Origin of the sequence: Anaerococcus groningensis (assembly GCF_046365465.1) — a bacterium.
In the GTDB taxonomy this organism is placed as follows: domain Bacteria; phylum Bacillota; class Clostridia; order Tissierellales; family Peptoniphilaceae; genus Anaerococcus; species Anaerococcus groningensis.
Window position 1 is genome coordinate 1 of the sequence record NZ_JBGMEG010000002.1, and the last position, 57,671, is coordinate 57,671.

At 32.0% G+C, this 57,671-nt stretch carries 59 protein-coding genes and 1 tRNA gene (1 of these 60 running past the window's edge); 11 read left to right on the top strand and 49 right to left on the bottom strand.

Going from position 1 to position 57,671, the window contains the following annotated elements; all coding sequences use genetic code 11:
• On the bottom strand, window positions 1–834 hold an 834-nt coding region (locus tag AB9Q04_RS01185), incomplete at its 3' end, for an elongation factor Tu (protein ID WP_410023567.1).
• A gap of 126 nt (window positions 835–960) precedes the next feature.
• Here AB9Q04_RS01185 and AB9Q04_RS01190 point away from each other — a divergent pair.
• A tRNA-Thr gene (locus tag AB9Q04_RS01190) sits at window positions 961–1,036 on the top strand.
• 138 nt (window positions 1,037–1,174) lie between these two features.
• Here AB9Q04_RS01190 and AB9Q04_RS01195 read toward each other — a convergent pair.
• Window positions 1,175–3,532 carry a glycoside hydrolase family 3 protein gene (locus AB9Q04_RS01195; protein ID WP_410023568.1) on the bottom strand — a complete coding sequence of 786 codons (2,358 nt, stop codon included), beginning with the start codon at window positions 3,530–3,532 and terminating at the stop codon, window positions 1,175–1,177.
• Window positions 3,533–3,692: 160 nt separating this feature from the next.
• On the opposite strand from AB9Q04_RS01195, the gene ypfJ reads away from it, so the two are divergent.
• Entirely contained in the window at window positions 3,693–4,616 is a 924-nt protein-coding gene (ypfJ, locus tag AB9Q04_RS01200; RefSeq protein ID WP_410023569.1) for a KPN_02809 family neutral zinc metallopeptidase, read from the top strand.
• Window positions 4,617–4,640: 24 nt separating this feature from the next.
• Here the strand turns inward: ypfJ and AB9Q04_RS01205 are convergent, their stop codons facing one another.
• The 10 genes from AB9Q04_RS01205 to glmM all read right to left on the bottom strand — a co-directional run bounded on the left by AB9Q04_RS01205 (window position 4,641) and on the right by glmM (window position 10,379).
• Window positions 4,641–5,084, bottom strand: a complete 444-nt coding sequence (locus tag AB9Q04_RS01205; protein WP_410023570.1) for a Fur family transcriptional regulator — start codon at window positions 5,082–5,084, stop codon at window positions 4,641–4,643.
• A gap of 113 nt (window positions 5,085–5,197) precedes the next feature.
• Window positions 5,198–5,584 (bottom strand): 50S ribosomal protein L7/L12, encoded by a 387-nt coding sequence (gene rplL, locus AB9Q04_RS01210; protein WP_410023571.1) that lies wholly within the window; start codon window positions 5,582–5,584, stop codon window positions 5,198–5,200.
• Between the two features lie 76 nt (window positions 5,585–5,660).
• Entirely contained in the window at window positions 5,661–6,242 is a 582-nt protein-coding gene (gene rplJ, locus AB9Q04_RS01215; protein WP_410023572.1) for a 50S ribosomal protein L10, read from the bottom strand.
• Between the two features lie 200 nt (window positions 6,243–6,442).
• Window positions 6,443–7,156 (bottom strand): 50S ribosomal protein L1, encoded by a 714-nt coding sequence (rplA, locus tag AB9Q04_RS01220; RefSeq protein WP_410023573.1) that lies wholly within the window; start codon window positions 7,154–7,156, stop codon window positions 6,443–6,445.
• A gap of 38 nt (window positions 7,157–7,194) precedes the next feature.
• Window positions 7,195–7,623, bottom strand: coding sequence for a 50S ribosomal protein L11 (gene rplK / locus AB9Q04_RS01225; protein ID WP_410023574.1), 429 nt, complete (start codon window positions 7,621–7,623; stop codon window positions 7,195–7,197).
• A 60-nt stretch (window positions 7,624–7,683) separates the two neighbouring features.
• Window positions 7,684–8,286: a transcription termination/antitermination protein NusG gene (gene nusG / locus AB9Q04_RS01230; RefSeq protein ID WP_410023575.1), complete on the bottom strand. Its 603-nt coding sequence runs from the start codon at window positions 8,284–8,286 to the stop codon at window positions 7,684–7,686.
• Window positions 8,287–8,298: 12 nt separating this feature from the next.
• Window positions 8,299–8,481: a preprotein translocase subunit SecE gene (gene secE / locus AB9Q04_RS01235; RefSeq protein WP_394011643.1), complete on the bottom strand. Its 183-nt coding sequence runs from the start codon at window positions 8,479–8,481 to the stop codon at window positions 8,299–8,301.
• Between the two features lie 9 nt (window positions 8,482–8,490).
• Window positions 8,491–8,640 (bottom strand): 50S ribosomal protein L33, encoded by a 150-nt coding sequence (rpmG, locus tag AB9Q04_RS01240; RefSeq protein WP_410023576.1) that lies wholly within the window; start codon window positions 8,638–8,640, stop codon window positions 8,491–8,493.
• A gap of 76 nt (window positions 8,641–8,716) precedes the next feature.
• Window positions 8,717–9,034 carry an aspartate 1-decarboxylase (aspartate alpha-decarboxylase) gene (locus AB9Q04_RS01245; RefSeq protein ID WP_410023577.1) on the bottom strand — a complete coding sequence of 106 codons (318 nt, stop codon included), beginning with the start codon at window positions 9,032–9,034 and terminating at the stop codon, window positions 8,717–8,719.
• Window positions 9,027–10,379: a phosphoglucosamine mutase gene (gene glmM, locus AB9Q04_RS01250; protein ID WP_410023578.1), complete on the bottom strand. Its 1,353-nt coding sequence runs from the start codon at window positions 10,377–10,379 to the stop codon at window positions 9,027–9,029. The genes AB9Q04_RS01245 and glmM overlap by 8 nt, the downstream gene beginning before the upstream one ends.
• Window positions 10,380–10,498: 119 nt before the next feature.
• Between glmM and AB9Q04_RS01255 the strand changes: the two genes are divergently transcribed.
• The 4 genes from AB9Q04_RS01255 (at window position 10,499) to rsmI (ending at window position 15,521) form a co-directional block, all read left to right on the top strand.
• Window positions 10,499–11,923 carry an aldehyde dehydrogenase family protein gene (locus AB9Q04_RS01255; protein WP_410023579.1) on the top strand — a complete coding sequence of 475 codons (1,425 nt, stop codon included), beginning with the start codon at window positions 10,499–10,501 and terminating at the stop codon, window positions 11,921–11,923.
• A 67-nt stretch (window positions 11,924–11,990) separates the two neighbouring features.
• Window positions 11,991–12,692: a tRNA1(Val) (adenine(37)-N6)-methyltransferase gene (locus AB9Q04_RS01260; protein WP_410023580.1), complete on the top strand. Its 702-nt coding sequence runs from the start codon at window positions 11,991–11,993 to the stop codon at window positions 12,690–12,692.
• Window positions 12,693–12,767: 75 nt separating this feature from the next.
• Window positions 12,768–14,633, top strand: a complete 1,866-nt coding sequence (locus AB9Q04_RS01265; protein WP_410023581.1) for an FAD-binding protein — start codon at window positions 12,768–12,770, stop codon at window positions 14,631–14,633.
• A 66-nt stretch (window positions 14,634–14,699) separates the two neighbouring features.
• Complete coding sequence (rsmI, locus tag AB9Q04_RS01270; protein WP_410023582.1) at window positions 14,700–15,521, top strand: 16S rRNA (cytidine(1402)-2'-O)-methyltransferase; 822 nt, start codon at window positions 14,700–14,702, stop codon at window positions 15,519–15,521.
• A gap of 21 nt (window positions 15,522–15,542) precedes the next feature.
• On the opposite strand, the gene AB9Q04_RS01275 is transcribed toward rsmI, so the two are convergent.
• From AB9Q04_RS01275 to AB9Q04_RS01285, 3 genes are all read right to left on the bottom strand, one after another.
• Window positions 15,543–16,526: an NAD(P)-dependent oxidoreductase gene (locus tag AB9Q04_RS01275; protein WP_410023583.1), complete on the bottom strand. Its 984-nt coding sequence runs from the start codon at window positions 16,524–16,526 to the stop codon at window positions 15,543–15,545.
• Between the two features lie 87 nt (window positions 16,527–16,613).
• Complete coding sequence (gene rpsU, locus AB9Q04_RS01280; protein WP_101540532.1) at window positions 16,614–16,793, bottom strand: 30S ribosomal protein S21; 180 nt, start codon at window positions 16,791–16,793, stop codon at window positions 16,614–16,616.
• 59 nt (window positions 16,794–16,852) lie between these two features.
• Entirely contained in the window at window positions 16,853–17,188 is a 336-nt protein-coding gene (locus tag AB9Q04_RS01285; RefSeq protein WP_410023584.1) for a histidine triad nucleotide-binding protein, read from the bottom strand.
• 140 nt (window positions 17,189–17,328) lie between these two features.
• Here AB9Q04_RS01285 and AB9Q04_RS01290 point away from each other — a divergent pair, with 140 nt between their 5' ends.
• Window positions 17,329–18,000 (top strand): NAD(P)H-binding protein, encoded by a 672-nt coding sequence (locus AB9Q04_RS01290; RefSeq protein WP_394011652.1) that lies wholly within the window; start codon window positions 17,329–17,331, stop codon window positions 17,998–18,000.
• Window positions 18,001–18,031: 31 nt separating this feature from the next.
• On the opposite strand, the gene mtaB is transcribed toward AB9Q04_RS01290, so the two are convergent.
• The 8 genes from mtaB to AB9Q04_RS01330 form a co-directional block, all read right to left on the bottom strand.
• Complete coding sequence (gene mtaB, locus AB9Q04_RS01295) at window positions 18,032–19,327, bottom strand: tRNA (N(6)-L-threonylcarbamoyladenosine(37)-C(2))-methylthiotransferase MtaB (protein WP_410023585.1); 1,296 nt, start codon at window positions 19,325–19,327, stop codon at window positions 18,032–18,034.
• Window positions 19,327–20,445, bottom strand: a complete 1,119-nt coding sequence (gene dnaJ, locus AB9Q04_RS01300) for a molecular chaperone DnaJ (protein WP_410023586.1) — start codon at window positions 20,443–20,445, stop codon at window positions 19,327–19,329. Before dnaJ ends, mtaB begins: the two co-directional genes overlap by 1 nt.
• A 107-nt stretch (window positions 20,446–20,552) precedes the next feature.
• Window positions 20,553–22,367 carry a molecular chaperone DnaK gene (gene dnaK, locus AB9Q04_RS01305; RefSeq protein ID WP_410023587.1) on the bottom strand — a complete coding sequence of 605 codons (1,815 nt, stop codon included), beginning with the start codon at window positions 22,365–22,367 and terminating at the stop codon, window positions 20,553–20,555.
• A gap of 12 nt (window positions 22,368–22,379) precedes the next feature.
• Complete coding sequence (gene grpE / locus AB9Q04_RS01310; RefSeq protein WP_394011656.1) at window positions 22,380–22,961, bottom strand: nucleotide exchange factor GrpE; 582 nt, start codon at window positions 22,959–22,961, stop codon at window positions 22,380–22,382.
• 12 nt (window positions 22,962–22,973) lie between these two features.
• The gene (hrcA, locus tag AB9Q04_RS01315; RefSeq protein WP_394011657.1) at window positions 22,974–23,987 is read right to left on the bottom strand and encodes a heat-inducible transcriptional repressor HrcA; all 1,014 of its coding nucleotides are present in this window, start codon (window positions 23,985–23,987) and stop codon (window positions 22,974–22,976) included.
• Window positions 23,988–24,059: 72 nt separating this feature from the next.
• Window positions 24,060–25,184, bottom strand: a complete 1,125-nt coding sequence (gene hemW / locus AB9Q04_RS01320) for a radical SAM family heme chaperone HemW (protein ID WP_394011658.1) — start codon at window positions 25,182–25,184, stop codon at window positions 24,060–24,062.
• A gap of 50 nt (window positions 25,185–25,234) precedes the next feature.
• Window positions 25,235–25,966, bottom strand: coding sequence for a hypothetical protein (locus AB9Q04_RS01325; protein WP_410023588.1), 732 nt, complete (start codon window positions 25,964–25,966; stop codon window positions 25,235–25,237).
• Between the two features lie 53 nt (window positions 25,967–26,019).
• Window positions 26,020–27,177 carry an AI-2E family transporter gene (locus AB9Q04_RS01330; protein ID WP_410023589.1) on the bottom strand — a complete coding sequence of 386 codons (1,158 nt, stop codon included), beginning with the start codon at window positions 27,175–27,177 and terminating at the stop codon, window positions 26,020–26,022.
• Between the two features lie 71 nt (window positions 27,178–27,248).
• Between AB9Q04_RS01330 and AB9Q04_RS01335 the strand changes: the two genes are divergently transcribed.
• On the top strand, window positions 27,249–27,611 hold the full coding sequence (locus AB9Q04_RS01335) for a VOC family protein (RefSeq protein WP_410023590.1): 363 nt from the start codon (window positions 27,249–27,251) through the stop codon (window positions 27,609–27,611).
• Window positions 27,612–27,646: 35 nt separating this feature from the next.
• On the opposite strand, the gene lepA is transcribed toward AB9Q04_RS01335, so the two are convergent.
• Both lepA and lepB read right to left on the bottom strand, forming a co-directional pair.
• On the bottom strand, window positions 27,647–29,467 hold the full coding sequence (gene lepA, locus AB9Q04_RS01340) for a translation elongation factor 4 (RefSeq protein WP_410023591.1): 1,821 nt from the start codon (window positions 29,465–29,467) through the stop codon (window positions 27,647–27,649).
• On the bottom strand, window positions 29,468–30,115 hold the full coding sequence (gene lepB / locus AB9Q04_RS01345; protein WP_410023592.1) for a signal peptidase I: 648 nt from the start codon (window positions 30,113–30,115) through the stop codon (window positions 29,468–29,470). It lies immediately after the preceding gene.
• A gap of 150 nt (window positions 30,116–30,265) precedes the next feature.
• Here lepB and rpsT point away from each other — a divergent pair, with 150 nt between their 5' ends.
• On the top strand, window positions 30,266–30,535 hold the full coding sequence (gene rpsT, locus AB9Q04_RS01350; protein ID WP_410023593.1) for a 30S ribosomal protein S20: 270 nt from the start codon (window positions 30,266–30,268) through the stop codon (window positions 30,533–30,535).
• Between the two features lie 60 nt (window positions 30,536–30,595).
• On the opposite strand, the gene holA is transcribed toward rpsT, so the two are convergent.
• Window positions 30,596–31,612, bottom strand: a complete 1,017-nt coding sequence (gene holA / locus AB9Q04_RS01355) for a DNA polymerase III subunit delta (protein ID WP_410023594.1) — start codon at window positions 31,610–31,612, stop codon at window positions 30,596–30,598.
• On the bottom strand, window positions 31,609–33,789 hold the full coding sequence (locus AB9Q04_RS01360) for a DNA internalization-related competence protein ComEC/Rec2 (RefSeq protein ID WP_410023595.1): 2,181 nt from the start codon (window positions 33,787–33,789) through the stop codon (window positions 31,609–31,611). The genes holA and AB9Q04_RS01360 overlap by 4 nt, the downstream gene beginning before the upstream one ends.
• A gap of 67 nt (window positions 33,790–33,856) precedes the next feature.
• Between AB9Q04_RS01360 and AB9Q04_RS01365 the strand changes: the two genes are divergently transcribed.
• Window positions 33,857–34,483, top strand: coding sequence for an alanyl-tRNA editing protein (locus AB9Q04_RS01365; RefSeq protein WP_394011667.1), 627 nt, complete (start codon window positions 33,857–33,859; stop codon window positions 34,481–34,483).
• A 51-nt stretch (window positions 34,484–34,534) separates the two neighbouring features.
• Here AB9Q04_RS01365 and AB9Q04_RS01370 read toward each other — a convergent pair whose 3' ends face one another.
• From AB9Q04_RS01370 to hflX, 21 genes are all read right to left on the bottom strand, one after another.
• Window positions 34,535–35,125, bottom strand: coding sequence for a TVP38/TMEM64 family protein (locus AB9Q04_RS01370; protein ID WP_394011668.1), 591 nt, complete (start codon window positions 35,123–35,125; stop codon window positions 34,535–34,537).
• 69 nt (window positions 35,126–35,194) lie between these two features.
• Window positions 35,195–35,788, bottom strand: coding sequence for a TVP38/TMEM64 family protein (locus tag AB9Q04_RS01375; RefSeq protein ID WP_394011669.1), 594 nt, complete (start codon window positions 35,786–35,788; stop codon window positions 35,195–35,197).
• A gap of 125 nt (window positions 35,789–35,913) precedes the next feature.
• Window positions 35,914–36,624 (bottom strand): DUF5518 domain-containing protein, encoded by a 711-nt coding sequence (locus AB9Q04_RS01380; protein WP_394011670.1) that lies wholly within the window; start codon window positions 36,622–36,624, stop codon window positions 35,914–35,916.
• On the bottom strand, window positions 36,624–37,340 hold the full coding sequence (locus tag AB9Q04_RS01385) for a DUF5058 family protein (protein WP_394011671.1): 717 nt from the start codon (window positions 37,338–37,340) through the stop codon (window positions 36,624–36,626). The genes AB9Q04_RS01380 and AB9Q04_RS01385 overlap by 1 nt, the downstream gene beginning before the upstream one ends.
• A 97-nt stretch (window positions 37,341–37,437) precedes the next feature.
• A complete protein-coding gene (wrbA, locus tag AB9Q04_RS01390; RefSeq protein WP_410023597.1) occupies window positions 37,438–38,046 on the bottom strand; it encodes an NAD(P)H:quinone oxidoreductase in 609 nt (202 codons plus the stop codon).
• 135 nt (window positions 38,047–38,181) lie between these two features.
• Entirely contained in the window at window positions 38,182–40,593 is a 2,412-nt protein-coding gene (gene leuS, locus AB9Q04_RS01395) for a leucine--tRNA ligase (RefSeq protein ID WP_410023637.1), read from the bottom strand.
• Window positions 40,594–40,622: 29 nt separating this feature from the next.
• On the bottom strand, window positions 40,623–42,011 hold the full coding sequence (asnS, locus tag AB9Q04_RS01400) for an asparagine--tRNA ligase (RefSeq protein ID WP_410023598.1): 1,389 nt from the start codon (window positions 42,009–42,011) through the stop codon (window positions 40,623–40,625).
• Entirely contained in the window at window positions 42,001–43,320 is a 1,320-nt protein-coding gene (locus tag AB9Q04_RS01405; RefSeq protein WP_410023599.1) for a replication-associated recombination protein A, read from the bottom strand. The genes asnS and AB9Q04_RS01405 overlap by 11 nt, the downstream gene beginning before the upstream one ends.
• A gap of 45 nt (window positions 43,321–43,365) precedes the next feature.
• A complete protein-coding gene (gene nrdR, locus AB9Q04_RS01410) occupies window positions 43,366–43,836 on the bottom strand; it encodes a transcriptional regulator NrdR (RefSeq protein ID WP_394020518.1) in 471 nt (156 codons plus the stop codon).
• Window position 43,837: 1 nt separating this feature from the next.
• On the bottom strand, window positions 43,838–44,953 hold the full coding sequence (gene ftsZ / locus AB9Q04_RS01415) for a cell division protein FtsZ (protein WP_394011676.1): 1,116 nt from the start codon (window positions 44,951–44,953) through the stop codon (window positions 43,838–43,840).
• Window positions 44,954–44,984: 31 nt separating this feature from the next.
• Window positions 44,985–45,815: a cell division protein FtsQ/DivIB gene (locus tag AB9Q04_RS01420; protein WP_410023600.1), complete on the bottom strand. Its 831-nt coding sequence runs from the start codon at window positions 45,813–45,815 to the stop codon at window positions 44,985–44,987.
• A gap of 1 nt (window position 45,816) precedes the next feature.
• On the bottom strand, window positions 45,817–46,902 hold the full coding sequence (gene murG, locus AB9Q04_RS01425; protein WP_410023601.1) for an undecaprenyldiphospho-muramoylpentapeptide beta-N-acetylglucosaminyltransferase: 1,086 nt from the start codon (window positions 46,900–46,902) through the stop codon (window positions 45,817–45,819).
• Window positions 46,899–48,224 carry a UDP-N-acetylmuramoyl-L-alanine--D-glutamate ligase gene (murD, locus tag AB9Q04_RS01430; RefSeq protein ID WP_410023602.1) on the bottom strand — a complete coding sequence of 442 codons (1,326 nt, stop codon included), beginning with the start codon at window positions 48,222–48,224 and terminating at the stop codon, window positions 46,899–46,901. Before murD ends, murG begins: the two co-directional genes overlap by 4 nt.
• Window positions 48,221–49,171 (bottom strand): phospho-N-acetylmuramoyl-pentapeptide-transferase, encoded by a 951-nt coding sequence (gene mraY, locus AB9Q04_RS01435; protein ID WP_410023603.1) that lies wholly within the window; start codon window positions 49,169–49,171, stop codon window positions 48,221–48,223. Before mraY ends, murD begins: the two co-directional genes overlap by 4 nt.
• 1 nt (window position 49,172) lies before the next feature.
• Window positions 49,173–49,565 carry a hypothetical protein gene (locus tag AB9Q04_RS01440; protein WP_394011681.1) on the bottom strand — a complete coding sequence of 131 codons (393 nt, stop codon included), beginning with the start codon at window positions 49,563–49,565 and terminating at the stop codon, window positions 49,173–49,175.
• A 1-nt stretch (window position 49,566) separates the two neighbouring features.
• On the bottom strand, window positions 49,567–50,487 hold the full coding sequence (gene rsmH / locus AB9Q04_RS01445) for a 16S rRNA (cytosine(1402)-N(4))-methyltransferase RsmH (RefSeq protein WP_410023604.1): 921 nt from the start codon (window positions 50,485–50,487) through the stop codon (window positions 49,567–49,569).
• 1 nt (window position 50,488) lies between these two features.
• Window positions 50,489–50,902 (bottom strand): division/cell wall cluster transcriptional repressor MraZ, encoded by a 414-nt coding sequence (gene mraZ / locus AB9Q04_RS01450; RefSeq protein ID WP_394011683.1) that lies wholly within the window; start codon window positions 50,900–50,902, stop codon window positions 50,489–50,491.
• Window positions 50,903–51,032: 130 nt separating this feature from the next.
• Entirely contained in the window at window positions 51,033–51,836 is an 804-nt protein-coding gene (gene lgt / locus AB9Q04_RS01455; RefSeq protein WP_410023605.1) for a prolipoprotein diacylglyceryl transferase, read from the bottom strand.
• Window positions 51,836–52,570, bottom strand: coding sequence for a YebC/PmpR family DNA-binding transcriptional regulator (locus AB9Q04_RS01460; RefSeq protein WP_410023606.1), 735 nt, complete (start codon window positions 52,568–52,570; stop codon window positions 51,836–51,838). The genes lgt and AB9Q04_RS01460 overlap by 1 nt, the downstream gene beginning before the upstream one ends.
• 8 nt (window positions 52,571–52,578) lie before the next feature.
• Window positions 52,579–53,214, bottom strand: coding sequence for a YigZ family protein (locus AB9Q04_RS01465; RefSeq protein ID WP_410023607.1), 636 nt, complete (start codon window positions 53,212–53,214; stop codon window positions 52,579–52,581).
• Window positions 53,189–54,427 carry a GTPase HflX gene (gene hflX, locus AB9Q04_RS01470; RefSeq protein WP_410023608.1) on the bottom strand — a complete coding sequence of 413 codons (1,239 nt, stop codon included), beginning with the start codon at window positions 54,425–54,427 and terminating at the stop codon, window positions 53,189–53,191. The genes AB9Q04_RS01465 and hflX overlap by 26 nt, the downstream gene beginning before the upstream one ends.
• Before the next feature lie 138 nt (window positions 54,428–54,565).
• On the opposite strand from hflX, the gene AB9Q04_RS01475 reads away from it, so the two are divergent.
• Complete coding sequence (locus AB9Q04_RS01475) at window positions 54,566–57,544, top strand: transglycosylase domain-containing protein (RefSeq protein WP_410023609.1); 2,979 nt, start codon at window positions 54,566–54,568, stop codon at window positions 57,542–57,544.
• A gap of 99 nt (window positions 57,545–57,643) precedes the next feature.
• Here the strand turns inward: AB9Q04_RS01475 and AB9Q04_RS01480 are convergent, their stop codons facing one another.
• Window positions 57,644–57,671: the end of a GlsB/YeaQ/YmgE family stress response membrane protein gene (locus tag AB9Q04_RS01480; protein WP_410023610.1), read on the bottom strand. It continues 272 nt past the right edge of the window; only the last 28 of its 300 coding nucleotides appear in the window; its start codon lies beyond the right edge, outside the window — the gene reads right to left on this strand; the stop codon is at window positions 57,644–57,646.

The window sequence follows — 57,671 nt, forward strand, 5'->3', positions numbered from 1 at the left end:
GTTATCTCCTGATTCTGCTTGGTCTAGTTGTTTGTGGAACATTTCTACTCCAGTTACTACTGCTTCTGAAGTTTTGTCTTTTAGTCCTACGATTTCTACTGTATCGCCGACTTTTAGTGTTCCTTTTTCTACTCTACCTGTTGCTACTGTACCACGTCCTGAGATTGTCATTACGTCTTCTACTGGCATTAGGAATGGTTGGTCGTTGTCTCTTTCTGGGATGTCGAAGTATTCGTCTACTTCTTCCATTAGTTTTAGAATTTTATCTGCCCATTCGCCTTCTCCACCTTCTTGTAGTGATTTTAGGGCTGATCCTACTACTACTGGTGCTTCGTCTCCGTCGTATTCGTATTCGTTTAGTAGGTCTCTTACTTCCATTTCTACTAATTCGATTAGTTCATCATCATCTACTTGGTCTTGTTTGTTTAGGAATACTGCTATTTTTGGTATTCCTACTTGGCGTGCTAGTAGGATGTGTTCTCTTGTTTGTGGCATTGGACCGTCTGCTGCTGATACTACGATGATTGCACCGTCCATTTGTGCTGCTCCTGTGATCATGTTTTTAACGTAGTCGGCGTGGCCTGGAGCGTCGATGTGTGCGTAGTGTCTGTTTGCTGTTTCGTATTCTACTACTGATGTATTGATTGTGATTCCACGTTCTCTTTCTTCTGGTGCTTTATCGATGTTTTCATAATCGATTGCTTCACCTGTTCCGTATTTTTTGTTTAGAGCTTGTGTAATCGCTGCTGTTGTTGTTGTTTTACCGTGGTCTACGTGACCGATTGTTCCGATATTAATATGTGGTTTACTTCTGTCAAATTGTGCTTTAGACATTTTATCCTCCCAAATTTAATCATTTAAGATTATTCTACCATAAAAGAATAGAAAATTCTATATTTTGAAAATATTATTATTTTAATTTGCTTATCTTGTAAATATGGTGTATACTATATAAGTAATGCCACTTTAGCTCAGTAGGTAGAGCGCATCCATGGTAAGGATGAGGTCCTCGGTTCGATCCCGGGAAGTGGCTCCATTTTTTTGCTTAAAATTGTATATTTCAACATTTTAAATATTATTATTACATAATTTTGCACGCTTTTATGGATGTATATTAGTAACACGTTGGTAAATCAAATTAACGTATTTAAGAGGACAATTGTCCTCTTTTTATTTATAATTTTTTACTAACTATATAAGCTGATAAAGCTGTAACAAAGGTTACTATAATTCCTAACATACCGTTGATACCTGTAGTAGGGTTTAGTTTAGATTTTTCATTTTTATTTGCTTTATTGCTTTTTCTTACTTTTTGTTTAATATTAGCCTGCTCATTTACATCATCAACTAATTTTTTATCGGTTGTATTATTTGCTATTTCTTCTACACCTTTTAATTTTGTTTCTAAACCATAGCCTAGTTTATATGCTATCTCATCATTATATTCATAATTGTCTGTTAGACCTGGTACATCTACAGGTAATTTTCCAGTAGATGCTACTTTTCCAAATATTACATCTAATGAAAATGGAATATTTGGACCAAAAGTTTTTACTGGATCTTTACCTTTTTCTGTTGGATCCATTCCTTTTGACCCATAGGCTAGGACGTGGGCATCAGAATTTTTATACCTATCTAAATCATATGGCTTACCGATACTTATTATAGTAGACTTTTTATTATTTTCTTTTGCATAGCTTGTTAACATATCTGGAATTTGGGCTAGCCATTCATCTTTACTTAATTGTCCCGCCCTACCTATTTCGCTAACTCCTATTATATAATCGTAATCTTTTGCATATTGTTTGATTAAATCTTCTGCTTCATGTGGATTTTCTTTATAATTTTCAAAGGTAAATACATCTAGGACAACTTCTTTGTTTATAACTCCTTCAGCTTGAAGCTTTTCAAAACCATATTTAAATCCTGGTATTTCATTTTCGTAAGGAGTGTATATTAAAACTTTATCTCCTGCCTTTGGATATAATGGAAGGGTATCATTTAAATTTTTAGTTACAGTTATGGCCCTATCTGTTATTTCTCTTTGTTTATCAAAGTGTTCTTTATTTCCTACAACTTTTAAAGCATTATCTATCTTTTCTTCCAAAGGTTTATTATATTGATCTAAGTCTAATATGCCCCTTCTATACTTAAGATCTAGGATTCTATATACTGAATTATCAATTTGCTTTTCAGTAATGTTTCCTAAATCCAATTCATTTTTAATTCTGCCTACAATATTATCTAATTTTTCCAAATCAGCATTTTTTTGAAGTAAGGCTGGCATAAGGGGTATATCAACTCCTGCCTTTATAGCCATAACAACTGCATCTTCTTCTCCAAAATGATCTGCAATAGCCTGCATTTTCATAACATCAGTAATAACAATACCATCATAGTTCATTTTTTCTCTGATAATTCCTGTAATGATGTCATCAGAAAGTGTTGCAGGTATACCAACTACACTGCCATCTTTTTTTGAAATAGCTGTGTCTTTTTCAAGCTTTGGATAGGATATATGCGCTGTCATTATCATATCCACTCCATCATCAGCTGCTTTTTTAAATGGCACTAATTCTAATTTTTCTACTTCTTCATAGGTTTTATCCACAACTGGTAAGCCTAAATGACTATCAGTTTCAGTATCCCCATGGCCTGGGAAATGTTTTATAGCAGCTGATACTCCTTGATCTTGAATTCCTTTTACAACTTCTGAACCCAATTCCCCCACTAGCTTAGGGTCAGAAGAAATTGAACGTAAGCCTATAACAGGATTGTTTGGATTGTTATTGGTATCCGTAACAGGTGCAAAATTTACATTTATACCTAAGGCCTTTATTTCATCTGCAATAATTTTTCCGTATTCATAGGCTAGTTTTTTATCTTTTGTAGCACCTAAAGCCATATTGCCTGGCAAGGATGTACCAGTTCCAAGTCTTACAACTATACCTCCCTCTTGATCGATTGAAATTAATAAAGGATCTAAACCATTTTCAATAGCAGCTTTTTGTATGTTATGGGTAAGTTTTGTAGTTTGTTCTGTATCATGTACATTTTCTGCAAAAAGAATAATCCCACCAACTTTATATTTAATTATTGCATTTTTGATATCCTCATTTAATTCTGTAACTTCTTTAAGCTCTCCATTTTCATCTTCCCAATACCTAAATTCTAGCATAAGCATTTGACCAATCTTTTCATCTAAAGTCATATCTGCTATTTTATCTTCGATCTTCTTATCTTTAGCTATACTTTTAGTACTGGTGTCTTCTTTGACAACTTCTTTTTCTGGCTTCATCTCACTAGAGTTTTCTGTCTTAAAGTCTTGGTTATCGAGATTATTATTCTCTAAAGTTAAAGTATCTTCAGTGGAATCGGTGGCACTTTGATTAAGTATATCATCTAAGTTTTGTGCATCATATTCTATAACTTCTTTATTGGTATCATCAGATGCATGAACTAAATTATTTGGAGCTAAGCTAATACCTAGGGCTAAAAATAATGTCAGTCCATAATGGTAATTTTTATTCATTTACCCCTCCTTATATTTGTAATTTTAGTATAAAATGGAAATATAATTTAGTCAAGAAAACATTTGCATAAATTAGATACTATTTAACTTAATCTTAATTATAATTAAAGGCTACATATATTGGGTAATAAGTAATATATTAAAAATTATGGAGGAATATATGAAATGGGAAGATAGACGTAGGAGCTCAAATGTAAGACGAGGTCCTAGTATGAATACTCGCGGAGGCGGTGGCAGACGAGGATCCCGTGGCCCTATATTTATACCAACAGGTGGACGTGGAGGCCTGGGTGGTATCATTTTATTTTTTATTTTAATGGCCTTAATGAGAGGATTAACAGGTATAGGATCTAATGTAGGAACCGACAATAATAACCAAGGCCAATACCAAGAGCACGTTCAAGTAGATCAAAGGTCTAGCACTGATAACCAAGCTGGTGGACGCGATAGGCTTGAAGATTTCTTGGCTGTAGTATTAGCAGATACAGAAGATGTTTGGCATGCTAAGTTTGAAGAAATGAATGCAACTTATGAAGAACCAACTATGGTTCCATTTACAGGGAGTACAAGGTCAGCATGCGGGGTTGCTCAATCAAATATGGGTCCTTTTTACTGCCCATTAGATGAGAGTATTTATATAGATGTTGATTTTTATAATCAACTTGTAAATCAATTTGGGGCAGGCGGTGATTTTGCTTTTGCTTATGTCCTAGCCCACGAAGTAGGCCACCATGTACAAAATCAACTTGGTATCCTAGAGCAGACTAATAAACTTAGACAAACTTTATCTACTAAAGAATACAATAAATATTCTGTAGCCCAAGAGCTGCAAGCGGATTATTTTGGTGGATTATTTGCCTACTATGTAGAAGAGAAAGGATACTTAGAGCCTGGTGATATAGATGAAGCGATGAATGCTGCAGCAGCAATAGGTGATGATAAAATCCAAGAAATGGCTGGCAGAAATGTAAATGCGGATACCTTTACTCACGGATCATCAGCCCAAAGAAAAGAAGCCTTTGATTTAGGCTACCAGTATCATGATATAGAACATTCTATGGTATTTTTTGACAGAATCCAATAAAAAAAGACCTCAGCTGAGGTCTTTTTATTTGCATTTAGGACATAGTCCCCTATAAACTATTTCTTCTAATTGGATGTCGTAATCAGCTAGTTCATCAGGTAGGTTATGGTCGATTACTTCAAAATCACCTATACTACCACAGTTTTCACAGATAAAATGTCCATGAAATCTTTTCCTAAATTCATATCTCTTACTATTCATATTAAAGTCTAATTCTTTAACTATCTTTTTATTAGAAAAAAGATTAAGCGTATTATACACTGTAGCTTGTGATATAACTGGATCGATTTCTTTTAAATCTTTATAAATTTTTTCCGCTGTAGGATGGGTGTGATTTAAAACTAAATAATCAAGTATTAGAAGTCTTTGATGGGATAATCTTATATCATTTGCTTCCAATAATTTTTTTAATTCATTCATTCTATTTTCGGTATTGAGATTTTTCATCTCCTCAAGCTTAGTTTCCATAGCACCCCTTTCTTTTTATTAGTATACAGCAATATAAGACTAAATCAATGTTTAAAATATTTAAAAGAAAAAAGACTCTACAAGAGAGCCTTCTTAATAAACTATTTAAAAACTTATGCAAGTTCTACTTCTGCACCAGCTTCTTCTAATTGAGATTTTAAAGCTTCTGCATCGTCTTTTGAAAGTTTTTCTGCTACTGTTGCAGGTGCACCATCAACTAATGCTTTAGCTTCTTTAAGTCCTAGACCAGCAGCATCTTTAACAACTTTGATTACGTTGATTTTAGCTTGTCCAGCTGATTTAAGAACTACATCAAATTCTGATTTTTCTTCTTCTGCTGCTTCTCCACCAGCTGCTGCTGCTCCTGGAGCTGCTGCAACTACTGCTGCTTGAGCTGTTACGTCGAATTCTTCTTCGATTGCATGTACTAGGTCAGATAGTTCTAGTACTGTAAGTTCTTTAATATCTTCTAATAATTGTGTTACTTTTTCGCTTGCCATTTTAATTCTCCTTTTATTGTTTATTCTTCAGCATCGCTTTTTGCGTTTTTATACTTAATTTTAACTTTATTACTTGTTATTCAGCTGTAGTTTCTTCTACTTCTTCTGCTACTTCACCATTTTCTTCTTTTTTAACGCGTACTGTATCAAGAGCAAGGGCAATTTTAGCAATTGTATTATTAAGGTCACCAACAAGTGCTTGAATTGGTGATTGTAATACATTTGCAAGCATTGAGTAAAGAACGTCTTTGCTTGGTAATGAAGCAATTGCAGTCATTTGTTCGCCTGTTTGGATGTTGCCATCTACAAGACCAGCCTTGATTAAAAGTTTTTCTTTTTCATCATCTCCAGCTTTTCTGTAATCAACAGCAACTTTTGGGCCTGTAACAGAATCTTCGTTTGAGAAGATTAATGCGTTTGTTCCTTTTAGTTCACTAACGATATCATTGTATCCAAGTTCTTCAAAAGCAAATCTCATCATTGTGTTCTTGTAAACTTTATATTCTGAGTTACCTTCTCTAAACTTTGTACGAAGATCAGTGACTTCTTGAACATCCATTCTATCAAAACCAACAAGTGTTACAGATTTTGAGTTTTCAATTTTTTCTTTAATTTCATTAACAACTTCTTGTTTAGCTGCTATAGCTTTTTCGCTCACTATTTCACCTCCTAAAGGCTTTTTGGTAGGTATTAAAAAATCCCCACTAAAGTAAGCATATTAAATATGCTTACACCGGTGGGGATGTAAGTTTCATTTATCCCACCTATACGCAATTATTAAACATTGATGTCTGCGTAGTCTTTGGTAGCCTGTTTATTTGACTATGATATTATATCACAGATTTTTAATTTTGCAAATTATTTTTTGTCTACTAAATCCATTACTCTTTGAGGTGATAGTTTTACACCAGGTCCCATAGTTGATGCTACTGTTACTGATCTAATGTATCTACCTTTTGATGATGCTGGTTTATCTTTTACAATTGCTGTAAGTAAAGCTCTGATGTTTTCAGCAAGTTTTTCTTGACCAAATGAAACTTTTCCTGTTGGAACGTGGATTAAGTTTGCTTTGTCAGTTCTGTATTCTACTTTACCTGCTTTGATTTCTTCGATAGCTTGTTTTACATCCATTGTAACTGTACCAGTTTTTGGGTTAGGCATAAGTCCTTGTGGTCCAAGTACCCTACCAATTTTACCAACTGTAGCCATCATATCTGGTGTAGCAATTACTACATCAAAGTCTAACCAGTTTTCATTTTGGATTCTTTCTGCTAATTCGTCTCCACCTGCATAGTCTGCACCTGCTGCTAGAGCTTCATCGATTCTATCTTCTTTTACGAAAGCAAGGATTTTTTGTTCTTTACCTGTTCCGTGTGGAAGGATGATTGTTCCTCTAACTTGTTGGTCAGCGTGACGGCTGTCAACACCAAGTTTTAAGTGAAGTTCTACAGTTTCATCAAATTTTGCTTTTGCTGATTTTTCAACAATGTCTAATGCGTCATTTAATTCATATTCTAGTGTATTGTCATATGAATTTTTAGATTCTAAATATTTTTTTCCTCTTTTTGCCATTTAATTCCTCCTTGTGGTAAATCGAGTTGCCTCTCCCACTAATCTTCTACAGTAACTCCCATAGATCTTGCTGTTCCTGCTATCATGCTTACTGCTGCTTCTAAACTAGCTGCATTAAGGTCTTTCATTTTTGTTTGAGCAATCTCTTCTAGTTGGCTTCTTTTAATTGATCCAACTTTGTTTTTGTTTGGCTCACCTGAACCTTTGTTTAGGTTGATAGCTTTTTTGATTAATACTGGTGCTGGTGGTGTTTTTGTAATAAATGTAAAGCTTCTATCCGTAAATACTGTAAGCTCTACCGGTATTATCATTCCAGCTTGATCTGCTGTTTGTGAATTAAATGCTTGTACAAAGTCCATAATGTTAATTCCGTGTGGACCTAGTGCTGTACCTACTGGTGGTGCTGGAGATGCTGCTCCTGCTGGTACTTGTAATTTAACTACTGCTTGTACTTCTTTATCTGCCATAATTTACCTCCTTGTGGTCATAGCGGGGGTTTGCCCTCCCACGTTCTAGCAGTTATAAAACTAAATTGTTTCGATATCTGTAAATTCTAAGTCTATTGAAGTATCACGACCAAAAATATCTACAAAGGCTTTTATAGTTTGTTTTTCGGCATCTACTTCTGTAACTTCACCTACAAAGTCCTTAAAAGGACCTGCAATGATATTTACATTATCTCCTACGGCTACATTGATATCCATGATTGGTTTTTTCTCTTTTACACCAAATTTTCTAACTTCTGCTGGTGTAAGTGGCACAGGTTTTCTATCTGGGCCTACAAAACCGGTTACTCCTTGGGTATTTCTAATGATGTACCAAGATTTGTTGGTTACATTCATTTTTACCATTACATAGCCTGGGAATAATTTTCTAGTTTTTACTTTTTTCTGATCGTTTTTTACTTCCACGTATTCTTCTGTTGGCACTGTTACATCAATGATATCTGGGTTTTGATCATTATCAATCATTGATCTAATCTTATCGCAAACCCTATTTTCATAACCTGTGTAGGTATGAACTACATACCATTTTGCCTTTTCAGAAGCTTCGCTTGTTTCTTCTACTGTATCTTCTACAGCTTCTGCTTGATCTTCTAAAGGTTCGTTTCTGTCAAAAGAATCTGTCATCATGCACCTACATTAAATTATGAAACCTAATAGGTTTGCAAATAACATATCTAATAGCCAAATCACAACTCCTGTTATAGCACTAATAGCTAAAACTAATAGTGTATATTGAAGGGTAGTTTGTTTATCTGGCCATTGAATTTTTTTTCTTTCTCTGCTGACAGAGGCGAAAAAACCTTCATCTTTTTTTGCCATTATTTGCTCCTATTTTGTTTCTCTATGCAATGTATGTTTTTTACAGAATGGGCAATACTTATTTAACTCAAGTCTTTCTTGATGAGTCTTTTTGTTTTTTGTAGTATCATAGTTTCTGTTTTTGCATTCAGTACATTCTAATTTTACTTTATCTGCCATTAAAACACCTCCTAATTTTATATACGGATAATTCCTACAAGTGATAATAATACCATCCTTACATAGCTTTGTCAACTTAAATTTCTTCTAATTTCTCGTAAAAAGATATGCGTCTAGCTACTAGAAATTTTCTTAAATCATCAAGATCATGGTTAGAAAAACATTGATCTTGATAACCTAATAAAATTTCTTCTATATCTGGTAGGACATAAACATCCTCATCAAACATTTTTCCAAGGTATATATCCTCCCTATCATAATAAACTTCTGGAGGATAATCTTCTAATTTTGATGTATCAAAAATAACAAAGCTATCATTTGAATAAACTTTATCTTTTACTATTAAAACTCTTTCCTTTGGATCTATAAGTCTGCCTGTTTTAAAATCACGCATCTATACTCAAACCTTCTTTTTTTATAGTATCTACTATTTTCTGACAAGAATTTTTTGCAATCTCATCAGTCTCTGCTTCAACCATTACCCTAATAAGTGGTTCTGTTCCGCTAGCTCTTACTAAAACTCTACCAGTATCTGCTAGCTCATTTGTAACTTGGTCTACCATTTCTTTTACTACTTTATTATTTAAGGTGGCTTCTTTATCTTTTACATTTACATTTAGCATGGTTTGTGGATATATTTTTAAATCACGAGTTAGGGACTTAAGGTCAGATTTTTGATCAATCATAGCTTCCATTATCCTTAGAGAAGTCAATATCCCATCACCTGTTGTAGCATATTTTCTAAATATTATATGGCCAGATTGTTCCCCACCGATTTCATAGTCATTTTCATCCATGGCTTGGTGAACATATTTATCACCTACTTGGGTTTTTTCATATTCTATACCTAAATTATCAAGGGCTTTATAAAGGCCAATGTTACTCATAACTGTAGTAACTACAGTATTTGATGGAAGTTTGCCCTCATCTTTCATATGTTTAGCGCATACATAAAGGATAGAATCTCCATCCACAATATTGCCCTCACTATCAATGGCTATACATCTATCAGCATCCCCATCAAAAGCAAAGCCTACATCAAGTTTATTTTCTAAAACGAATTTTTGTAGATGTTTGATATGGGTTGAGCCCGCATCCACATTTATATTAAAACCATTTGGCTTATCATTCATTACATAGGTATCAGCTCCTAGGGCATCATACACGGGTTTTGCAATGGTAAAGCTTGCTCCATTTGCACAATCTAGTCCTACTTTGATACCCTCAAAAGACTTATCTACTGTTTGGATTAAAAAGGCAATATATCTATTTCTACCTCCGATAAAGTCAACAGTACGTCCTATATCTTCTCCAACTGCAAGGTCAATATCATTTATGTCGCTATCTATATAGTCTTCTAGTTTTTCTAGGAAATCATCTTTCATTTTTTCCCCATTAGCATCTATAATTTTGATTCCATTATCATAGTAAGGATTGTGGCTGGCTGTAATCATGACCCCACAATCAAAATCCTCACTCCTTGCTATATATGATACGGATGGAGTTGGTGTTACGTGTAAGAGGTGGGCATTTGCTCCTGATGAAGTAATACCTGCTGCCAGAGCATCTTCAAACATGTAAGATGACCTTCTAGTGTCCTTTCCTATTACGATTTTTCCGTTATAACCATTTTTTTTATTAAAATAATCTCCTAAAAATCTTCCTATTTTAAAAGCATGGTAGACATTTAGTCCTTTATTTGCTTCTCCTCTAAAACCATCGGTTCCAAAATATTTCATAAAACCTCCTCATATGTAAAACTATTTTATCTATAGATTTATTATACACTTTGAGTGCACTTTCAAAAATAATATGGTTATCAAAATTGGATAAGGGTACAATTGAACTGAGGTGAATTATGAAATTAGAAACTTTAAACAATGAAAAATTTTATATAAATGGCGAATATGTTGCAGGTGCTAGTGGTGAATTTATAGATGTAGAAAACCCAGCTACAGAAGAAATTTTTGCAAAAATCCCTAGTGCTAATGAAGAAGATATAAATAAAGCTGTAGATGCTGCTTATGATGCTTTTCCAGCTTGGTCAAAAACCCCTCTTGAAGAAAGAGTAGCTTTAGTAAAAAAACTTAACCAATGGATGGACGAGCACCAAGATGATTTTGATGAATTAATTTTATTAGAACTTGGTATTCCAATACATGTTGGACACGGATCCCAAGTAGGTAGACAAGTTGGCCGTGCTGATGTATTTATTGAACAAGTACAAAATATAGATTTAGAAACTCCAATGGAAGGTGGAATTTTAGTTCGTGAACCAATAGGTGTAGTAGCATCTATAACACCATGGAATTATCCATTAGGGCAAATTATTCAAAAAGTAATCCCTGCTCTAGTATCAGGATGTACAGTTGTACAAAAACCAGCTACAAACACTCCTTTATCTGCATACTTACTTGCAAAAGGTATTGATGAAGTAGGTTTCCCAAAAGGTATATTTAACCTAATAACTGGTCAAGGATCTGAAGTTGGAGATATATTAAATAAGCATCCCAAAGTTGCTATGATTTCCTACACAGGATCTCTTGCAGGTGGTGCTGCTTCAGCTAAAGCTGGAATGGATACTGCAAAAAAAGTTGTTCTAGAACTAGGCGGTAAGTCTCCAGCAGTATTTATAAAAGGAGCTAATATAAAAGAAGGTGTTGAACAAGTACTAAATACTGTTTATAAAAACATCGGACAAACTTGCTCTTGCCTATCACGCGCTGTTGTTACAGAAGATATATATGATAAAGTATTAGAAGAATTCTTAAAGCAATACGAAAACTATCCAGTGGGTGACCCAAAAGATGAATCAACAGTAGTAGGACCACTTTCAAGTGAAAAGCAATTTGAAAGAGTAAAATATTATATCGAAAAAGGTATAGAAGAAGGTGCAGAATTAATTCGTGGCGAAGTACCAGAAAAATCTGGGAAAGGTTATTACGTAAAACCTGCTATATTTACTAATGTAAAACCTGGAATGATCATCCATGATGAAGAAATATTTGGACCAGTTTTATCAATTGTAAAAGTAAAAGATGTTGATGAAGCTATTGAAGTAGCAAACGCAGTAGACTACGGTCTATCTTCAGCAGTATTTGGTGAAAATGAAAAAGCCTTAGAAGTTGCTAAAGAAATAAAAGCTGGAGAATGCTATGTAAATACATCACAAAAAGGACCAAACCTACCATTTGGTGGTTACAAACAATCAGGTATCGGCCGTGAAGGTGGACTATACGGATTATTAGAATACTACGAATTAAAATCAATTTATACCAAATAAATTAAAAAATCTTTAAGAAGAGCTTAGGCTCTTCTTTTTTTATGCCAAAGTATACTATAATGAAAGTATGAGAAAATTAGATTACATACCAAAAACAGATATAAAAATGATCCATGTAGATAAGTCCTACACTTTTGGAGTTGATTCCATAATTTTATTGGACTTTGCAAGAATGAAGAAAAATAAAACTCTAGCTGATATAGGCAGTGGCTCCGGAATTCTTAGTCTTGGATCTAATAGTTATTATGATTTAGAGAAAGTTTATGCCATAGAGATTCAAAAGGAAAAGGCAAAACTACTTAAAGAAAATTTAATTCTAAACAAAATTTCTAATATAGAAATTATAAATGAGGACTTAAATAAAGTTAACCTTGGCACAAATACTCTAGATTATATCATAACCAACCCTCCCTACTACAAAATTACAGATAATATCGGAAACAAAAATGAAGAGTTTCTTATATCCCGCCAAGAAAAATATCTAATTCTAACAAATATTTTTGACTTTGCAAATAAAACTTTAAAAGATAGAGGGAAAATGTTTATGATCCATAAGCCAGAACGCATGGTAGAAATCTTTAAAGAATCAGGCAACCTCAAGCCAAAAAGAATAAAATTTGTTCATTCCACATATGATAAAAAGCCCCAGTTTATTTTGATTGAATTTGTAAAAAATGCCAATGATGGAATAAAAATTGAAGATCCACTAATAATCTATGAAAATGGGAACTATAGTCAGCAAATGAAGATTATAAATGGCCTGATTTAATTCCTATAAAATTTGTAATATATTGTTAAAAGTGTTAAAATATTGTTGAAAAATTATATCATATTAGGAGGAAATATGAAAATTAATCAACTTAAACCATTAGTTCTAGCCCTGTCACTATCATTGGTTTTTGCTGGTTGTGATAATAATGCAAATACGAATGAGCAAAAGCCAGAAAATGAACAGAGTGAACAAGTAGAAGAAACCACAAAAGTTGAGGAAGAAGCTACTAGCGAAGGAAATACAGAAAAAAATTCTGAGGAAGCTGAAGATGAGAAGGCTGACTCAAAAGATAAAAAAGAGAATAGTACATCCTTAAAAGATGGTACATATAAGGCAAGTGCTAACGGCTATGACCGTGAAATAAATCTAGAAGTAACAATTGCAGATGGCAAAATCTCAGACATAGAACTTTTAGAAAATCACGAGACAGATGCTGTTATAAACAGAGCATTTCCTATAATCAAAGAAAGAATAATAAAAGCAAATAGCCCAGATGTAGACTCTGTATCTGCTGCTACTTACTCAACAACAGCTATTAAGCAAGCAACATTATCTGCATTAGAAGAAGCTGGACTTGAAAAAGATTCTATAAAAGTAACCAATTCTACAGGCTATGAAGAAGATAGAGAATTATCTGAAGCAGAAGATAAAACTACGAACCTTCTTGTAATCGGTGCTGGCCCTGCTGGCCTTTCTTCAGCTATTCAAGCTAAACAAGATGGCGTAGAAAACGTAACTGTTATCGAAAAAATGGATATCTTAAGTGGTAACGGTAAATTTGATATGAACTTCTTTGACATGGCTAATTCTGAAGCTATGAAAGCAAATAATAACGAAGTAACTAAAGAAGAATACAAAGAAAATTACCTAGAAAAATCTTGGGACAGCGAAGAAAGAATCGATGCTGTTACAGATGGAGCTTTTGAAGTTGATAGTTGGTTAAGAGACCAAGGTATAGAACTTGACCATAACTTTGGTGAAGATGGATCTATGAATCACATGGCCAAAGAAGATGAATATGCTGGTGACTATATTCAAACAAAATTAGAAGCAACCGCAAAAGAACTTGGTGTGGACATAATTCCAGGAACAAAAGCTACAGATTTACTAATAGAAGATGGTAAAGCAACTGGAGCAGTAGTAGAAGATAAGGAAAATACTTATAATATAAATGCTACATCTACAGTTATTGCAACAGGTGGTTTCTCTAATAATCCTGATTTATTAGCAGAGTATATACCAGGAGCAGAAGAGATCCCTACATCAAACCAAATGGGTGCAACTGGTGACTTTGTAGAAATAGCTAAAAATCACAACATCAAATTAGACGATATGGAAAAACCATCCATCTTCCCTAAAATCTTAGATCCTAGACGTGACCTTACTGGTGCTTTTGATAGTAATTTTATTTTTGTAAATGAAAATGGAGAAAGATTTATAGATGAAACTAGTGGTGGTGTAGAATACGGTCAAGAAATGATGAAAAATCGCCCAGTATACTACATCTTTGATGAAGCAGCAAGGGATTCTTTCTATAGACTAACAAGTCAAGTAGAAAAAGGTTATATAGCAGAATACGATAATATAGAATCTTTAGCTGAAGCAATTGGATGTGAAGCTGATACTCTAAAAGAAACATTTGATACCTACAATAAAGCTGTAAAAGATGAAATTGATGATCCATTTAGAGAAGAAGCGTCAGAAGAGGAAATAAATACAGACGGCAAATTATATTGTGTAACAGTTACCCCTGCAGTTCATATGACAAAAGGTGGTATAGTTGCCAATGAAAAAGCCCAAGTACTAGATAATGAAAATAACATTATCGAAGGCTTATACGCAGCAGGTGAAGTAACAGATACATCTGGTGCTTACTCATCAGCAGTAATATTTGGTAGAATATCTGGTAAATCAGCAGCAGAAAATATCAATAAATAAGATTTTAAAAACGCGTCTAATTTGTTTTAGGCGTGTTTTTTGATACAATAAATTAAAGGAGTTTTTATGGACTATCAAATTTATTTTATTCCTACACCAATAGGAAATCTTGACGATATGACAATTAGGGCAATTAATACCCTAAAAGAAGTAGATATTGTAGCCTGCGAAGACACTAGGGAAAGTAAAAAGCTACTAGACCATTATGGCATAAATAAACCCCTTACCTCCTACCATAAATTTAACGAAACAAGTAAGAGTATAGAAATAATAGAAAATGTCAATGCTGGTAAAACTTATGGAATAATAACTGACCAAGGCATGCCTGGTATATCAGACCCAGGTCATATCCTTATAAAAAAATGTATAGAAGAAAATATTTCATATACAATTTTACCAGGAGCAAGCTCGATAATAACTGCCCTTGTAGGATCAGGACTAGATAATGACCGCTTCTCTTATTATGGTTTCATTCCAAAGAAAAATGGAGATAAAAAGAAATTATATCAAGAATTAGAAAATGAATATAAAACATCAATCTTATTTGATACCCCTCACAACTTAGAAAATACTCTTAATGATTTTAAAGAATATTTTGCTGACCGCAAACTTTGTATAGCCCGTGAGCTTACAAAAAAGTTTGAGGAATATGTATTAGAAGATATAACTGATATAAAAATTGAAGATATAACCTTAAAAGGCGAATTTGTTCTGATTTTATCTGGCAAAGTTGAAAGCGAGGATGCTGACATAAGTGCTTATGAGGATGAGATTAAAAAACAAATAGATGAGGGACTTAGGACAAAGGATATAGTTAAAAATATAAAAAGAGTAAGTGATTTCTCAAAAAATGAAATCTATGAATACGTCTTATCTTTAAATAAATAAATCGGGCGAAGTGCCCGATTTTTAATTTACTCTATTTTCAGAATCCCCTGTTTTTATAACTTCTACTGCGCTATCGAGGGCATATTTCATTTGATTTTCTAAAGCAGTATCAGTAAAAAATGCTATGTGACTATACATATCTACTTTAGGATGATTAAGCAGCGTATCAAATAATTTATCATCATAGTCTGGATTATTTTTACCATAAATACCATCTTCATTTTCATAAACATCTAGGGCTGCTCCATCAATTTTGCCATCATCTATAGCATCTAATAAGGCTTTTGTATCTATAAGTCCTCCACGAGATGTATTTACTATTAGTGCCCCATCTTTCATTTTATCAAAAGCATCTTTATCAAATTGGTGGAAATTTTCATCAACTAGGGCCGCATGAATAGAAAAAATATCTGATTTTTCTAAAAGTTCATCAAATTCTACAAAGTCTACTGTGTTTTTTGCATAAGATTTTGGGTGAGGAGTTGTAGCTATTATCTTTACTCCAAACGGTTTTAAGCCTTCAGCAACTAAGTAACCAATGGTTCCTAGACCATAGATACCAACTGTTTTTCCTCTTAAAGTTTTACCTAGTTTATTTTCACTAAAGCGAAAATCTTTTTTCTCCATATCATTTTGGATCTCACTATCTTTTTTAAGTAGTTTTAAAATCATCATTACGGTAAATTCGGCAATTGATTCTGGAGAATAATCTGGTGTATTAGTTACTACTAGTCCAGCTTCATTTGCTTTTTCTAAATTTATCCTGTCATAGCCAACGGATGTTATAGAAATTTGTTTTATACCATAATCAGCAATCTTTTGATACATATCATCACTAAGTTTACTTGATGCTGCTAGCACTAACCCATCAGCATCCTCTAATCTTGAAATGTTTTCATTATTTATAGGTTCATCTACTATATCTACTTCTATATTATTTTTTTCTTCCCATTGTTTGATGTATTTTATAGAAAGAGAATTAGGTTTATATATGCAAATTTTCATTCCTAGCTCCTTTAAAAGTTTAAATAGTATCTCTACCCTATTTTTAAGCAAAATAAAAAGAACCCTAAGGTTCTTTAAATTATAAAATTATTTTTTTCTGTTTTTTCTTTTAGCTGCGTCATTTTTTTTCTTTTTAATAACGCTTGGTTTTTCGTAGTGTTCTCTTCTTCTGTATTCAGAAAGTACACCGGATCTTGCGCATTGTCTTTTGAATCTTTTAATTGCACTATCGATTGATTCGTTTTCTCCAACTTTAATTTCTGTCATCTCTATCCCCCCTCTCGTATTACACAAAAATTTTTTCAGATTCTATTGTGGATTACATTTTAGCCTGGAGGCCAGTGAAATGCTCTGCCACCTAGAACGTGAAAATGCAAGTGAGGAACTGTTTGTCCCCCGTCTTCGCCGATATTTGTAACAACTCTATAGCTTTCCAGATTATTTTCTGCAGCTAATTTTTGGATAGCCAGCATAATTCTACCTATAAGAGCGCTGTCACTTTCTTCTACCTGCGCTAAACTTGTTATGTGCTTTTTTGGTATAACAAGAAAATGGATAGGTGCTTGTGGATCTAAATCATTAAAGGCAATTATGTCTTCATCTTCGTAGATTTTGTCACTAGGAATTTCTCCTGCTGCAATCTTACAAAATACACAATCCATACTTCACCCCCATTAGTATATATTCTACCACAATAAAAAAAGCGAGTCAATAAATTACATTGATAAATGCACATCTTTTATGTAAATATTTTTAATTAGGGTATACAATAAATAATGACTTTGAAAAGAAAGGATATATAATGAAAATTTTAATTTTAGGTTCTAATGGTGGAGTTGGAAGTAAAGTAACTAAGCTTCTAAAAGAGTCCAATGCAGATTTTACAGCAAGTGTAAGAGATGAAAAAAAGTTAGAAGAACTTAAAGCTAGTGATATAGATGCAAAATTAATTGATGTTGCCAAAGACTCTATAGATGATATGGTAGAAAGTTTTAAAGGTTATGATAAAGTATTATTTACTATAGGAGCTGGTGGTAAGGGTGGTGCTGAAACTACTGTTAAAGTTGACCTAGATGGTGCTGTCAAAACTATGGAGGCTGCTAAAAAAGCAGGAGTTGACCAATACTATATGGTTTCTACCTGGGACTCATCAAGAGAAGCTGTAGAAAATCCAGATGACCCAATCAAAACCTATACAATTTGCAAACACTATGCAGATTTGTATCTAAAAAATAATTCTGGATTAACTTATACTATAATTCACCCATCAAGCTTAAATGATAATCCTGGTCAGGGAACTATCGAAGTAACTGACACCCACTCAACAAAAGTAGCAGGTGATCAGTCTATATCTCGTAGTGATGTCGCTAAAGTAGTTGCAAAGTTACTTTTAAGCGATGGATACAAAAACGAAGAAATTCAAATTGCAGCTGGAGATACTGATATAGATGAAGCTTTAGAAGATATAAAATAGCAAGCAAAAAGACAGCTCACAAGCTGTCTTTTTATATACGTTCTCCTACTAACTCATCATTGACTATTTCAGTAATCTTCACATCAATAATAGTATTAGCAGGGATATCTTCTTTTACATTTACTTTTAAGTAATTTGTAGAATATCCCCCACTATATCCTTCTAAGTCTGATTTTGATTCTACTAAAACTGATAAGACTTTTCCAATTTGCTTTTCTAAAAATTCTTCACGATTAGTTTCTTCAATTTTTTCTAAATCATGGAGTCTATCTTTTTTGATATTACCATTTATTTGATTACCCATTTTTGCTGCACGAGTACCTTCTCTTGGGGAGAATTTGAATAAATGGGTTTTTGAAAATTTAATATCATTTACAAAATCCATAGTTTGTTTGTGATTTTCTTCTGTCTCGCCAGGAAAACCAACTATAATATCTGTAGTTATTCCTGCATTTGGGAAAACTTGCCTAATTTCTTCTACTTTTTCTTTATATAAAGCTCTATCATATTTTCTATTCATAGCTTTTAGAACATCATCTGATCCTGATTGCAGTGATAGGTGGAAGTGGTCACAAGCTTTTCCGGTAGCTTTCATTCTTTCTAAAAACTCTGTAGAAATATGTCTAGGTTCCATAGAAGATAATCTTATTCTTTCTATGCCATCTACTTTTGCCACAGCTTCTATAACATCTATTAGGCTAGATCCATCGTCAAAGTCTTTTCCATAGCTTGATACATGGATACCTGTTAAAACTATTTCTTTAAAGTTATTTTTAGCTAATCTTTTAGTTTCATCTACAATTGATGGGATATCACGGCTAACTATATTGCCCCTTGCATAGGGAATTAGACAATAGGAACAGTACATATTGCAACCATCTTGGATTTTTAGATAGGCTCTTGTCATTTCTGTTTGATTAGAAATTTGTAGTTCTTCAAAACTTTTTGTTTCACTTGGAGCAATTATTTTATCAATAGCTCCCTTATTTTGTAAAACATCTTCGCAAAGTTCTACTACATTTTCTTTATTACGAGAACCTAATACAATATCTACTCCCTCTATCGCAGCTACTTCTTCAGGTTTTACTTGGGAATAACAACCCATAACTGCAACAACTGCTTCTGGATTATCACGGCGGGCACGGGATATCATCTGCCTACTTTTTCTATCACTCATATTGGTTACAGTGCAGGTATTTATCACGTATATATCAGCGTTTTCATTAGCTTTTTCATAGCCTTTTTGTAAAAATAATTCTTCTACTGCTTCTGATTCGTACTGATTTACCTTGCAACCTAGAGTTATTATGTTAAATGAATTTGTCATTAGTCAAATAAGTCCTTAATTTTTGCAAAGAATCCTTTTTCGTGTGCCTTTACTTCTTCTCCTAGAGTATTAGCATAAGTTTCTAAGGCTTCTTTTTGTTCATTATTTAAGTTTGTTGGAGTTACAACATTTACATAGAAGTATAAGTCACCTGTTCTTTTTGTTCTGCTATCTGTAATTCCTTCTCTTTTAAGCTTAAACTTAGTACCTGTCTGAGTACCTGCAGGAATTTCAAATTTTGTAGTTTGATGTAAGGTTGGTACTTCTATTTCACCGCCTAGGGTCGCTGTTGGGAATGATATTGGCATATCGTAATAAATGTCTAAACCATCACGTTTAAATATTTCATGATCTTCTACATCTAGTACTACATACAAGTCTCCATATGGACCACCATTTTCTCCGGCATTTCCTTTGCCAGTTATACGCATTACATTATTTGTTTCCACTCCTGATGGGATGTCAAGTTTTATGCGTTCAGATTTGATAACTGTTCCTTCACCATGGCATACTTTACATGGGTCATCTATAATTTCACCTGTACCACCACATATTTCACAAGTAACAGTTCTACTCATCCTACCAAATGGTGTTTGGCTTACCTCATTTACTACTCCAGCTCCATTACACTTATCACAGGTATGGATTGAGCTTTGATTTTCTGCACCTGTTCCGTTACAAGTTTCACATTCTACTTCGCGTCTTACTTGTATTTCTTTGCTTGCCCCAAAAGCTGCTTCGGCAAAGGTTAGTTTTACTATTTGTTGAATATCTGAACCCTTGGTTGGCCTATTGCTAGCCCCTCCACCGGCACCATAAAATAAATCACCAAATAAATCTCCAAAAAGATCTCCAAATCCTCCTGAAAATCCTCCGCCGTAGCCACCAGCTCCACCGTTTTCAAAGGCAGCTGCTCCATACCTATCGTATTGGGCTCTTTTTTCACTATCTGATAATATTTCATAGCTTAAAGTTGCTTCTTTAAACTTTTGTTCTGCTTCTTCATCACCAGGATTTAAATCTGGGTGATATTTTTTAGCAAGTTTTCTGTATTCTCTTTTTATTTCTTGGTCGCTAGCATCACGGCTAACGCCAAGTATTTCATATGGATCTTGCATTTTTCCTCCATTTACACTTAAAAAAAGCTATTTCACAATGAAATAGCTTTTTATTTTATTTAACTTATTATACTTATTTTACCTAAGTTTGCTATTATAAATTAAATTTATTCTTCATCATCATCGATAACTTCGTAGTCTGCATCTACTACGTCATCATCTGCACTACCAGCTTCAGCACCTTCTGCTCCTGCAGCTTTATACATTTGTTCACTCATAGAATAGATTTTTTCTTGAAGGGCTTCTGTTTGAGCTTTGATTTCTTCTGTATTATCTGATGCAATTGCATCTTCTAGTTTTGTAATTTCTGCTTCGATCTCATCTTTTTGAGCACCTTCAATACCAGCTTCTTCTAGTGTTTTACGAGCTTGGTATACTAAGCTTTCTGCATTATTTTTTGTATCGATATCTTCTTTTTTCTTTTTATCTTCTTCAGCAAATTGTTCTGCTTCTTTTACTTTTCTATCGATTTCTTCATCTGTTAGGTTAGATGATGATGTGATAGTAATTTTTTGTTCTTTTCCTGAACCTTGGTCTTTTGCAGTTACATTTACAATACCATTTGCATCTATATCAAATGTTACTTCAATTTGTGGAACACCACGTCTTGCTGCTGGGATACCTGTTAATTGGAAACGTCCAAGTGTTGTATTGTCTGCTGCCATTTCACGTTCACCTTGGACAACGTGGATGTCTACTTCTGTTTGACCATCTGCTGCAGTGGTAAATACTTGTGATTTTTTAGTTGGAATTGTTGTATTTCTTTCGATAAGTTTTGTAGCAACTCCACCTAGTGTTTCAATACCTAGTGATAGTGGTGTAACATCTAATAATAGTAAGTCTTTTACTTCACCTGTTAGTACCCCACCTTGGATAGCTGCACCAAGTGCTACAGACTCATCAGGGTTGATATCTCTTTGTGGTTCTTTACCTACTAAGTTTTTAACTAAGTCTTGAACAGCTGGGATTCTTGTAGATCCACCTACTAGAAGTACTTTATCAATATCAGATGATTTTAAACCTGCATCTGATAATGCATCTTCTACTGGTTTTCTTGTTTCATCAACTAAATCTTTTGTAAGTTCATCAAATTTAGCTCTTGAAATTGAGATATCTAAGTGAACTGGTTGACCATCAACTGCTGTAATAAATGGTAAGTTTACATTTGTAGTCATTGTTGATGATAATTCTTTTTTAGCTTTTTCAGCTGCATCTTTAAGTCTTTGCATAGCTGTTAAATCTTTTGTAAGATCTACGCCATTTTCTTTTTTAAATTCACTTGCTAGGTAGTCTACTAATTTGTTATCAAAGTCATCCCCACCTAGTTTATTGTTACCACGTGTTGAAAGTACTTCAAATACTCCATCACCCACTTCTAGAATAGAAACGTCAAATGTACCACCACCAAGGTCATAAACCATGATTTTAGATTGGTCATGTTCTTTATCTAAACCATATGCTAATGAAGCTGCGGTAGGTTCGTTGATAATTCTATCTACTGTAAGACCTGCGATTTTTCCTGCGTCTTTTGTTGCTTGTCTTTGAGCATCTGTAAAGTAAGCAGGTACTGTGATTACTGCATTAGTAACTGTGTCATTTAAATATTTTTCTGCATCTGATTTTAATTTTTGTAAGATCATTGCAGAAATTTCTTCTGGTGAATATTTTTTACCATCAATTTCTGCTGTCTTATAGTCAGAACCCATTTCTCTTTTGATAGATGATATTGTTCTATCTGGGTTTGTTATTGCTTGTCTTTTAGCTGTTTCACCAACTAATCTTTCTCCATCTTTTGTAAATGCTACAACTGATGGAGTAGTTCTGTTACCTTCACTGTTTGGAATAATTACTGGGCTTCCACCTTCCATAACAGCTACTGCTGAGTTTGTTGTACCTAAGTCAATTCCTATAATTTTTGCCATATTAATAGCCTCCTATTTTGCTACCTTAACCATTGCTGGTCTTATTACTTTATTATTTAATTTGTATCCTTTTTGAAATGTTTCAATAATATGATCGCTTTCAACCTCATCAGAATCTTCAGCCAAAACTGCTTGGTGAACATTTGGATCAAAAATTTCACCATCTGATGGTATTTCTTCTAAACCTTCGTTTTTAAGGATATTTAACATTTCATCACGAGTCATCACTATTCCTTTAACAAGTCCATCTTCTGGGTCTTGATCTTTTAAGGCTCTATCAAAGTTATCAAGAACTGGTAAAAGTTTTTCTACTAAATTACTTACTGCAAATTTTTTAAAATCTACCTTGCTAGCTTCTTCTCTTTGTTTATAGTTTGTAAAATCCGCTAGAAGTCTTTGATATTTATCTTTAAACTCGTTGAAATCTTCTTCAAGTTTTTCATTAGTTACTTCGTTATTCTCTTTATCTTCATCAACGGCTTCATAATCATCATCAACTATTTCGCCATCGATAATTTCATCCTCTTCTAAGATTTCTTGATTTTCAGTCTGGTCTTTATCAAGCTTTTCATCATTTAATTTTTTTTCATCCATCCTTAAGCCCTTTCAATCATTAAGTAGTCTAGATATCATCATTATATCTGATATTACTTCGATATAATTGATACGAGTTAGCCCTATTACTCCGATGTGTCCAATGACATCATTGTTTATTTTAAAAGATGATGTAATGACAGTATTTTCTTTTAGTTCATCGAGCTTATTTTCATATCCTATTGTTATATCGAGTTTATCGTATAAGTTGTTACCCAAAAAACTATTTACTTTTTCTTTACTATCTAATAGTTTAATAAAATCACGAGCCTTAGATAAATCATCATATTCTTTAAAATTAAAGATATTTCCAAGCCCTTCAATTTGTATTTCTCTATTTTGCTTACCAAAAGACTGGCTTTGTAGCCTTTTTTCTATAATCTCAAGTAAAGATTTATAATCATTTAGCAAAGTAATTTCAAGTAAATTAAGATTATTATAAACCTCATTAATATCAGTTTCTACCATTGTCTTTTTAAGAACGTTATTAATAAATAATAGCTCATCAGGAGTTATTTCATAATCAAGATATATACTATCTTTTACTATAAGTCCATTGTCAAATACTGCTAGTAATAGCAATTGTCTATCCGATAATCTGATAAGCTCCATATTTACTATCATTTTTATTTCATTTTTATGAGTCATAGATACTGCTGTTAAATTCGTAAGTTCAGCTAGCATCTTAGTTGCAGTCTCCACAATGTCTTCTGCATTGTGATAATTTTTATCAAGTAAGTTTATAATTGTTTCACTTTTCTTTGCCTTTGATATATCCTCCATTTCATTTTTAAGAATATAATCTACAAACATTCTATATCCCTTATCAGAAGGAAGTCTACCACTTGAAGAGTGAGCTTTTTCTATTAAGCCCATTTTTTCAAGAGAACTCATTTCGTTTCTGATTGTTGCAGGTGATACATCCAATTTGTAGGTATCTGCAAGGCTTTTTGAGCCAATTGGCTCACCATCTATAATGTAAGAGTCTATGATAGAGAATAATATTTTTAACTTTCTATCATTCAAATTTATCTCCTTTAGCACTCTTTAGTATCGACTGCTAATATTAGTATACTAGGTAAAAACCCCCTGTCAAGATTAAATAATTAATCTTAAAAATTCATTAGATAAATTCATTCCTTTTTGGCTAAATTTAAAGTTTTGATCAATAATAAAAAAGTTTTGGTCAGTAAATTTTTCTATCTCTTTTTTATATTTTTCTAAGAAATTATAGCCAAATTTTTTCTTAAATTCTTCTAAGTTTATACCAGAAGTTTCTCTTAATTTAAAAATTATATATTCTATCTCACGCTCATTCTTATCTATATAGTTATAGTCATCTATCGGTAAGACATTTTTATTTATTTTGTCATTATAATGAATAAAGTTTCGAGTATTTGTATACCTATAGTTTGATAAATAACCTGATGCACTCATCCCAAAAGCGATATATCCCTCGCCTTCCCAATATTTTTTATTATGGTAGGACTGATAGCCATTTTTGGCAAAGTTTGAAACTTCATAGCGATGGAGGCCAATTTTTCCAAGTTCATCAACTAAATCATTAAAAATATCTATTTCTTTGTCATCATCCATCAAATCTAGCTTACCTTTTTTATCTAGGGCATAAAATCTGGACCCTTCTTCTAGAATAAGTGAATACCAAGATATATGTTCTGGGGATATTCTTTTTACAATTTCTAAATCATTTTTTACTGACTTATAATCTTGGTGGGGCAAGTTTAACATCAAATCAAAACTTAGATTATCAAATCCTACACTTCTTATAAGCTCTATATCCTTAATAGCAATGTCTGCAGTATGGTTTCTACCAATTGCTTTTAAAACTTTATCATCAAATGATTGGACACCTAGAGATATACGATTAATTCCTAAATCTTTATACAAAAGTAATTCATCTTTAGATATAGAATTTGGATTGCATTCTATGGTAAATTCTTTTATATTATCAATTTTAAAACCATCTAAGACTCTTCTTATCTTCTCTATATATTTTCCATCTATATAAGAAGGAGTTCCCCCACCTATATAAATAGAGTCTATCTCACAAGATAGTTTTTCTTGGTAGAGTTTTATTTCTTTTATTAAATTATTTATGTAATTATCTATCCTATGCTCAACATTCATATACGCACAAAAATCGCAGTAATAGCATTTTTTTTGGCAGAAGGGAATGTGGATATAGCAACCTACTTTTTGCATCATTTCTCCTTATTACTAAGTAATAAAAAAGATGGCCACTGCCATCCTTTTTAGATTATAATATTATATTTTTCCAGTGTTTCAAATACTATGTCTCTTTTTTCTAGGTCTTTATCAATTATAATTTGATCATCTTTTATACCATTATCCCTCAAGATATATAAAGTATCGAGGACAAAAATTTCACTACCTACCACATAAAAGTAAGCATCAGATTTTTCCTTGGCAAGGTCTGCTAGTTTTTCTAGATATTCTTTCCTAGATTCTATCCAATATTTTATAAAAGCAGATCCATCCACACATTCGAAATCTTTTTCGTAAAGATGATTATCTTTTTTATTTACATTTAAACTAATAAGTTCAGGTATATTTGAACTATCTATTTCAAATTTTTTAATCAAAGGACGCATAGTAGACATGGCTAAACCTTGGGATAATAAAACTAATGGCTTATCTTCACGTCTAAGGTTCATATTTGACTTAAATTTAAATATACTAACCTCATCCCCTACTTCTAGTTTTGATAAAGCTTTTTTAAATATAGATTTTCTTATAGGAATTTTTGTTGTAAATCTAATATTTCCTTCATCAGTTAGGGTGTTGATACTTAAATGATGAACTAGCTTTTTATTTACCTCACTGCCTTCATCATAACCAGGTAAACCTAGGTGAAAACTACTTCCCTCATCCCATACTAATTCTTCTGGTTTTTCTAAGGTGTAAGTATATACATTTTTATATTCTTCTTTTATATCTAAAATCTTAACTAAATATTTATCCATTTTCACTCCTTGATGATAACCGTTATCACTAACCTCACTATACCATTTGGAAACTATTCTTCATCCTCTACATCGATATTTTTTTTGCCAATATTTAAAGTAGTCTGAATATAATCAAAAAATAATTTGTAATCGTAAACCCAATTATCTATGATGCCAGACCTATATATACCTACTATAAATATTAAAACAACAGGAAAAAATACTGCTCCGCTTATTCCAAATAATCTAAGACCAGAATAAAGAGCAATTACCGATAATATTGGATGTATATTTGCAGAGGAACCTATTACCTTAGGTGCAATCACTTGACGTAAAGCTGTCCAAATTATCAAAACTACAAGAAGACCTATACCTTTTGTTGAATTATTAAATACAAAAAATTCTATAACAGACCATGGCAAAAGTAAAATTATAGGACCAATCATCGGAAGTAAATCTAAAAATCCTAACAATAAAGCTACTGGTATAAAATACTGTTGACCCATAATCTTTAAAGCTATCGCCATAATAAAACCACATAAAAGAGCGAGTTTAAGCTGAGCTTTAATATAATTCCAAGTAGAATTTTTAAAAACTTTTCTAATTAGGCTCAGATTGTTTCTAGTTCTTTCTGAAAATTTTGAATAATACTTTATTTTAGCATCTTCCATGTCTCCTAAAATAATATAAAACGCAACAATAAAGGTTATAGCAAAAAATATTATATCATTTGAAGTATTGATAAAAGCTGTAGTAAAACCCAGTGTAATATTGACTGCATTTTTTTGTAAATTGTTTAAAAATTGATAGATAGAAGTAAGTCCACTTTTTATGGCATTGGAGACAAATTCTGGTAATAAATTTATTTGAGAATTTACTGAATCAATCCAATCATTTATTGAGGAAACTATTTTATCCCGATTACCTGTTATATTTCCTATCAAACCACTAACCTGACTTACAATTAATTGAATAAACCAGATTAATAAAAAAATTACTACTATTAAAAGAACTGTACCCACTATATAAGAAACGAGTGTATGTTTTATAGGTAAAATTTCATCTACTTTTTTTATAAAGGGAGCTAAAAGCGCAACTAACCCCAAGGCCAATATAACTGGCAAAAGTGCATCAATTAGCGAAGGCGCTATAAATATTAAAAATAAAACCGATAATATTATTATTCCAGTTCTTAAAAAGATACGCTCATAAAGGTTTTTAGAATTCATAATGTTCTCCTATTCTTTAAAAATATTTTATCACAATATAGGGTATAAATTAAATATAAAAAGGAGGCAATATGATAGATCATATAAGTTTACAAGTTTCTGATATAGAAAAAGCAAAGGACTTTTATGAGAAAGTTCTAAGTGAAATTGGTTTAATTAAAAAAGATGATTATAAAGATGCAGTTGGTTTTGGTAAAGAAGATTCTAATTTTGCAAATGAATTATGGCTTGTTGAAGGCAACCCAAATAATTTTCATCTAGCCTTTAGAGTTGATAGCGAAGAAGAAGTAATTAATTTTTATAATAAAGCTTTAGAATTAGGTGCAAAGGATAATGGTGCTCCTGGTATAAGAGAACATTATGCTCCAAATTATTACGCAGCATTTTTCCATGATTTAGATGGAAATAATATAGAAGCAGTTTTTTATAAATAAAAAGAGCGATTTAGTTTTTAACTAAATCGCCTTTTTTAGTTTGCTTGGTCATCATCGTATTTTAGTACAGCTAAGAATGCATCTTGTGGAACTTCTACATTTCCTAATTGACGCATACGCTTCTTACCTTCTTTTTGTTTTTCGAGAAGTTTTTTCTTACGAGAAATATCTCCACCGTAACATTTAGCAATAACGTCTTTTCTAAGAGCTCTTACTGTTTCGCGTGCAATTACCTTACCACCGATCGCGGCTTGGATAGGTACGGCAAATTGTTGGCGTGGTATCTCATCTTTAAGTTTTTCAACTATACCACGACCCCTAGCATAGGCACTATCTTTATGAACTATAATTGAAAGAGCATCTACTATTTGATCGTTAATTAGAATTTCTAGTTTTACTAGTTCACTTGGCGCATATCCAGTTACTTCATAATCTAATGACGCATAGCCACGGGTTCTTGATTTTAAGCTATCAAAGAAGTTGTAAATAACTTCATTTAGTGGCAGTTTATATTTTATAGAAACCCTTGTTTCATCAATATAATGCATGTCTATTAGCTCACCACGTCTATTTTGAGCTAGGCTCATTATTTGTCCGATATAATCACTAGGAGTAATAATTTCTGCCCTTGTCATAGGCTCTTCTATATAATCAATGACAGCTGGATCTGGAAAATCATTTGGGTTTTGGATTTCTATTTCATCCTCTTGACCCTTTAATTTGACCCTATAAATAACTGATGGAGCTGTTGCTATAATATTTAAATCATATTCGCGTTCTAGCCTTTGGGTGATGATGTCCATGTGAAGAAGTCCTAAAAATCCTGCACGTAAACCTACACCTAAAGCTTGGGAATTTTCTTGTTCAAATACTAGGGCAGCATCATTTACTTGAAGTTTTTCCAAAGCATCACGTAATTTATCAAAACTTTCACCCTCGGCTGGATATATACCAGAATAAACCATAGGTAATACTTCTTTATATCCAGAAAGTGGTGCATCTGTTGGATGATCAGCATTGGTAATAGTATCCCCAACCCTTGCATCTTTTACCTCTTTTATACTTGCTTCTATAAAACCTACATCTCCAGAACGTAATTCTTTTGTCTCTATACGATTTTTCATGGTATAACCTACGGTATTTACTTCATAAGTTTTACCGGTATTCATCATTTTTATAGTATCGCCAGGTCTTACTACACCTTCAAAAATTCTTACATAACAAATTACTCCACGGTAGGCATCATAATATGAGTCAAATATAAGTGCTTTTAGTGGTTTATCATCATGGCCTTCTGGTGCTGGAATATTTTCTACTATATCTTCTAAGACATCTTCTATATTTAAACCAGTTTTTGCAGAAACTAGTGGTATGCCATCAGTTTCTAGGCCAATTTGATTTTCTATTTCTTTTTTGACTTCATCAACTCTAGCTGATGGTAGGTCAATTTTATTTAAAACTGGAAGGATTTCTAGATCTTGGTCTAGGGCAAGGTAGGTATTTGCCAATGTTTGTGCTTCCACGCCTTGGCTAGAATCTACAACTAGTATAGCACCTTCACAAGCCTTTAAGGATCTTGATACTTCATAGTTAAAGTCAACGTGACCAGGTGTATCTATTAAGTTTAAATCATATATTTTTCCATCTCTTGCCTTATAGTGGATTTTGATCGATTTTAATTTTATGGTAATACCACGTTCACGCTCTAACTCCATATCATCAAGCATTTGGTTTTGCATTTCTCTTTGTGATAGGTCTTCAGACTTTTCTATCAACCTGTCAGCTAGGGTACTTTTACCGTGGTCTATGTGGGCAATTATAGAAAAATTTCTTATATTATCTTTTTTTTGTGTCATCTAATTACTTTCTCCGTATGGATTCTTATCTATATTTCCCATATCGCTAAATGGGTAAAATCTGAAAAATGCATGTCCAACTATTTCATCTTTTTCAACTGGACCATAATTTCTTGAATCGTTACTTGCTCCTTCTGATCTATTATCACCCATTACAAAATATTGGTTATCTAAAAGATACCATTCATAAGTATCACTTGTTTGTAAGGTGTAGTCAACAGAAGTATATGGTTCATTAAGCTCTTCGCCATTTAAATAAACTTTTTCATCTTTTAAAGTTACAGTATCGCCAGGAACTCCAACTACTCTCTTTACATACAATTTATTATATGCATCTGGGGCTTTCAATATTACTATATCTCCTCTTTCATAATCATGGAAATGCTTACCAATTTTATTTACAAAAAGCATATCATCATGATGAAGAGTATTTAACATTGATTTTCCGTCAACTCTAGTGGCATCAAGAAATAGCCATTTAATTAAAGCAGCTATAGCTAAGGCAATCACTATGGATTTTATCCATTCAAGGATGCCATCTTCATCATCATTTTTTGGTGGTTTTTGATTAGGTTTAATAGTAGGCCCCTTACCTGCTTCTGGCTCTATTATTATCTTTTCTTTTTCATTTTCATTAGTCATTTGCATTACCTCTCATTCATTATTATATTATAATATAAAAGTTAAAAACTACCAATTTTTTACCTATGATTTTAAATAAAACTTGTACGAAAGTAGTTTATATGGTAAAATGTATCAGTCAAGCAAAAAAGACTAACTAAGAAAGAGGGTGAAATAATGGCAAATATTAAATCAGCTCAAAAAAGAATTGAAGTAGCAAAAAGAAATACTGAAAGAAATAAAGCTAAAAAATCAGAAATCAAAACATACATCAAAAAATTTGATCAAGCTATCGAAGCTGGTAATGTTGATCAAGCACAAGAAATTTTCAAAAATGTTGACAAAAAAATGAAAAAAGCTGAAGCTAAAAACATTATCCACAAAAATAAAGTAGCGAAAACAACTTCTAGATTACAAAAAGCAATCAATGAAGCACAAAACGCTTAATAAAAAATGAGCAATAATCAGTAATGGATCCACACATATGTCTACTGATAATTGCTCATTTTATTTTGCAGAAATTTCTCTAAGTAAGAGTAATAATTCTATTTCCATATCAAAATCAACTGACTTTTGCCTATATTCCATGTCAAAAATCCTACTATGGATAGCAAATAATTCTGTCAGTGAAAAATTTCTAGAAAATCCCTTCATCTTTTTTAATTCATATGATCCTATTCCCAGATTTTTCATCATGAAGGTATCATTATAACCATTTACATAAAGACTTTTTACACCAATTAAATTTCTTATTTGTCTAATAACCATATGATAAATCATAAATAAATCTTCATTTGCTCTAGCCATTTTTAGATAAATATCGATAGTATCCTTACTATTTTTTGCACTCATGGCATCTGTTAGATTGAATATATTTATATTTAAAACTTCATCTAACTGGTCAAAGACATCCTGAGCTTTTACTATCTTATTATCAGAACTTGCTATTATCTTATCTACCACATTTACTACTTCATAAAGGTCGATTTCACTATCTTTACTTAGATAAGAAAATCTATTTACAATTTCTGTTACTAGAGATTTTTGAATTTTTTTGCCATTTCTTACAAATCTTTTGCCAATAAATGATTTTAGCTCTCTTTGGTTAAGTCTATTTATTTCTACAACTGTACCATTTTTATTTACTGCTTTATAAAATTTGCCCTTAAAGGGTGGATTATCTGAGAAAATTAAAAGAGTAGCAAAGTCTGGGAACTCTTTAAAATCTTCTACCAGTACATTTAAAGTGCTTTCATATTCTTTTATAGAATTTTTAGATAAATCTATATTTCTCCATATTATATATTTTTTATCTTCCATGACCGGATAAGTTTCATAGGAGTTTTTTATAGTTTCCACATCTTTACTACCTTTTATTTCAATAAGGTTAAAGTCTGGGACACTTACTTTATTTTTTACTTCTTCAATAATTGTGTCATTTAAGAACTCTTCCTTGGAGTCAAATAAATATACTCCCTTTAATTTATCATCTATTAATAGATTCATAAATTCTTTAAAATTCATCTAAAAAATCCTCCTTTCAAATATTTTTCTATTCTTACATCTTTATCAAAATATATTTTAACCATACCATCCGTTTGAGTATTATAAATTTTTATCCCATCAAGGTTTTCAAGAACTTCTGTTGTAGGGTGGCCGTAACGGTTGTTGCGACCAGCAGAAATTAAAGCAGCCTTTGGACTTACTTTTCCTACAAACTCTTTGGATGTAGAAGTTTTTGATCCATGGTGGGATACTTTTAATATATCTGCCTTTATATCTAGTGTATCTTCGTATTCTTTTGGTAAGTCACCTAGACTTAATATTTTTATTCCTTCTATATTTATTAAAAGACCCATAGACTCAGCATTTTCTTCCCCCTTTGTTCCATCGAAAACACAAGCTATGTATCCATTTTTAAGTTTAATCTTATCATTTTTTTTGATAATTTTTGGCTGATACTTTGCCAAGCTTCCTATATTATTTTGGCTTGTGATGACATTTTTAATATTAAAATTCTTATTTAATATCTCCATGTTCCCACTATGGTCCCTATCCTCATGAGAAATAAAAACAGCTTTTATATCTCTTACTCCAATAGACTTTAAATATGGGACTAAAATTTTTTCTCCACTATCATAATTATCAAATTTAGGACCGCCTACATCTATTAAATAATAGTCACCCCTATCATTTATTAAAAATGTATCACCTTGACCTATATCTATCATAGAAAAACTGGTTTCTGGATTTAGCTTTTCATAGCCTAAGCTTAGCATGACTACTACTATATTTATAATATAAAAATTTTTTATAAGTTTCTTATTAGACTTTTTAATATAGACAATTACCAATATTAAAAAGTACAGGTAAATTGAAATTAATATATTCTGGTGGATAAATTCTATATTTAAAAATTTGAAGCTATTTAGCATTAATGTTAAATTTAGCATCGATTCCAGTAGATAATTTATAATTACAAAAAAAGGTGTCATTATAAAACTTAAAATAGGATAAAAAATTATTATAGCAAAAATAATATACATAGCTAAAGTGAAAACTGGAACAATCAAAAAATTTGCAAGTATACTGATAAAATTTATTTTACCATAATAATAAGCAGTAAAGGGTAAAAGTGTGGCTTGAATAGCAGTAGTAAATCCAATACTTTCAGCTAGTAAATGCTTATTAATATATTTCATAAGTTTGGGATAAATAAGATAAACTCCACTAGTTGCTACAAAAGATAAAACAAAGCCTGCATTTAAAACTGCAAAGGGATTATAAAGTAATATTACAAGAGCTGCTATTAATAAGGACTTTATCTTATCTTCAGGATACTGATATAAAAATGCCAAAAACCCTATTAGATTTATAATTAACACTCTAACTATAGAATATGGAAAACCAATCAAAGCCCCATATAAAAAAGCAAGTGTCAAAGCACTTATATAACCATACCTATAATTAAGATTTATTTTGCTAAAAACATATAAAATAAAGCCTATCAATAAATCTATATGTAAACCAGAAACAGCTAAGATATGAGCAAGACCTAAATCTTTTATATCTTCATTTTGAATAAGGTTCTCGCCTAATACTACAGATATCACAAAATTAGCACTATTCTTATTCAAGTTATTTTCAAAGATACTATGAATATAATTATAAAATTTATTACGTAAGTTGAGCAAAATTGATGAGCTACGCCCCTCTTTATATATCCTCTTAATCTTAATATTTGATCCTATGCCCTTTGATATCAAATAATTTCTATAGTTAAACAAATTTGGATTAGTATTTTTATTAGCAAGAGCAATCTCTCCATCTATCAAGTACTTTTGCCCAATAGGAAAATCTTCCTCTGTAAAAATTACAGATTTTTCGCTTATATTTGCTCCACGAACTTTTACAAAGTACCTATAACTATCATCCACTTTTCTTTTTTCTGTAATAGTAATTTCTAATTTTTCATCTGAATTATCTATTAACCTATAGCTATCAAGTTTATAAAAACTTAAAGAAAAACCAATGGAAAGGGCTATGGGAAACGCCATTAGTTTTTTATCTATAAATAGTAAAATCAATGCCATGACGGCACTTATAGATAAAATATATATTGGATTTATAGTCTCAAAACTGATAAATAATCCTATTCCTGCCAATAACCCTATTAAAGCGATAAAAATTTTCTTTCTCATAGCCGTAAACCTCGGGTATATTATATCATATGATTTACAAATAGTTTTTAAAATAGAAAGGCAAGCTATGCAGAAAATTTATTTAAAATATCCAGAAATTTCTGAAATAAAAGCAAATATAGTTTCTAGACGTGTTCAAGGGGATAAGACACAAATTATCTTAGATCGTACCATTTTTATGCCAAAAACTAATGGCTTTTTATCAGATAGTGGTAAAATTGACGATTTAGATATCGTATCTATCGAAGAAAAACGCGATAACATCATACATACAGTTTCAGGTAAGCCAAATAAATCAGAAGTCACTTTAAAACTAGCTAGTAAAAATCGTCTTAAAAATTTATCCTATAATACGGCATTTATAATCTTTAAATTAGTTTTTAAAAGTTTCTATAATGCAGCAGATTTAAAGCTAAATTTAGAAGCTGATAGGTCAGTGATAAAAATTATAGATTTTTTTGAAAGTCTAGATACTACTCTTATAGAAAATCAAGTCAATTTTATAATAGAAAAAGCTTTAAAAGTGGAAAATAATCAAGGCATCACATCCATTCCTCCACTAGGAGACTTAATAAATAATGAGATTTGCTTTAATAATACTGCTAAAATACGCGGTTTTAAAATTGTAAATAGTGAAAGTTTTGGTAATGATTTAGAAATAGAGTTTGTAGCTGGTAGAGATATCATCTCTTAAAAACAAGCATATCAACAAAAAAAGCGACTAGATTTACTTTCTAATCGCTTTTTATATTTTATTTACAATCCATTCTAATCCCATAGCCCATCCCATAGAATAAATAAATATGGATGGAGGCTTACATAGAAGAATTATCGTTGCAAACTTCTTAAAACTCATATCAGATAGTCCAGTTAGATAACATAAGAAGTCATCTGGTGCTACTGGAAGTAAAATTGCCCAAGCAAAAAATTTCTCATAAGACTTATCTTTTATTTTATGTTTATATTTATCAAAAGTTTCTTCACCGAAAAAATTTAGCACAATTGATTTTCCAAAGGTTCTTGATATGAAAAATACCAACATTGATCCAATACATATGGATATATAATTGTAGATAAATCCCCAAAATGGACCAAATATTACGACTCCAAATATCGTAGTAAGACCACCAGGTATGATTGGCACTACAATTTGAGTTATTTGTACTAGCATAAAAATAATATTTGCCAAGGCTCCATAGGATAAAATAAAATCTCTAAAAGTATCTATAGAGTTAAATAAACCTCTTTTATACCCAATATACCCTAAAACTGACAAAATTAAAAGCACTATTATTGCTATTATATTGTAAAAATTCTTTTTTAAAAATTGTTTCATATTACCTTCTTTACTGTATCGCTAGTCTAATACAATAATACATACTATTACTTATCTTGTCAATTCTTCTTACTTTATCTTCTTAATAAACCAATCAAAACCATAGTACCAAGCCATGGAATATGCTAAGATAGATGGTGGCTTACAAAGAAAAATTATTTTAACATATTTTTTGAAAGTCATATTACTTAAGCCTGTTAGATAGCATAAAAAATCATCAGGGGCTGCTGGTAGTAATATTGCTGTTGCAAAAAACTTCTCATAGGTATCATCCTTAATTTTATCCTTGTATTTATTAAAAGTTTTTTCTCCAAATATTTTTAAAACAAGCTGTTGGCCAAAAGTCCTAGATATCCAAAAGTTTATCATGCACCCTACACAGATAGAAAGATAATTATAGATAAACCCTTTTACAGGGCCAAAAGTTATAACACCAAATGCAAGTATTATCCCACCTGGTACCCCTGGTACTACTACTTGAATAATATTGGATAGGAAAAATATTAAAAAAGTTAAATTACCAAAGGATAGAATATAATTTCTAAAACTATCTATAGAATTAAAAAGACCTTTCTTATATCCTAGGTAAGCTAAACTTGCAAATAAGATAAAAATCGTTAGAGATATTATATTGTATATATTTCTTTTTAAAAATTCTTTCATAAATCCTTCTATTATTTTAAATTAAAAGTAAAATAAAAAATTACTTTCTAATCATTAGCTTATTAAAAAAATAAGGTGTATCATTATAGATAATACACCTTATTTTTTAGTTTACAAATTTAATTTCATTTTTCCTTGGATCTAAGACTTATAATTCCTTTCTTATAAAGTATATATGCCAAAAATATTGATAATAGCATTATCCCCACCATAGCAAAACCTTGCTTTCCGTCAAGACTGGTTATAAAAATATTTATTAAAAATACTACTACCAGGTCTATAATTCCTATTAGTGCTTTATTTTCTGCTACATAATTTCCTGCAGATTTATTAGTAAGAATTCCTACAAGCATTGATCCAAATAAGGCTGGCATTATATAACTTGTAGCAGTTTTCACTGCAGGAGAGGTTAATATAGGACTTAATGGCACTAAGAGTATAAGACCAATTAATATAATAATCATAGTTGTCATTCCAGAAATACAAACTGCAATCATTCCCATTACATCTGCTTCTTCAGATCCTGGGTCTTGGTTAATAGATGAAAGGGCTGTAAGATAGGCTGGAAACTTTATATTTGTTACATTTCCCATTATAGAATTTATATATGCTGAGTTTCCGGTTATAGGTATCATTGATAATTGCTCAGCAAGAGCAACCGGAATATACATAGCTAAAAGTGGTCCTGCTGCACCCATAACTGAGTCAAAACTTGGCCAAATATTGTAAGCTGTACAAATAATGGATGGAATAATAAACATAATTAAAATACATATTATAGTTGCTATTCTTCCAAGTTTATAAGTCCTATCCATATATGAACTATTTTTATTCATTATAAAACTCCTTCAAAAAATACACCTGCAGCCATGCCAATTATAAGTGCAAAACTCATTATAAAATCAGATAACCAACTTACTTCATATTTTTTTGAAATTTTTCCTAAAATAATTGTAACTAGAATTGATGTGATAGCTACAGCAGCATGAGTTTTTGATTTTAAAAATTCTACTGGGAAAAATACAGTAACCATACCAAAGGTTAGTACTGATAGGGCCAGTTCCCTAAATGGTGATTGTTTTGCTCCTACACCAGAAACTTTTTTGTGGTATTTTTCTAAGAAAAATATATTAAAAATCATACCCCCAAGGATAGCAATAGTCATAGTAAACATTATGGTACCTATAGCAGAAATATCAGCAGAACCCTGATATGAAGCAAGGTCAGCATAACCTAATCCCTTTACAGCCAGATCAGCTGCTGTTAGCTCATAAGGTAGGGACCCAACAACTGATAACCTAAACCATGGCCAAGGTATACCTAAAAGTGGTGTAAGAGTTATAAGTCCAATAATAACTGCAATAGATGGCACTATTGAAAAAATCAATGAACTTTTTATAGTAGCTTTTATCTTTTCATCTTCTATACCTAATTCTTTAGCACGTTTTTTTGCTCTCATAAAAAACATTAGGCAGATTAAAAATATTATTAATAAACCAATAGCTACAAGTATGTATAATAATCTGCTATTTAATATGTCAAATATATCCATAAAACCTCCTTTAAAAATAAATATGTTTAATTATACTATAAAATTATACCTTAATTGCACAAAAAAAACCTAGCAATAAATGCTAGGCTTATTATCATTAATCATTTATATATTTTTGTGCAATCTCTATTAATCTTCTTGTTTGATGTTCTATAGCAGGTTTTATATCATTACTTATTTCGTAAGTTTCAGGTGATTGAGTTGCAGAAACACCATATGGATTTCCACCTTGGGCAAAGATTGAATCATCTGTATAACCTGTTGGTACAACTATTGCTCCCCAGTGCATAGCAGATGTGTAAATAGCACGGATAGTATGTTCTTGACCACCATTTGGATTTTGTGATGATGCAAATGCTGTTACAAATTTATTTACAAGTTTGCCCTCACTCCATACTCCTCCAAGGGAATCAAAGAAGTCTTTCATTTGGCTAGATACGTTACCAAATCTTGTTGGTGTTGAGAAAATTATTGCATCTGCCCATACTAAATCTTCTGGTGTTGCAATTTTTAAATCTTCTGTAGCTTTGATTGTCTTATCCCATAATGAATCAGGCTCAACTACTGATGTATCTCTAAGTTCTTTTACTTTTAATAATCTAACTTCTGCTCCATTTTTTTCTGCTTCTTCTTTGGCGATGGATGCCATTTTATAATTAACTCCTGTTTGGGAGTAAAAAACTATAGCTAATTTTACTTTACTCATAACTATATCCTTTCTTCGTTAATTTGTATGCTGTATTTCATATCTACCCATATATTTTTAATATTAACAAAATTTTATTATTATTATCAAAATAAATTTTATATAAAAAAGTAGGACAAAAGCCCTACTAATTTATTATCCCACTACTATATTTAAAATTTTTCCTGGAACATATATTATTTTTCTTATTTCTTTACCTTCTAAGTGGCTTGAGATATTATTATCTGATTTTGCGGCAGCTATTGCATCATCCTCGCTAGCATCCATAGCCATTAGAACTTTACCACGCATCTTACCATTTACTTGTACAGGCATTTCAAATTCATCAAGCACTAATTTATCTTCATCATAGCTTGGCCATGCTACTTCATTTAATTTACCTTCAAAGCCAGCTAGTTCCCATAGCTCTTCTGTTAAGTGTGGAGCAACTGGGTTAAGCAAGATGATATATGTTTTAAAGTCAGCTTTAGTTATTTTACCAAGCGATCTCATATCATTTGAAAGTGACATCAAACTTGCTATTGCAGTATTAAATTTAAGATTTTCGTAATCTTCTGATACTTTTTTGATGGTTTGGTGGATTGCTACCTCAAGGTCTTTGCTGTAATCTTCACCATCTTCTACCATTTCTAGCATATTATATACACGTTCTAGATATTTTCTACAACCACGTACACCTTCATCTGACCAAATAGCAGTTGATCCAAAATCACCTATAAACATTTCATAAGTTCTTAAAGTATCTGCTCCATAATCACGAATAATATCATCTGGATTTACCACATTACCACGAGATTTACTCATTTTTTGATGATCTTCACCCAAAATCATACCATGGCTAGTTCTTTTTTGGTATGGTTCTTTAGTAGGTACTACTCCTATATCGTATAGGAATTTATGCCAAAATCTTGAATAAAGTAAGTGAAGGGTTGTATGTTCCATTCCCCCATTGTACCAATCAACTGGGCTATAATAATCTAGAGCTTCTTTGCTTGCAATAGCTTCTTTATTATTAGGATCCATATACCTTAAATAATACCAAGAGCTACCTGCCCATTGAGGCATGGTATCTGTTTCTCTTTTTGCAGGTCCACCACAAACTGGACAAGTTGTATTAACAAATTCATCAATTTCTGATAGTGGTGATTCGCCAGTAGCTGTTGGTTCATAAGTTTCTACTTCTGGTAATTTTATTGGTAATTCACTTTCATCTACTGGATTCCAACCGTGCTCCTCACAGTAAATCATAGGAATTGGTTCTCCCCAATATCTTTGGCGTGAGAATACCCAGTCACGTAATTTAAAGTTTTCTGTAGCTTCACCTAAATTATTTTCTTCTATATATTCTATAGCTTTTTTCTTAGCATCTGTTGCGTTTAATCCATTTAGGAAATCTGAATTTATAGAAATACCTTTGTTAATATCTGTAAGTGGTAATTCTTCTTCATTTTCTGTTTCATAAACAGGAATAATCGGCATATCAAATTTTTTAGCAAATTCGTAGTCACGACTATCATGAGCTGGTACTGCCATTATAGCTCCAGTACCATAGGTCATTAAAACATAATCTGAAACCCAGATAGGAATTTCCTTGCCGGATAATGGATTAATTGCGCTAATGCCATCAAGCATAACACCTGTTTTATCTTTATTTAATTCAGCTCTTTCAAAATCAGATTTTTTACGAGCTTCATCTTGATAAGATATAACTTCATCAAAATTATTAATATTTTCTTTAAATTCATTAAGCATTGGATGTTCTGGTGAAATTACCATGTAGGATACACCAAAAATTGTATCTGGCCTTGTTGTATAAACTGTTAATTTATAATCAAAATCTTTTACTTTAAAGTCAACATTAGCTCCCTTTGATCTACCAATCCAGTTTATTTGTTGAGCTTTTATCCTATCTTCGTAATCAACATCATCTAAATCATCGATTAGTCTATCAGCGTATTCTGTAATTTTAAGCATCCATTGATTTTTCATTTTGTGGACTACTTCAGTACCACATCTTTCACATTTTCCATCTACAACTTCTTCATTAGCAAGACCTACTTGACAAGATGGGCACCAGTTTACGCTCATTTCATTTTTATAAGCTAATCCATGCTTATATAGTTGGATAAAAATCCATTGGCTCCACTTGTAATAGTCCGGATCAGTTGTATTTACTTCCCTATCCCAGTCAAAAGAAAATCCAATTGATTTTAATTGTGCTTTAAAGTTTGCAATATTATCTTCAGTTACTTTTGCTGGGTGGATTTTATTTTTTATAGCATAGTTTTCTGTTGGAAGACCAAAAGCATCCCATCCCATTGGAAAAAGAACATTATATCCTTCTAGTCTTCTTTTTCTAGAAACTACATCTAAGGCAGTATATGGTCTTGGGTGCCCAACGTGAAGTCCTTGTCCTGATGGATAAGGAAACTCTACAAGACCATAAAATTTTTCTTTATTATGGTCTATTTCGCTATGAAAGGTTTTATCTTCATCCCAGATTTTTTGCCATTTTTTTTCGATAGCATTGGGATTATATTCTGGTATATTTGAATAATTTTCTGTCATATTCTCTCCTAATTTTGGCTTGAAAGTGCGTTTACATATCTTGGATAAGATACAACATCGCGGATATTTTTCATTCCTGTTACATACATAACAGCTCTTTCAAAACCTAGTCCAAATCCTGAATGTACTACTGTACCAAATCTTCTTAAATCTAAGTAGTTTTGGTAATCTTCTTCTTTAAGTCCATTTTCTTCAAAAGATTTTAGAAGTTCATCGATGTTTTCTTCCCTTTGAGATCCACCGATTAGCTCACCTACTCCTGGCACTAGCATATCGAAAGCTGCAACTGTCTTACCATCAGTATTTCTTTTCATATAGAAGGCTTTTATATCTTTTGGATAGTCAGTTACAAATACTGGACCATTTACTATTACTTCTGAAAGGTATCTCTCATGTTCTGTTTGTAAGTCCATGCCCCATTCTACTGGGAATTCGAAATCTTGACCGCTTGCTTTAAGCTTTTCTATTGCTTCTGTATAAGTTACTCTGGCAAACTCTTTGCTTCTAACTTGTTCAAGTCGATCAAATAATCCTTCATCTATAAATCTATTAAAAAATTCCATTTCATCTGGGTTATTTTCTAGTAGGTAATCAATTACATATTTAATCATATCTTCTGCAACATCCATGGCTTGATTATAATCTGCAAAGGCCATTTCTGGTTCTAGCATCCAGAACTCTGCGGCATGTCTTGGTGTGTTTGATAATTCTGCTCTAAATGTAGGTCCAAATGTATATACATCACCAAAAGCTAGTGCATAGTCTTCTGCTTCTAATTGTCCAGAAACAGTTAAATAAGATTTTTTACCAAAGAAATCTTTATTGTAATCTACACTTCCATCTTCTGTAATTGGAGCATCACTTGGATCAATTGTTGTTATATTAAACATCTCTCCAGCACCTTCTGCATCTAATCCTGTTACTATTGGTGGGTTTACATATAAAAATCCACGTTCTTGGAAAAATTGGTGAAGAGCAAATGCTAGTGAACTTCTTACTTTAAATACTGCTCTATAAGTATTTGTTCTTGGGCGAAGGTGAGGAATAGTTCTCATAAACTCTAAAGTTTGTCTTTGTTTTTGGATAGGAAACTTATCTGAAGATTCACCTAGAACTTTTATTTCTTCTGCTTGGATTTCATATGGAGTTTTGTTATTACCAGTTGCAACTAATTTACCTTTTACTTCTAAACTAGCTGATAAAAATTGGTGAGAAAGCTCATCATAAGCTGGGTAGTCAGCTCCAACCACAACTTGGAGATTTTTAAAGGTACTACCATCATTTAGCTCAATAAATCCTACATTTTTTCCAAATCTAGAATTTCTTATCCAGCCGCTTACAACCACTTCTTGGTCCACATACGAATCAACATCTTTTAAAATTTCTCTAATCTTCATTAGTTCCATCCTTCCTTTTTTTAAGTTTTTCATTTAGTTCTTTTTCATAGCCTATCTCAAGGGCCTGGTAAAATTTCTCTCCTACGAAATCATCTGGTAGGTAAGTTTGCTCTACATATCCACCATAAGAATGAGGGTATAAATACTCTTCATGGATTAAATTTTTACTTCCTTGATAATGGGCATCTTTTAATTTATTTGGCACTTCTTTATCCCTATTTTCTCTAACAAATTTTAAAGCCTTATCTATAGCAAGATAAGTTGAATTACTTTTATCTGCTAGAGCCAAGTAAGTTACAGTTTGAGCTAAAATAATGCGTGCTTCTGGCATACCTACTGTATTTACTGCATCAAAAGTATTTGTTGCAAGAATTAAAGCCTGTGGGTCTGCATTTGAAATATCTTCTGCTGCAAAAATAATCATACGACGAGCAATGAATTTTATATCTTCCCCAGATTCTAGCATTTTTGCCAAATAATATAGGGCGGCATCTGGATCTGACCCTCTCATAGACTTTATAAAAGCTGAGATAGTATCATAGTGCCTGTCACCCTTTTTGTCATAGATAGCAATCTTTTTTTGAATAGAATTTTCGATTGTATCCTTGCCTATATTTATTTTACCATCTTTCTCATTTTCTGAAAATATAGCAATTTCTAAGGCATTTAAAAGAGCCCTGCTATCCCCATTTGAATATTTTATTAATGTATTTCTAGCTTCATCATCTATAGATACATTTTTGCTTTGTAAAATAGTATCCTTGCTAAGAGCCAAATTGATCAAATCATTAAGCTCATCATCAGATAGGGATTGTAACTCAAAAACATACATTCGAGAAATCAGGGCTTTATTCACTTCAAAATAGGGATTTTCTGTAGTTGCTCCTATCAAAATAATTGTAGAATCTTCTACAAAAGGAAGTAAATAGTCTTGCTGAGACTTATTAAACCTATGAATCTCATCTATAAATAGGATAGTTTTTTTATTTTCATATTTAAGATTATCTTTTGCTATCTCAATTTTCTTTTTTACATCTGCTATCCCACTAGTAACTGCAGATAACTCTTCATAAGCCATGTGAGTTGTTTCTGAAATAATTTTTGCTAGAGTTGTCTTACCAACCCCAGGTGGCCCATAAAAAATCATTGAATAAATTCTATCAGCCTTTATCATACGACTAATTATTTTGCCATCGCCTACTAGATGCTTTTGGCCAATGTAGGTTTCTAAAGTTTTTGGCCTTAGTCTATCAGCAAGGGGCGCCGATTTTTCTAATTCTCTTTGTCTATTTAGCTCAAATAAATCCATGTTTGCCTTTCTAGTACAAAAAAAGATGCAGCGGATTCTGCATCATTAATCTTTACTGGCATCTTTTTTATCTCTTAAATTAACAATTTCATTATAAAATGAATCGACATCTTTAAATTCTCTATAAACTGAAGCAAATCTAACATATGCCACAGGATCTAAATCTTTTAGCTCATCCATGACAAGCTCTCCGATATAGGTCGATGTAACTTCTTTTTTGCCTGTATGGTTTATTTTAATTTCCACATTTTTAGCTACTTGCTCAATTTGATCCAGAGACACGGGTCTTTTTTGACAGCTTTTTACAATCCCATTTATAATTTTGGATCGGTCATAGGCCTCACGGGTTTCATCCTTTTTTATAACCATAATGGTAATATCCTCATAGCGTTCATAAGTTGAAAATCTTTTTTGACAATCTTCGCAAAGTCTCCTACGTCTTATAGCTGTATCATCTTCAGTGGTCCTTGAGTCCAGTACCTTTGTGTTATTTGAATGACAATACGGGCATTTCATATTATTTTAAGAAATCTGGTAGATCTATATCATCAAATGGGTTTGAGCTTTTTCTTTTTTCCTCTACTGGACGAGATGTTCTTGCTTGTGATTCATATTCTGATCTAGAATTTCTAGTTGGAGCATTCATCTCAGCTCCTCTAGAAGAAGTAGGTCTACCTTGGTTATCAAAACCTGTTGCGATAACAGTAATTTTGATTTCATCTCCCATAGATTCATCGGAACCAACACCGAAGATAATATTTGCATCAGAGTCAATATTATCACGGATAAGTTCAGCTGCCTCATTTGCTTCCATAAGTCCAACTTCTGCAGCTGTAACATTAAGAAGAACTGCTTTAGCTCCTTCAATTGATGTTTCAAGAAGTGGTGAGTTAACTGCAGCTTTAGCAGCATCTACAGCTCTATTTTCACCTGCAGCACGTCCTATACCCATGTGTGCAATGCCTTGATCAGACATAATTGATTCAACGTCTGCAAAGTCAAGGTTGATTACGTTTGGTATAGCGATTAGTTCTGAAATACCACTTACTGCATCCATTAAAACATTATCAGCTAATTTAAACGCATCTACCATGGAAGTTCTTTTTTCAACTATTTGTAGCAATCTATCATTTGGAATAGTAATAAGGGTATCTACATTTTCTTTTAGTCTTTCAATACCAGCTTCTGCTTGTGATTGTCTTTTTCTACCTTCAAATGTAAATGGTTTTGTAACTACACCTACTGTTAAGATGTCCATATCCTTTGCAACACCTGCAACAACTGGAGCAGCACCTGTACCAGTACCACCACCCATTCCAGCAGTGATAAATACCATATCAGCTCCTTTTAGAGCTTCTGTTATATCATTTTTAGATTCTTCTGCAGCTTTTTCACCAACAGATGGATTTGCACCTGCACCAAGACCTCTAGTAAGTTTTTCACCAATTTGTAATCTTAAATCAGCGTTTGATTCTTGTAGAGTTTGTAAATCAGTATTTACTGCTACAAATTCTACTCCTGATAGTCCATTATCTCTCATGCGACTGATAGCGTTATTTCCACCACCACCAACTCCGATAACTTTAATTTTAGCTAAAGAGTTATCATCCATTTCCATGTTTATGTTTGCCATATTTTCCCCCGTGTTCTAGTTTCATTTTTGTTTAATAATTTAGATTATCGCTATATGAGTTAGGGCTTACTTTTACTATAGGATTTTTTCCATTATCTAAGTCTATTGCTGTAATTTCAATAGATTTTTCCCTTGAATCATTTAGGATATTATCTAAAATTTTAAGTTTATAGTCTATGTCGTTCAAATCTCCGAATTTCACATCTATATCATTTAACATTATACCAATTTGAGCCTTGTTTTCCAAATTTAATTGATTTACCTCATTAAAATATGAAAATCCTTGAATCGCCTTTAAAAAATTTATACTTGCTTCTGATCCTGTGAAGTTTTCTCCTATTTCACTTCTAAGTTTAGCACCCTTTATTTCTTTTAATAAGCTCTTATCAAACTCTCCTATATCTTCTCCAAGTAAGGAACCAGTATTTGAAATATAATAGTCTTTCCCATCACTATTTTGAAAAAATAAAGGATAATTTTCTTCTACATTTATATTTAAAAGATTTGGAAAAACTTTTTTTATGCTTGCATTTTCTATATAAGGCAGCTTTTTTATATTCGCTTCATTTTTCTCTGGCTTATACAAAATGATATTTTCTCCAATAGGATTACCTATTTCAGCTATAATTTCCCCATCAGATGTTGCATTATTGCCTGTTATATAGATATTTGATATTTTCATATAATTATTCAAATATATACTATACAGTATAGAAGCTAGGGCTAGAAAAATCAGAAATATTGTAAAGCCTTTACTAAAAAGTTTTACATTCTTTTCTTTACTGTGTTTCTTAGCCACATATTTTTTATTTACTGTCTTACCATCTTTTTTTAAGTATCTATCTTCATTGGAATTTTGCATATTAATTCTCGGTCAACTCTAAAACTAGCTTTAAAATAGCATCGCTTGCACCATCTTGAGCAAGTTTGGCACTATTTTTTCCCATTTCTTCTAGTTTCTCTTTATCATTTATCACACTCATAATATTGTTATATAAGATTTTTCCATCAAGTTCTTTTTCTAATATCATAAGAGAGGCGCCATTTTTTACATAGGTTTCAGCATTATATTGCTGATGGTTTTCTGTTGTGTAGCCTTTTGGTATAAGTATCGATGGTTTTTTTACACTTGATATTTCAGCCAGACTCATAGCCCCACTTGATGCGATTATTAAATCACTTACTGCATAAAAAAGGTCTATATTATCTATATAAGGGAATACTTTTAGGTACTTATTTTCTGGTAAATCTTTTATAAAATCATCAAAGTTTCTCTTACCTGTTTGATGAAGCAAATAAAAATCACCCTTAAGATTTGCTGCTAGTTCTTTAACTGCCTTATTCAAAGCATAGGAACCATTTGATCCACCAAAGGAAAATACTACTGGTATATCTTTGCCTATCCCTAATTTTTCCAAATCATCATCAGTATAAGTATCATTAAAGTTATTTCTAACTGGGTTTCCAGTAACTACTATTTTTTCTTTGTGTTTAAAGTGCTTAATAGCTTCTGCATAGGAAATACATACATAGTCTACTTTTTTTGATAAATATTTGGATGTGATACCTGGATAAGAGTTTGACTCATGGATAATTGTTGGGACTTTTAGTTTAGCAGCTTGATAGATAATAGGTCCACATACATATCCACCTGTACCTATAGCTATATCAGGTTTAAATTCATTTATGATTCTTCTAGCTGATTTAAAACCCTTCATATTTGTTGATAGGGATTTGAAAAATTTTTTGTTTATTTTTCTTGGCATCCCCATTCCTTCTATAGGTTCAAAGTTATAGCCATATTTTTTTGCAATTGTTTCTTCAGGTCCGCCCTTAATTCCTACATATAAAATATTTACATCTTCAATATTTTCTTGGATTTTTTGGGCTATGGCTATGGCAGGATAAATATGTCCACCGGTGCCTCCCCCAGAAATAATTACATTCATTTTATCATTCCTTTATATTTTTCTATTTTTTCTTTAAAATCTCTGCCTCTTATTTCATAGGACTTATACATATCCCAGCTTGCGCTAGCTGGGGATAAGAGTATTACATTATTTTTGCTTGCATTTTCTAATGCAATTTTTACGGATTGTTCCATATCTTCTGCTAAGATATAGTTTATACCTTCTTCTTCACAAAGTTTTTTAAGTTGGTCTTTGGTTTCTCCCATAATGACCATAAGTTTACCATTTTCTTTAAAAGCTTTTACATATTCACTATAATCTATTTTTTTATCATAGCCACCAGCTATAATTATTATAGGATTTGTAAAGGAATTAATGGCCTTTACTGCACTATCCACATTTGTAGCTTTGGAGTCGTTATAAACTTTCACTCCCTTTATTTCATCTACCAACTCTAAACGATGTTCTATAGATACAAATGTTTTAGCAGCCTTAGCAATAGAAACAAAGTCTAGACCAAATAAATAACACTCTAACATAGCGGCCATTAAATTTTCGTAATTGTGGTTGCCAATTATTTTTAATTCATCGGTATTTAAGACTTCTATCTTTTGTTGCTCATCTTTATAATAAATTATATTTTCATCTAAATATAAGCCTTTTTCTACTGGATTGGTAGATGAAAACTCATAAATATTTGCCCTAAAACTATTTTTGCTTTTTTGTAGTATCTCATCATTTTTATTCAATATTAAATAATCATCTTCTGTTTGCTTAGCAGTTATATTTAATTTAGATGATATATAATCATTCAAATCCCCATGCCAGTCTATGTGATCTGGTGTAATATTTAAAATACTTGCAATATGAGGGTGGAATTTATAAGTATTTTTTAATTGAAATGAAGATAACTCCTCTACAAAAACGACATCTTTATTATACATCTGCCATAAAATACCCTCACCAATATTACCAACTGATACTGCCTTTACTCCCGACTCATTTAGTATATGAGTTATCATTGAGGTAGTAGATGTTTTTCCGTTTGTGCCAGTAATAGCTAATATTTTTTTCTCAGGAAATAACCTATATGATAGTTCTATATCACTAATAATCTCATACTTTTTACTTAGTTTTTTTACTATATCATCACTTGGTTTTATACCTGGAGATTTTACTACAAATTCATAATCATATTCTGTCAAATTTAAAACAGAAATAGGGCTATAATCATAGCCCTTTAATTCATCAATTTCTTCTTTATTTTTGTCAAAAGTATAAACATCATATCCCATCTTAGATAAAGTTTTTGCTGTAGATATGCCGCTTACACCTAGTCCATAAATTAAAACTTTTTTCATAATATAGCCACCAAAGTAATTAAACATAAAATAACAGATACTATGCTAAATGCTGAAACAATTTTAGGTTCTTTGTATCCTTTTAATTCAAAATGGTGATGGATAGGAGTCATTAAAAATACTCTTTTTTTGTTACGATGTCTGTAGGATAAGACTTGAATAATAACTGATAAAGTTTCCATAACATATACTCCACCAAAAATAACCAAATAAATTGGAATTTTTTCTATAATAGCTAAAGCAACAATCGCACCACCAATGGCCATTGATCCTGTATCTCCCATAAAAACCGAAGCTGGATTTGTATTAAAATATAAAAATCCTAATAAGGAACCAAATAAGATTATAGAAAATATTCTAGTACTATCTGATGTTGCTAATAAAAATAAGCAAAGAGCAACAGGTAGTGTAACACTTGTTGCGAGTCCATCTAAACCATCAGTTAGGTTTACTGCATTTGTTGTACCTACTATTATAAATACCAAAATTGGAAACCCTAAAAAGCTTACATGTAAAGGATAGTTTGAAAATGGAATAGTTAGATATGTAACACTTTTCTTATCATTTACATAAGCTAGGATTACTAATAAAATAGCCAAACCAAACTGAAGAATGATTTTTTCATTTGGTTTTAGTCCTTCAGATTGCTTTAAAACTAATTTTCTAAAATCATCTATAAAGCCTATAGCTCCATAACCTATAAATGAAATTAAAATAATAGCTGTACTCAAGTTGAAGGGAACAAATATAAGTGTCATCAAAAAGGCTGCTATTAAAAATATAATTCCACCCATAGTAGGTGTTCCTGCCTTCTGGTAATGACTTTTTGGACCTTCTTTTCTAATATTTTGGCCAACTTTCATATTTTTTAATATAGGCAATATTACATAACCTAATACTATAGTTGTAATAATAGTTATCAACGTTATTTTAAATATTTCATTCATATTAATTATCTATTCTTTCTGCTCCAGTTTTCTCGTACACCATTCCTAATTCTTCTAAAGCATACCTTTGTATACGATTTATATCTACTGTATTCTCAAGTTTTGCTTCTAGTCTATCTCTTTTTAACTCTTGTGAAATAGTTTCACTAGCTAATTTTCTATATTCTGCTCTTTTTGCCAACAATTGATTTCTTGTATTTAGAGTAAAATATCCAAGTGTCAAAACTAGAGCTAGAGTTAGAATAGATATTGTAAGTTTAGTCTTTCTGTCCTTTTTTTGCTGAATTTTTATATTTTTTTTCCTACTGGACTTTGGACTATCTTTTGCCTTTAATCTTTTTCTATCTTGGTTTGTATTTCTTGTTTGTGTTGCTTTTTGTATTCTTTCCGCCATATTAAATCCTCTGACACACTCTAAGTTTGGCGCTCTTTGCCCTAGAGTTTTCTTTTAGTTCTTTTTTACTTGCTATAATAGGTTTTTTTGTTATTATTTCAACCTTAGCTTTATGATTGCAAGCACATACTGGTAGCCCAGGTGGGCATATGCAATCTTTTTCTAATTCTTTAAAAGTATTTTTTACAATACGATCTTCTAAAGAATGGAAGGTTATAACGCACAGTCTACCATCTTTATTCAGATAATCTATTACTTTTTCTAAAGTATTTTCTAAGACCTCAAGCTCTCTATTTACTTCAATTCTTAGTGCTTGAAACACTCTTTTTTCCGGATGGGCTTCTTTTGATCTAACAGATTTATTTATCAAATCTCTTAGTTTAAAAGTAGTATCTATTCGCTGTTCATCTCTAGTTTCTACAATATTTCTAGCTATGGTTTTTGAAAATCTTTCTTCTCCATATTTAGAAAATATTTCTTGAAGCTCATCCAAAGAGTATTCATTTACGATTTTTTCTGCTGTTAACTCATTGTTAGTATCCATTCTCATATCTAAAGGTCCATCGTGCATATAAGAAAATCCACGATCTGCATTATCTATTTGATATGAGCTGACACCTATATCCATCAAAGCACCATCAATCTTATCAATGCCTAACTCATCTAATACCTTATCTAAATTTTCAAAATTACTTTTTACAAAAGTCACATTTGAAAATTTAGATAAATTTTTTTTAGCTGCATTTAGAGCATCTTGGTCCTGGTCTAGGGCTATTAACCTACCATTTTCAGATAAATTTTCTAAAATTCTTTTACTATGACCGCCCTTGCCTAAAGTAAGATCTACATAAATTCCATCAGATTTAATATTTAAATTTTCTATTACTTCATCAGCTAAAACTGATATGTGTTTAAATTCCATATTAATCATCCATTATATCGGATAAGTTCACCTCAACTTCATTTATGTAATCATTCCATTCATTTACATCCCAGACTTCAATAGTAAGGTTATTGCCAATAATCATAGCTTCACCTTCTATGTGGGCATAGTCTCTTAAATTTTTATTTAATAAAAGTCTGCCTTGTTTATCAAGACTGGTTTTTACAGTGGATGAGAAAAATAATCTCTTGATTGCCCTATTTTTCTTATTTTCATTTATAAGTTCATCAAGTCTTTTACTCTGCCTTTGAAATTCTTCTGTAGTATAAATAACTAAAGAATTTTCAGGTCCTTTTGTGATAAAAAACTCATCGCTTAGGTCATCACGGAACTCACTTGGCATTATTATTCTATTTTTAGAATCTAATTTATGAGTAAATTCCCCTAAAAACAACTTTTTACCACCTTAAACCACTTTATTCCACTTTATAATTATTTTATCCTATAAGAGATAAAAAATCAAACAAAAAAGCCGGCTACAAAGCCGGCTTATTTTTTTAGTTTATTAATAAAATATTAGGTAATTACTGAAATCTAATAATGTTTGGTTCTTTTTCTTTGACTTTATTTTTTGGCTTAAAGTATGGTGGGAGATTTTTTTTATTTGCATATATAAATAACAAAACTCCACCTATTACAAATAATAAGGATATGAGTTGGGCTGTTCTAAATTGTCCCCAGTATAGGGAATCTGTTCGAAGTCCTTCTACAAAGTATCTTAGTATACCATAGCCTATAAGATAAGACGCTGTAACCTTACCCTTATCTGGGTTCTTTTTGATAGCATTAATCAAGATTAAAAAAATTATTACATCTCCTATTGACTCATATAAAAATGTAGGATGTACTTTTTGCCCATCAATAATTATTCCCCAAGGTAGGTCTGTTGGACCACCGTGGGCTTCTTGATTCATAAAATTTCCCCAACGACCAATTCCTTGGCCTAGGGCAAGCGATGGCGTAAGAATATCTGTCATATCTAAAAATGGTACTAGATGCTTTTTACAATAGAAATATAAGGCTAGGGCGCCAAATATTATTCCACCATGGATAGCAAGCCCTCCTCCACGGATGTTTAGAATTTGACCTGGATTTTGTGAATAATAATCCCATTCAAATAAAACATACCAAAATCTTGCTCCTAGTATACCTATAGGGATTATTACAAATAAAGCATCGTAGATAAAGTCTTCATCAAAACCACGCCTCATGGCTTCCTTTTTTGCAAAGTATGAACCTAGCAACATACCTGCAATTATAATAAGGGCATACCAGCGAATTTCTATACCAAAAATAGAAAAAGCCACTGGATCAAAATTAAATTCCATTATTCTTCCTCCCTAGGTGCATCCCAGTTGGTATATACCTCTTGAACATCATCGTTATCTTCTAGGGTATCAATTAATTTTTCTAGTTTTTGGTGATGTTCACTGGCTACTTCTATTTCGTTTTGAGCTATATAAGATATTTCAGAACGCTCTACCTTATATCCAGCATTTTTTAGATTTTCTACTGCATCATTAAAGGTCTCGATACTTGTAATAGCTTCAAAATATTCGTCTTCTTCTATTACATCATCTGCTCCAGCTTCAAGGGCATCCATCATAAATTGATCAAAATCTTTGTCAGTATTATTTACTAAAATCTCACCCTTGTGGTCAAACATAAACATTACTGATCCGTCTGTTCCAAGGTTTCCTCCATTTTTATCAAAAGCATGACGTACATCTGGAGCTGTTCTTTGAACATTATCTGTTAAGCAATCAACTATTACTGCAACTCCACCTGGACCATAACCTTCATAAATTATTCTAGAATAGTTATCTCCAGCCCCTTCTCCACTAGCTTTTTTTATAGCTCTATCAATATTATCATTTGGCATATTATCAGCTTTTGCTTTATCAATAGCTTGTTTTAAGGCTGGGTTATAATCTGGATTATCTCCTCCTTGTCTAGCTGCTACTGTTATATTTCTAGCATGTTTTGTAAAAATTTTACCTCTTTTAGCATCTTCATTGCCTTTTTTATTTTTAATCTTGCTCCACTTATTGTGTCCTGACATATATCCTCCTATTTACTAAAAAGCATAACTGCTTCTTTATTTATTATTTTTATATTATCGCTTGTTAGGTTAATTAAATCAGACTTTACCTTATCAAAGTCTTCTTCTCTTATATACAAACTTATCTTAACTTCATCGGTATAGGCTTTATCTATTACCTTAAAGTTATGCTCATTTATATAATTTTCTATTATCCCAAGTAAGCCATAAGAATGAATTAATTCTACTACAAAAAATGGTCTTTTGTAAATTACATTATTTTCTAAAGTCTCACTTACTCCCCTGCCATAAGCTCTAACTAAGCCGCCTTTGCCTAAAAGTTTACCACCAAAATATCTAGTAACTACTGCAGCAACATTGGTTACTTCTTCTTTTTCTAAAACTGAAAGCATAGGAAGCCCTGCCGATCCTTGAGGCTCGCCGTTATCATTATATATTTTTACTACGGGAGTTTCATTTATGATAAAGGCTGTACAATTATGAGTAGCATCCTTATATTTTTCAGAAATTTCATCTATAAACTTATTAGCTTCTTCCTCACTTTCTACATGGGCCATGGTTGTTATAAATCTTGATTTTTCTTCTTCAAATTCAGTTTGTATTTGCCCTTTTATCGTCTTATATGCCTTGGATATATTTTCCATATTTTTCCATATCCCCTTTTGAAATTTCAAATTGTATATTTGTTCCATCCTCATCATATTCGGTTGCTAGGATGTCATAATTTGTCATCATGTAATCTAGGATGTCCCCATCTGCAAAAGGAATGTGCATCTTTACCATCTTATAATTTGCCTTTATGATACTTACTATTTTGTCTTTTATTCTTTCTAAATCTTCATCCTCCCTTGCAGAAATATAAATTCTTTCCTGCTCTCTTTTAAAAAGTTTTACTGCAAAGTCATTTTCTACCTTATCCATTTTGTTAAATACATAAAGTATATCTTTTTTATCCATATCAATACCTTCTATAGCTGTCTCTATAGCATGAATTTGATGCTCAATATTGTGGCTTGCATCAATTACTATCATAAGCATATCAGCAAACTTTATTTCATCTAGAGTTGTTAAAAAAGAATCATTTAATTCATCTGATAAATTATCTATAAAACCAACCGTATCTGTCAAGGTTACTTTCGTATTTGCAAAATCTAATCTTCTAGTTGATGTATCTAGGGTTGCAAAAAGTAAGTCATCTGAATAGACAAACTTTTCTTGGCCGTATAAGTGCATCATGCCGTTTAAAATTGTAGATTTTCCAGCGTTAGTATAACCTAATAGAGAAATATTTGTAATATTTTTACGAGCTTCTCTATTTATTCTTTTTGTTTTTTCAATATCTTTTAGCTGTCTTTCTAGTGATTTTATATCACGAACCACAGCACGCCTATCCGTTTCAAGCATAGTTTCCCCAGGTCCTCTAGTACCAATACCCCCTGCCTGACGGGATAGATAAGAAAACCATTTGTTAAGACGTGGTAATTGGTATTTTAATTGAGCTAATTTGATTTTAAGTCTACTTTCTTTAGTATTTGCTCTTTGAGCAAAAATATCCAGTATTAAAGTAGTCCAATCTACCACATGTAATTTTAGTTCTTCCTCTAAATTATAAAGCTGACTAGCTGATAGCTCTACATCTAAGATAACTGTTTTAACTTCTAACTTTTCTGCTAAATCTTTTATCTCAGCAACCTTTCCCTTGCCAATATAGTATCTTGGATTTACTTTATCTACTATTTGGCTAACGTAAGCTATCGTTGTACCACCAGCTGTATTTATAAGCGATTCTAGTTCATAAATCTTATTTTCTTCATCATCGTCTCTTTTTAAGACATTTACCTGTATAACTTCTTGCATAAACTCCCTTTCTTTTGTTAATTATACGATTAAGTTAAAATTTATAAAGAATAATCAATATGGATAAATTGCCGAATAAATGATAAAATGTATTAATAAAATATCTAAATTTAATTTTTAAAATTTTTAGGAGGAATAATGGTTAAAAAAATCACCTCTGTAGTATTAAAACTTATTCTCATAGTGTTTTTAATATTAATGTCTGTTGGTGTAGTTTTTGCAGGCTTAAGCGGCGGTGCAATACTAGAAGTAATGAAAACAGCACCAGAAATAGATGCTAATATTATAAAGTATGAGATGAGTCAAAACTCTACTATAGTTGATGAAGACGGAAATGAAGTAGACTCTATTGCTACTAAAGAATATAGAGAAATAGTAGATTATGATCAGATACCTGCTCATTTAAAACAAGCCTTTGTAGCTGTTGAAGATGAAAGATTTTATAAGCACCCAGGTCTTGACCCTCAATCAATTATTGGATCAGCAATAGAAAACTTTAAGGCTGGTGGCATAGTACGTGGTGGTTCTACCATAACCCAGCAATTGGCCCGTAATACTTATCTTGATAATGACCAAACTTATGAAAGAAAGATTAGAGAAATCTACCTTGCCCTAGAAATAGAAAAAAACTTAAGCAAGGATGAAATTTTAGGTGCTTATTTAAATCGTGTTTTTATGGGGCAAAACTCTTATGGAGTCCAAGCTGCTGCAAAAACTTATTTTGATAAAGATGTATCTGAATTAAATCTTGCCCAATGTGCAGCTCTAGCAGGGATTGTCCAATCCCCATCTGATAACTCTTTATATAAGGCGATAAAAATTAGTGAAGTAACTGACCAAAGAGTTTTAGGTGAGTTTACTATAGAAGGGGAAAGATACGCTGCAGTATTTAACCCAGCTCCTTTTGAAAGAGAAATGTATGTCCTAGATAAGATGTTAGAACGTGGCTACATTTCTAAAAAAGAATATGAGGATGCCAAAAACTTTGATGTAGCTTCATCAATTGTACCAGCAGAACGTACTAATACAGAAATTGCAAGTTACTTTAACTCTTTACTTGAAAAACAAGTTGTAGATAAGCTTATGCAAATTTATAACATGAGCGAAAACCAAGCTTGGGATAGGCTTTACTATGGAGGTCTTAGAATAACTACAACCATAGATCCAGATATGCAAAAACAACTGGAGAGTATTTACTCAGACTTTTCTTCATATCTTATGGGTGATACTTCTGGATGGTCAAGTGCACCTTTACTTGATTTAAGATATGATGATTATGGAAATATCATAAATAGTGACGGGAATTTAATATATTATAGCAAGGCTAATATATTAAATGAAAATAATGATATAAGACTTAGAAACGATGAGGCTTGGTTTGATGAGGATGGAAATATTGTTTTATCAACTAATAAAGCCTATCTAGATCAGACTAATTTGATGTTTAGAGATTACTATTCGTTAGATGAAACAAATAAAAACCTTAGAACCCATAAGACTGGTTTTATATCATTTAAAACTAATGATGATATAAGATTAAATGATGATAAAAATATAGTAATCTCAAAAAAATATCTAGAAAGTAATCCAGAACTATTTACCTATTATGATGATGAAACTTTTTCTATAAATAAAGATTTTTATGATATTGACCTAAACGGAGTTATTCAACCGCAAGCATCTACAGTAGTTATGGATCAAGAAAATGGACATATAAAAGCAATTATGGGTGGCCGTGACCAATCTGGTGTAAGAATCTTAGATAGAGCATCTGCTATTCCTCGCCAACCTGGTTCATCTATAAAACCAATTGCAACCTATACTCCAGCCCTAGATAATGGATTTAACCTTGCAACTGGAGTTGATGATGTCCCACTTATAATGAATGAAGATGACCAACCGTGGCCAAAAAACGTATACGATTACTATGAAGGTGTAGTCCCTGTTAGAAAGGCGATCGAAAGATCTATAAATACTATTGCAGTTCGTACCTTAAATGAAGTAGGTATACCAACAAGTATGGATTACCTTAAAAACTTTGGAATTATAAAAGAAGATGGTAATGATAACTTTGTGACTGAAGCTGAAAATGCCAAAACAAATGATGAGAACTTAGCTGCCCTTGGGGTTGGAGCTATGACTCATGGTTTAACTAACCTTGAAATGACAGCAGCTTATGCAGCCCTTGCAAATAAGGGTGAGTACAATGAGCCACTTACATTTTCAAAAATTGAAGATTCTACAGGTAAAGTTTTATTTGATAGTGAAAATGTTATAAAACACCAAGTAACTAGCGAAGAAACTGCCTACCAAATCACCTCTGCTCTACAATCAACAGGACAAAGTTATGGAAATATTTATGTAAATGGAAATGACTTTGCAACAAAAACAGGTACTACAGATGATTATGTAGACTTTTGGTGTGTTGGATATACTCCATATTATACAGTTGGTATTTGGATGGGATCTGATGATCAAAGTATAAGAATGAATGGTACTTCTATCCAAAGAGCAGCGTTGATGTGGAATACTATAAACAATCAAATCCTAGAAGGTTATGAACCAAGAACTTTTGAAAGGCCAGAATCGATTGTAGAAATGGAAGTAGATACTATGAGTGGTAAGCTACCTACAGAACTATCCTACATGGACCCTCGTGGTACAGTAACTACAGAAATATTTGGTCCAAAAAATAAACCAACTAAGGAGGATGATATTCATACCCTAGTTTCAATAGATACTAGAAATAATCTCCTAGCCTCAGATGTTACACCTAGTTGGGCTATAGCTCAGGTTTCTTATTTAAAACCAAAAAGTAACTATGATCCAAAAGAGTTTAATGATATATATCCGCGAGACTGGCAATATAGAGCGCCTACCCAATATTCAGACCTTATCTATGTTGCTCCTTTACCAGATTATAATTCTGGTATTGATAATGAGGATAAGGATGAGGAAGATGAAAACACAGATAATGAAAATACTGAAAATGAAGGTACAGATGAAGATTCTAACCCAGACCAAACTCCTAGCCGTAATAATCAAAATAGACCTAGGCAGGGTCCTTCCGATCAACCAGTAATCCAATATGAAAATACTGGACCTAATAATAGATAAAAAAGTTCAAGCTGATGCATAGGTCAGCTTGAACTTTTTTAATTTAATTAATTTTAAGCAAAAAAATTAGGGCCTAAGCCCTAACTTGTTTTTTATATATTATTTTCTTGGTCTTGTTGTACGGTTG

What these genes read in the sequence shown, in the direction of transcription:
- AB9Q04_RS01195 (WP_410023568.1), bottom strand. Translation starts at nt 3,532, where the DNA reads ATGAATAAAAATTACCATTATGGACTGACATTATTTTTAGCCCTAGGT.
- ypfJ (WP_410023569.1), top strand. Translation starts at nt 3,693, where the DNA reads ATGAAATGGGAAGATAGACGTAGGAGCTCAAATGTAAGACGAGGTCCT.
- AB9Q04_RS01205 (WP_410023570.1), bottom strand. Translation starts at nt 5,084, where the DNA reads ATGGAAACTAAGCTTGAGGAGATGAAAAATCTCAATACCGAAAATAGA.
- rplL (WP_410023571.1), bottom strand. Translation starts at nt 5,584, where the DNA reads ATGGCAAGCGAAAAAGTAACACAATTATTAGAAGATATTAAAGAACTT.
- rplA (WP_410023573.1), bottom strand. Translation starts at nt 7,156, where the DNA reads ATGGCAAAAAGAGGAAAAAAATATTTAGAATCTAAAAATTCATATGAC.
- rplK (WP_410023574.1), bottom strand. Translation starts at nt 7,623, where the DNA reads ATGGCAGATAAAGAAGTACAAGCAGTAGTTAAATTACAAGTACCAGCA.
- nusG (WP_410023575.1), bottom strand. Translation starts at nt 8,286, where the DNA reads ATGACAGATTCTTTTGACAGAAACGAACCTTTAGAAGATCAAGCAGAA.
- secE (WP_394011643.1), bottom strand. Translation starts at nt 8,481, where the DNA reads ATGGCAAAAAAAGATGAAGGTTTTTTCGCCTCTGTCAGCAGAGAAAGA.
- rpmG (WP_410023576.1), bottom strand. Translation starts at nt 8,640, where the DNA reads ATGGCAGATAAAGTAAAATTAGAATGTACTGAATGCAAAAACAGAAAC.
- AB9Q04_RS01245 (WP_410023577.1), bottom strand. Translation starts at nt 9,034, where the DNA reads ATGCGTGATTTTAAAACAGGCAGACTTATAGATCCAAAGGAAAGAGTT.
- glmM (WP_410023578.1), bottom strand. Translation starts at nt 10,379, where the DNA reads ATGAAATATTTTGGAACCGATGGTTTTAGAGGAGAAGCAAATAAAGGA.
- AB9Q04_RS01255 (WP_410023579.1), top strand. Translation starts at nt 10,499, where the DNA reads ATGAAATTAGAAACTTTAAACAATGAAAAATTTTATATAAATGGCGAA.
- AB9Q04_RS01260 (WP_410023580.1), top strand. Translation starts at nt 11,991, where the DNA reads ATGAGAAAATTAGATTACATACCAAAAACAGATATAAAAATGATCCAT.
- AB9Q04_RS01265 (WP_410023581.1), top strand. Translation starts at nt 12,768, where the DNA reads ATGAAAATTAATCAACTTAAACCATTAGTTCTAGCCCTGTCACTATCA.
- rsmI (WP_410023582.1), top strand. Translation starts at nt 14,700, where the DNA reads ATGGACTATCAAATTTATTTTATTCCTACACCAATAGGAAATCTTGAC.
- AB9Q04_RS01275 (WP_410023583.1), bottom strand. Translation starts at nt 16,526, where the DNA reads ATGAAAATTTGCATATATAAACCTAATTCTCTTTCTATAAAATACATC.
- rpsU (WP_101540532.1), bottom strand. Translation starts at nt 16,793, where the DNA reads ATGACAGAAATTAAAGTTGGAGAAAACGAATCAATCGATAGTGCAATT.
- AB9Q04_RS01285 (WP_410023584.1), bottom strand. Translation starts at nt 17,188, where the DNA reads ATGGATTGTGTATTTTGTAAGATTGCAGCAGGAGAAATTCCTAGTGAC.
- AB9Q04_RS01290 (WP_394011652.1), top strand. Translation starts at nt 17,329, where the DNA reads ATGAAAATTTTAATTTTAGGTTCTAATGGTGGAGTTGGAAGTAAAGTA.
- mtaB (WP_410023585.1), bottom strand. Translation starts at nt 19,327, where the DNA reads ATGACAAATTCATTTAACATAATAACTCTAGGTTGCAAGGTAAATCAG.
- dnaJ (WP_410023586.1), bottom strand. Translation starts at nt 20,445, where the DNA reads ATGCAAGATCCATATGAAATACTTGGCGTTAGCCGTGATGCTAGCGAC.
- dnaK (WP_410023587.1), bottom strand. Translation starts at nt 22,367, where the DNA reads ATGGCAAAAATTATAGGAATTGACTTAGGTACAACAAACTCAGCAGTA.
- grpE (WP_394011656.1), bottom strand. Translation starts at nt 22,961, where the DNA reads ATGGATGAAAAAAAATTAAATGATGAAAAGCTTGATAAAGACCAGACT.
- hemW (WP_394011658.1), bottom strand. Translation starts at nt 25,184, where the DNA reads ATGCAAAAAGTAGGTTGCTATATCCACATTCCCTTCTGCCAAAAAAAA.
- AB9Q04_RS01325 (WP_410023588.1), bottom strand. Translation starts at nt 25,966, where the DNA reads ATGGATAAATATTTAGTTAAGATTTTAGATATAAAAGAAGAATATAAA.
- AB9Q04_RS01330 (WP_410023589.1), bottom strand. Translation starts at nt 27,177, where the DNA reads ATGAATTCTAAAAACCTTTATGAGCGTATCTTTTTAAGAACTGGAATA.
- AB9Q04_RS01335 (WP_410023590.1), top strand. Translation starts at nt 27,249, where the DNA reads ATGATAGATCATATAAGTTTACAAGTTTCTGATATAGAAAAAGCAAAG.
- lepA (WP_410023591.1), bottom strand. Translation starts at nt 29,467, where the DNA reads ATGACACAAAAAAAAGATAATATAAGAAATTTTTCTATAATTGCCCAC.
- lepB (WP_410023592.1), bottom strand. Translation starts at nt 30,115, where the DNA reads ATGCAAATGACTAATGAAAATGAAAAAGAAAAGATAATAATAGAGCCA.
- rpsT (WP_410023593.1), top strand. Translation starts at nt 30,266, where the DNA reads ATGGCAAATATTAAATCAGCTCAAAAAAGAATTGAAGTAGCAAAAAGA.
- holA (WP_410023594.1), bottom strand. Translation starts at nt 31,612, where the DNA reads ATGAATTTTAAAGAATTTATGAATCTATTAATAGATGATAAATTAAAG.
- AB9Q04_RS01360 (WP_410023595.1), bottom strand. Translation starts at nt 33,789, where the DNA reads ATGAGAAAGAAAATTTTTATCGCTTTAATAGGGTTATTGGCAGGAATA.
- AB9Q04_RS01365 (WP_394011667.1), top strand. Translation starts at nt 33,857, where the DNA reads ATGCAGAAAATTTATTTAAAATATCCAGAAATTTCTGAAATAAAAGCA.
- AB9Q04_RS01370 (WP_394011668.1), bottom strand. Translation starts at nt 35,125, where the DNA reads ATGAAACAATTTTTAAAAAAGAATTTTTACAATATAATAGCAATAATA.
- AB9Q04_RS01375 (WP_394011669.1), bottom strand. Translation starts at nt 35,788, where the DNA reads ATGAAAGAATTTTTAAAAAGAAATATATACAATATAATATCTCTAACG.
- AB9Q04_RS01380 (WP_394011670.1), bottom strand. Translation starts at nt 36,624, where the DNA reads ATGAATAAAAATAGTTCATATATGGATAGGACTTATAAACTTGGAAGA.
- AB9Q04_RS01385 (WP_394011671.1), bottom strand. Translation starts at nt 37,340, where the DNA reads ATGGATATATTTGACATATTAAATAGCAGATTATTATACATACTTGTA.
- wrbA (WP_410023597.1), bottom strand. Translation starts at nt 38,046, where the DNA reads ATGAGTAAAGTAAAATTAGCTATAGTTTTTTACTCCCAAACAGGAGTT.
- asnS (WP_410023598.1), bottom strand. Translation starts at nt 42,011, where the DNA reads ATGAAGATTAGAGAAATTTTAAAAGATGTTGATTCGTATGTGGACCAA.
- AB9Q04_RS01405 (WP_410023599.1), bottom strand. Translation starts at nt 43,320, where the DNA reads ATGGATTTATTTGAGCTAAATAGACAAAGAGAATTAGAAAAATCGGCG.
- nrdR (WP_394020518.1), bottom strand. Translation starts at nt 43,836, where the DNA reads ATGAAATGCCCGTATTGTCATTCAAATAACACAAAGGTACTGGACTCA.
- ftsZ (WP_394011676.1), bottom strand. Translation starts at nt 44,953, where the DNA reads ATGGCAAACATAAACATGGAAATGGATGATAACTCTTTAGCTAAAATT.
- AB9Q04_RS01420 (WP_410023600.1), bottom strand. Translation starts at nt 45,815, where the DNA reads ATGCAAAATTCCAATGAAGATAGATACTTAAAAAAAGATGGTAAGACA.
- murG (WP_410023601.1), bottom strand. Translation starts at nt 46,902, where the DNA reads ATGAATGTAATTATTTCTGGGGGAGGCACCGGTGGACATATTTATCCT.
- murD (WP_410023602.1), bottom strand. Translation starts at nt 48,224, where the DNA reads ATGAAAAAAGTTTTAATTTATGGACTAGGTGTAAGCGGCATATCTACA.
- mraY (WP_410023603.1), bottom strand. Translation starts at nt 49,171, where the DNA reads ATGAATGAAATATTTAAAATAACGTTGATAACTATTATTACAACTATA.
- AB9Q04_RS01440 (WP_394011681.1), bottom strand. Translation starts at nt 49,565, where the DNA reads ATGGCGGAAAGAATACAAAAAGCAACACAAACAAGAAATACAAACCAA.
- rsmH (WP_410023604.1), bottom strand. Translation starts at nt 50,487, where the DNA reads ATGGAATTTAAACACATATCAGTTTTAGCTGATGAAGTAATAGAAAAT.
- lgt (WP_410023605.1), bottom strand. Translation starts at nt 51,836, where the DNA reads ATGGAATTTAATTTTGATCCAGTGGCTTTTTCTATTTTTGGTATAGAA.
- AB9Q04_RS01460 (WP_410023606.1), bottom strand. Translation starts at nt 52,570, where the DNA reads ATGTCAGGACACAATAAGTGGAGCAAGATTAAAAATAAAAAAGGCAAT.
- AB9Q04_RS01465 (WP_410023607.1), bottom strand. Translation starts at nt 53,214, where the DNA reads ATGGAAAATATATCCAAGGCATATAAGACGATAAAAGGGCAAATACAA.
- hflX (WP_410023608.1), bottom strand. Translation starts at nt 54,427, where the DNA reads ATGCAAGAAGTTATACAGGTAAATGTCTTAAAAAGAGACGATGATGAA.
- AB9Q04_RS01475 (WP_410023609.1), top strand. Translation starts at nt 54,566, where the DNA reads ATGGTTAAAAAAATCACCTCTGTAGTATTAAAACTTATTCTCATAGTG.